The sequence below is a fragment of the Azospirillum sp. TSO22-1 genome (assembly GCF_003116015.1).
Taxonomy (GTDB): Bacteria; Pseudomonadota; Alphaproteobacteria; order Azospirillales; family Azospirillaceae; genus Azospirillum.
In genome coordinates this window covers 1-43,622 of the sequence record NZ_LGQZ01000100.1, presented here as the reverse complement: position 1 = coordinate 43,622, position 43,622 = coordinate 1, and the positions used below count along the sequence as shown (strand labels likewise).

Sequence of the window (43,622 nt, the reverse complement as noted above, 5' to 3'; positions counted from 1 at the left end):
GCAAGTCGGGCGACCGCGCTCCGCCTACGATCGCCTTCGGCGCCCGTTGCCTGCGGCACCGGCTCCACGCTCCCGGGGCTCTGGGCGGATCTTCGATCCGCCTGACGCCGTCAGCGCTGGCTGCGCCAGCGCGAGAGGCGGGAGAGGGCCTATTTTGCCCTGCCGATCATGCCGCCGAGGTCGCGGCCGGCGAAGATGTGGATGTGCAGGTGCGGCACTTCCTGGTGCGCGTCGCGGCCGCAGTTGGACAGGGTGCGGTAGCCGTTCTCGACCACGCCGGCCTGCCGCGCCACCTCGCCCACCGCCTTGAACAGGCCGGCCACCTCGGCGTCGGACGCCTTGGCGGTGAAGTCGTCCATGTCGACGTAGGCGCCCTTCGGGATCACCAGGATGTGCGTCGGCGTCTGCGGGTTGATGTCGTTGAAGGCCAGGGCGTGCTCGTTCTCGAACACCTTCCGGCACGGGATCTCGCCGCGCAGGATGCGGGCGAAGATGTTGTTCGGATCATACGTCGCGGCCATCGGTCCTCTCCTCTCCACGTCGTTTCTTGATCTTGTTTTGCCGTCATCCCCGCGAAGGCGGGGATCCATAGGTTTCGAAGCTGCACGCTCTGGGAGTTATGGATCCCCGCCTTCGCGGGGATGACGATGAAAAAATCAGCCCGCCTTGCGGGCCTTCTTCTCGGCGATGCCGCTAGTGCCCTCGCGCGCCGCCAGCAGGGTGTAGACGTCGGCCGGCGCCACGCCCTCGTTCGCCCACAGGACCAGCAGGTGGTACAGCAGGTCGGCGGATTCCGAGGCGATCTTCGCCTTGTCGCCGCGCACCGCCTCGATGACGGTCTCCACCGCCTCCTCGCCGACCTTCTGGGCGATCTTCGGGGTGCCGCGGGAAAACAGCTTGGCGGTGTAGGACGTCTCCGGATCGGCGCCCTTGCGCGCCAGCACGGTGGCGTAGAGCCGGTCGAGGACCTCGGCGGTGGCCGTCTCGTCAGCCATGGGCCAGGGCCTTTCCGCGCGCCGGGCGCACCGGGATGTTGGCGTCGGCCAGCGCCGCCTTGGCCTGCCCGACGGTGTAGGTGCCGAAGTGGAAGATCGACGCCGCCAGCACCGCCGTGGCGTGGCCCTCGCGGATGCCCTCCACCAAGTGGTCCAGCGTGCCGACGCCGCCGGACGCGATCACCGGCACGCGCACCGCGTCGGCCACAGCGCGGGTCAGCGCGAGGTCGAAGCCGCTCTTGGTACCGTCGCGGTCCATGGAGGTCAGCAGGATCTCGCCGGCGCCGTATTCGGCCATGCGCTTCGCCCACGCTACGGCGTCGAGGCCGGTCTCGCGGCGGCCGCCGTGGGTGAAGACCTCCCACTTGTTGTCGCCGGTGCGCTTGGCGTCGATGGCGACGACGATGCACTGGCTGCCGAACTTCTCCGCACCCTCGCGCACGAACTCCGGCCGGTGCACGGCGGCGGTGTTGATCGAGACCTTGTCGGCGCCGGCCAGCAGCAGCTTGCGGATGTCCTCCACCGTGCGCACGCCGCCGCCGACGGTCAGCGGCATGAACACCTGCTCGGCGGTGCGGCGCACCACGTCGAAGATGGTCTCGCGGTTCTCGTGGCTGGCGGTGATGTCGAGGAAGGTCAGTTCGTCCGCCCCCTCGCGGTCGTAGACGCGCGCCTGCTCCACCGGATCGCCGGCGTCCACCAGATCGACGAAGTTGACCCCCTTGACCACCCGGCCGTCCTTGACGTCCAGGCAGGGGATGACGCGCATCTTCAGCATCAGTCGGCGTCCTCTTCGGCGCGGGCCGACAACAGCGCCAGTGCCGCCTGCGGGTCGATGCGGCCGTCGTACAGCGCACGGCCGCAGATCACCCCGGCGATGCCCGTGCCCTCCTCCTTCTTCAGCGCCTGCAGGTCCTCGATGGAGGAGACGCCGCCCGACGCGATCACCGGCGTGGTCAGGTGGAAGGCGAGGTCGGCCGTCGCCTCGACGTTGACGCCGCCCATGGCGCCGTCGCGGTTGATGTCGGTGTAGATGATGGCGGACACGCCCGAATCCTCGAACTTCAGCGCGAGGTCGAGCGCCTTGACGCTGGAAGTCTCAGCCCAGCCGGCGACCGCAACGTAGCCCTCGCGGGCGTCGATGCCCACGGCGACCTTGCCGGGGAACTCGCGGCAGGCCTCCTTGACCAGCTCCGGCTCGCGCAGTGCGACGGTGCCGAGGATGACGCGGGAGATGCCCTTCTCAAGCCACATCGCGATGGTCTTCAGGTCGCGGATGCCGCCGCCGAGCTGTGCTGGCATGCCGCCGATGGCGCCCAGGATGCGCTCCACCGCCTCGCCGTTGACCGGCTTGCCCTCGAAGGCGCCGTTGAGGTCGACGAGGTGCAGCCACTCGAACCCCTGCGCCTTGAAGGCGCGCGCCTGCTCGGCCGGGTCGGTGTTGAAGACGGTGGCGTGGCTCATCTCGCCGCGCACCAGGCGAACGCAGGCGCCGTCCTTGAGGTCGATGGCGGGGTAGAGGATCATCGCGGCGTCTCGTCCTGCTGTTCGTCGGAGGCGGTGAGGTCTTTGAAGTAGTAATGGCCGGCCACGAATTGGCCGCCCACGCGCGCATAGTAGGGGTGCGTGCCCCAGCGGCGGAAACCCAGACTTTCGTACATGGCGATGGCCGCCTGCTGGGTGTCGCGCACGTCGAGGTTCAGGATGCCGAAGCCCATGGCGCGGGCTTCCTTCTCCACCGCCTGGGTCAGGCTGCGCGCCAGCTTGTGGCCGCGCGCCCACGGCGCGACGAAGGCGGTGGTCAGTTGGCACGCGTGCGCCTGCGCCTCGTTGTTGCGCGGCGGGCGGACCAGCTGCGCCGAACCGGCGATGACGCCGTCCAGCCGCGCTACGAACAGGAAGCGGTCGGGCACGATCAGCACGCCGCGCCAGTAGCGCTCCATCACGTCGCGCGGCGGCGGCTCGACCCAGCCGAAGCCGCCGCCGTCGCGGATGGCGGCGTCGGCGGCGTCGCACAGGTCGTCGAGGTCGGCGGGGCGCAGCTTCTCGTCGATGCGGTCGACGCTGACGGTGGTGCTCATGGCCGCCACTGCAGGAAGTTGGCGATCAGCGTCAGGCCGGCGTCCTGGCTCTTCTCCGGGTGGAACTGGGTGCCGACCATGTTGTCGCGCCCTATCACCGCGGTCACCGGGCCGCCGTACTCGACGCGCGCCAGCTCATTGGCCGGGTCGGCGCAGCGGATGTGGTAGGAGTGCACGAAATAGGCGTGCGCCCCCGCCGGCAGGCCGGCCAGCACCGGGTGCGGCCGGACGATGTCCAGTTCGTTCCAGCCCATGTGCGGGATCTTGAGCGTGGGATCGGCGGGATCCAGCGCCACCACCTCGCCCTTGATCCAGCCGAGGCCCTGGTGCACGCCGTGCTCGACGCCGCGCTCGGCCATCAGCTGCATGCCGACGCAGATGCCGAGGAAGGGACGGCCGCCCCGGATGACGGCCTCCTCCAGCGCGTCGAGCATGCCGGGGACCTCCGACAGGCCGCGCTTGCAGTCGCCGTAGGCGCCGACGCCGGGCAGCACGATGCGGTCGGCGCGGTGCACCGCGTCGGCGTCGGCGGTGACCAGGATGTCGGTGGACAGGCCGGCGTCCGCGGCGGCGCGCTCCAGCGCCTTGGCGGCGGAGCGCAGGTTGCCGGAGCCGTAGTCGATCAGGGCAACGGTGGACAAGACTTTTGGTCCTTAGAAAAAGCGGGCCTTAGAGCGAACCGCCGAGCGTGCCCTTGGTGGAGGGCACCGCGTCGGCCTTGCGCGGGTCGATCTCGACCGCCGAGCGCAGGGCGCGGGCGAGGGCCTTGTAGCAGCTCTCGACGATGTGGTGGTTGTTCTCGCCGTAGAGGGTCTCGACGTGCAGCGTCAGCCCGGACGAGCCGGCGAAGGCCTGGAACCACTCGCGGAACAGCTCGGTGTCCATGTCGCCGATCTTGTCGCGGCTGAAGGCCACCTTCCACACCAGGTAGGGGCGGTTGGAGAAGTCCAGCGCGACGCGGGTCAGCGTCTCGTCCATCGGCACGTAGGCGTGGCCGTAGCGGCCGATGCCCTTGCGGTCGCCCAGCGCCTTCGCCACCGCCTGGCCGATGGCGATGCCGGTGTCCTCGGTGGTGTGGTGGAAGTCGATGTGCAGGTCGCCGTCGGCCAGGACCGTCAGGTCCATCAGGCTGTGGCGGGAAAGCTGCTCCAGCATGTGGTCGAGGAAGCCGATGCCGGTCTTCACGTCGTACACGCCGGTGCCGTCCAGGTTCACCGCGACCCGGATGCGGGTCTCGTTGGTGTTCCGCTCGATGGTGGCGCGTCGCGCGCCGCTGACCTGCGCTGTGTCCATGCCACGGGTTTTAGCAGGAAGGGACGGCGTATGCCAGAAGATGGGTGCGGGCGCGGGAAACCATTTGACAGCCCCCGCGTGCGGGCGAACGCTGGCCGGCGTGCGGCAAGGCGGAGCATCGCGGGCATGGCAGGGCGACGCTGGCGCAGGGTCTGGTGGTGGGGGTGCGGCCTGCTGCTGGCGGCGGGGCTGGCCGGCATGGTCGGCATCGTGATCGCGCCGCCCGAACATTTCGACGAGGACGGGAACCTCATCGGCGAAATGCCTCCGGAGTTCGCTCTGGCGTTCTGCATGGCCGTCCTCGGGCTGGCGGGCCTTGTTGCCGGAGGCGTTGTCCGGTTGCTGCTGTGGACACGCGGCGGACGCATGAGATAGTGTATTGCACACCCACAGCGTGCATATCCGCTTATGCGCATCGCCGTTCTCGCCCTGCTTCTGCTCGCCGGCTGCGCCGGGGGTGACCCGCCGCTCGGGCCGGCGGTGCAGCCGGTGCCGCAGGGGACGACGGAGACCATCCGCTTCAACACGCTGAACCTCGGCCAGATGCGGCGCGGCATGGAGATCGGCCGCTACGTCTGGGACATCGACTGCACCTGGCCGTACGGGCGGGTGTTCTGGACCTCGGGCCTCGGCTTCCGGCGCGAGAACACCTTCCACGAGCGCTTCGCCGAGATCTTCGAGGGTGCCGGCTTCGACGTGGCCGGCGCGGTGTACACCGAGGGCACCGACCGCCGGCGCGCCCGCTACGTGGTCACCGGCGAGCTGCGCGAGGTGCGCCTCGAGCTGTGCCGGCGGCGCGGCTGGTGGACCGGCGATGACCGCGGCGTCAGCGGCGTCGGCACCGTCAAGATCGACTGGACGGTGTTCGAGCCGGAGGCTCAACGCGTCGCTCTGCGCACCACCACCACCGGGCACGCGCGGCAGGACGACGGGGTGCCGGAGGGCGACCGCCTGCTGCTCGAGGACGCCTTCAGCGGCGCCGCCGAGGCGCTGGCCGCCGAACCCGCCTTCCGCACGGCGGTGGGGCGCGGTGGCGGGGCGCAGACCCCCGACGGCAAGCGCTGGCGCATGGTGCCGCCGGAGCGGCGCGATCCGACTCCAATTTCAGGGGGGGCCATCGCGGCGGAGCCGATTCGTGCCATGGCGTCCCCGCGCGGCGGGGCGGGGGACGGGCTGGTGCACGTCGGCGCCGGCGTAGGGGTGGTCGTCGGCACGGCCGAGGGCGCGGCGCTGGTGCTGGCGCCGCTGGCGGTGGGCGATGCGGTGGCGGTGCGTGTCGGCGGCATGGCGGCTGAAGGCATGGTGGCGGCGCGCGACGCCGGGCGCGGGCTGATGCTGGTGCGGGTGCCGGCGCGGCTGGCGGCGATGCGGCTGCGCGGCACGCCGGCGGAGGTCAGCGAGCCGGTCATGGCGACGGGGGCCGGGAACGACTTCGCCACGGGCATGGTGGCCGGGCTGGGCGATGGCATTCTTGCGGATCTGGAGGGGGCGGCGCCGCGGCCGGGCGATCCGCTGCTCGACGCCACCGGCACCCTGCTGGGGGTCGCCCTGCCCGGGCGGGGCGAGGGCGGGCTGAGCCGCTTCGTGCCGGTTGGGGAGGCGCTGGCGGCGCTGGGTGTGACAGCGGAGCACGGCAATCTTGACGGCGGGGGCCTCCCCCCCACATAGACCGTCAACCATTCTCCGGTCAGGCGTCCTATGACTTCCTCGCACGATCCCATCCAGTGGCACGGCACGACCATCCTCTCGGTCCGCAAGGGCGGGCAGGTGGTGGTGGCTGGCGACGGCCAGGTCTCCTTCGGGCAGACGGTGATGAAGGCCAACGCGCGCAAGGTGCGGCGCCTCGCCAACGGCGCCGTGATGGCCGGCTTCGCCGGCGCCACCGCCGACGCCTTCACCCTGTTCGAGCGGCTGGAGGCCAAGCTGGAGCAGCACCCCGGCCAGCTCACCCGCGCCTGCGTGGAACTCGCCAAGGACTGGCGGACCGACCGCTACCTGCGCCGGCTGGAGGCGATGATGGCGGTGGCCGACGCCTCGGTCTCGCTCGTGCTCACCGGCAACGGCGACGTGCTGGAGCCGGAGGACGGGCTGATCGGCATCGGCTCCGGCGGGTCCTACGCGCTGGCCGCGGCGCGCGCGCTCATCGACGTGGACGGGCTGGACGCCGAGGCCATCGCCCGCAAGGCGATGAAGATCGCCGGCGACATCTGCGTCTACACCAACCAGAACGTCACCCTGGAAAAGATCGTCCTATGACCTCGTTCAGCCCCCGCGAGATCGTCTCGGAACTCGACCGCTACATCGTCGGCCAGAACGACGCCAAGCGCGCGGTCGCCATCGCGCTGCGCAACCGCTGGCGCCGCCAGCAGCTGCCGGAGGGCCTGCGCGAGGAGGTTCTGCCCAAGAACATCCTGATGATCGGCCCGACCGGCGTCGGCAAGACCGAGATCGCCCGCCGGCTGGCCAAGCTCGCCCAGGCGCCGTTCCTCAAGGTCGAGGCGACCAAGTTCACCGAGGTCGGCTACGTCGGCCGCGACGTCGAGCAGATCGTCCGCGACCTCGTCGAGATCGCCATCTCGCTGACCAGGGAACGCCTGCGCAAGGAGGTCGCCGCCAAGGCCGAGCTGCGCGCCGAGGAGCGGGTGCTCGACGCCCTGTGCGGCGAGAACGCCAGCGCCGAGACGCGGCAGAAGTTCCGCAAGATGCTGCGCGAGGGCTCGCTGAACGACAAGGAGATCGAGGTGCAGGTCGCCGACAGCGGGGCGGGGGCGCTGCCGACCTTCGACATCCCCGGCATGCCGGGGGCGCAGATGGGCATGCTCAACCTCAACGACATGTTCGGCAAGGCCTTCGGCGGGCGCACCAAGACCCGCCGCCTGACCGTGGCGGAGAGCCACGGCGTGCTGATGGCCGAGGAGTCCGACAAGCTGCTGGACCAGGAGAAGGTGGTCTCCGAAGCGATCCAGTCGGTGGAACAGAACGGCATCGTCTTCCTGGACGAGATCGACAAGATCTCGGCGCGCTCCGAGAACCGCGGCGGTGCCGACGTCAGCCGCGAGGGCGTGCAGCGCGACCTGCTGCCGCTGATCGAGGGCACCAACGTCGCCACCAAGCACGGCACGGTGAAGACCGACCACATCCTGTTCATCGCGTCGGGCGCCTTCCACGTCGCCAAGCCGTCCGACCTGCTGCCCGAGCTGCAGGGCCGCCTGCCGATCCGCGTCGAGCTGAAGCCGCTGAGCCAGGACGACTTCCGCCGCATCCTGACCGAGCCGGAGGCCAGCCTGATCAAGCAGTACAAGGCGCTGCTGAAGACCGAGGAGGTGACGCTGGACGTCACCGACGACGCCATCGACGAGCTGGCGCGGCTGGCGGCGGAGATCAACGGCTCGGTCGAGAACATCGGCGCCCGGCGCCTGCACACGGTGATGGAGCGTCTGCTGGAGGAGGTCAGCTTCACCGCCTCCGACACGCCGGGCGTCACGGTGACCGTCGACGCCGCGATGGTGCGCGAGCGGGTGGGGAGCCTGGCCAAGAACGCGGATCTCTCGAAGTTCATTTTGTAGGCAGTGACCCGAAGCCCTCCCCCAGCCCTGCTGGGGGAGGGTTGGGTGGGGGCAGCGGCGCGCAACGCACGCCTGACGAGTTCGCGTGACTGGGGCGGTGGGTTCCGCCCATATTGCAGAGCATGCGATCCCCATCTTCCCTCGAAACCCCCGATCCGCTTTCCGTCCCCGACAGCATCCCGCCCGCCGCACCGGTGAGCGACGGGCTGCCGGTGCCGCAGCGCTACTGGGCGATGCTGACCATGGCGGTGGCGCTGACCATGGCGGTGCTCGACGGGGTGATCGCCAACATCGCGCTGCCGACCATCGAGAAGGACTTAGGGATCACCGCCAGCGGCGCCATCTGGGTGGTCAACGCCTACCAGCTCGCCGTCACCGTCTCGCTGTTCCCGCTGTCGTCGCTGGGCGACATCGTCGGCTACCGGCGCGTCTACTGGGCCGGGCTGGCGGTGTTCACCGCGGCGTCCGCCGCCTGCGCGCTGTCGGACTCGCTGCTCACGCTGACGCTGGCGCGCGTGCTGCAGGGCTTCGGTGCCGCCGGCATCATGAGCGTCAACATGGCGCTGGTCCGCTACATCTACCCGCAGAGCCAGCTCGGCCGCGGGGTGGGGAACAACGCGCTGATCGTCGCGGTGTCCTCGGCGGCCGGACCGACCATCGCGGCGGCGATGCTGTCGCTGGGCTCCTGGCAGTGGCTGTTCGCGGTGAACGTGCCGCTCGGGCTGCTGGCGCTGGTCATCGCGGCGCGCTCACTGCCGCATTCGGCGCGCTCGGGGCAGCGCTTCGACTGGGTGAGCGCGTTGCTCAACGCCGCCACCTTCGGGCTGCTGATCACCGGGTTCAAGGGGCTGGACCACAGCCAGCCGACTTGGCTGGTGGCGGCGGAGCTGGCCGGGGCGCTGGTGTTCGGCGTGGCGCTGGTGCGCCGCCAGCGGTCGCAGACGGCGCCGTTGCTGCCGGTCGACCTGCTCAAGCTGCCGGTCTTCGCCTTCTCGGTGGTGACCTCGGTGTGCTCGTTTGCGGCGCAGATGATGGCGTTCGTGGCGCTGCCCTTCTTCTTCGAGGACGTGATCGGCCGCTCGCAGGTGGAATCCGGGCTGCTGATGACGCCGTGGCCGCTGGCCGTGGCGGTGGTCGCGCCCATCGCCGGGCGGCTGGCCGACCGCTACGAGCCGGGACTGCTGAGCGCCGCCGGGCTGGCGGTGCTGGCGAGCGGGCTGGCCGGGCTGGCGCTGCTGCCGGCGCAGCCCGCGTCGTGGCAGGTGGTGCTGCCGATGCTGGTGTGCGGCCTGGGCTTCGGGCTGTTCCAGACGCCGAACAACAAGGTGCTGGTGTCCTCCGCCCCGCGCGAGCGCAGCGGCGGCGCCAGCGGCATCCAGTCCACCGCCCGGCTGCTCGGCCAGACGCTGGGTGCCGCGGCGGTGGCGCTGATCTTCGGCGTGCTGTCGAAGGAGCAGGGAACGCCTGTCGCCGTCGGCATCGCCGCCGCGCTGTCGGCCATCGCCGGGGTGGCGAGCAGCCGGCGGCGGGTGCGGGGCGCCGGTTAGGCCTCCGGGAAGTCGGCGCCGAGCGCCGTTTGGCGCCGTCCGGCCGGGCTCGGGGCTACCAGTCGGCCAGGAAACGCTCCCTGGGCAGGTGGATCAGCACGGTGGTGCCGATGCCCTCCTGCGAGCGGATCTCCAGCCGGCCGCCGTGCTTCTCGACCAGCGACTTGGCGATGGAGAGGCCGAGCCCGATGCCGTCGTAGCGGCGCGACAGCGCGGTCTCGCCCTGCACGAAGGGCTGGAAGACGGTCTCCAGCCGGTCGGCGGGGATGCCGATGCCGCTGTCGAACACCTCCGCCACCAGGGCGCCGTGCGGGTCGACGCGCGCCGACAGGCCGACGCGCCCGCCCTCCGGCGTGAACTTGATGGCGTTGGACAGCAGGTGCAGCAGCACCTGCTTGAGCGCCTGCGGGTCGGCGAGCAGCGGCGGCAGCTCGGTCTCGATGTCGGCGTCGACGCTCAGCTTGGCGCGCTCCCCGCGTTTGGCCACCATGCGCAGGCAGGACACCGCCACGTCGCGGAAATCGACCACCGACTCGTTGAGGTCCAGCGTGCCGGCCTCGATGGTCGCCATGTCCAGGAGATCGTTGACGTTGGCCAGCAGCAGCTCGCCCGAGCGCTTGATCTCCGCCACGTAGTTCAGGTAGCCGGGGTTCTCCAAGGCACCCAGCATCTGCTGCTGGATCACCTCGGCGAAGCCGAGGATGCCGTTCAAGGGCGTGCGCAGCTCGTGGCTCATGTTGGACAGGAAGGCGGTCTTGGCGCGGTTGGCCAGCTCCGCCGCCTCCTTCGCCTCGACCAGCGCCAGCTCGGCGTTCTTCATGGGGGTGATGTCGCGGAGCATCGCCACGAAGACGTGGAAGCCCGGGCGGTCGATCTCGTTCAGCGACAGCCACGCCGGGAACAGGCTGCCGTCGGCGCGCCGGGCGGTCACCTCGCGCCCCCGGCCGATGACGTGCCGCTCGCGCGTCGTCAGGTAGCGGTACATGTAGGAGGCGTGGCGGTCCGCCTCCTCCCTCGGCATCAGCACGTGGATGTGCTTGCCGATCAGCTCCTCGGCCGGGGAGCTGAACATGTGCTCGGCCGCGGGGTTGGCGCCGATGATGGTGCCGCGGGTGTCGACGGTGAGGATCGCCTCCACCGCCGTCTCGACGATGGCGCGGTTGCGCGCCTCGGAGAGGGCGAGCGCCTCCTCGCTGCGCCGCAGGTCGTCGGCGGCGTTGCGGCGGGCGGTGACGTCCTCGACCAGCACCATCACCGCGCTGACCACGCCGGCCGCGTCGCGGATCGGCGAGGGCCGCAGCAGCGCCCACACCACGGTGCCGTCCGCGTGGCGCAGCGCGCGCTCGAACGGCGCTGGCGCGGTGTCGGACTGCAGGCGTTCCAACGTTTCGGCGGCACCGTCCGGCAGCAGCTCGGCCAGCGGCCGGCCGGCGAGATCCCGCGGGGCGTGGCCGAGCATGGCGGCGCACACCGGGTTCACCGAGCGCAGCACGCCCGCCGGGTCGACCACCGCCATGCCCATGGCCGACTGCTCGAACAGGGCGCGGTACAGCGTGCACGGCATCCCGTCGTGCAGGCACGCGGCCATCGCGTCCATGGAGGCGTCGGGGGGGAGGGCAGGAATGGCCACGACAGGGTCGACGATGGTTCGTTAGGAATTGCTTAGATTATAGCCAAACGGGTTCGCATGGACCCTATACATTCGTGCAACACGGCTGCGGCAACCCGGCGCAGGCGTGTCCTACCGCCTGCGGGCCGCGCGGTTGCGCCGCGCCACCGCGGCGGGGGAGCACGGCGTGGCCTCGAGGATCGCCAGCAGGCCGTCGATGGTGGTGTCGTTCAGGTCGTGGATGCGCTCGGCCAGGCGGTTGGCGAACTCCGTGGCCTTGGGGCTGAGGCCGGCGGTGTCGACGGTGACGCGCGGGTGGGAGAGGGAGGCCAGGCGCTCCAGCTCCTCCGCCTCGTCCCAGATGATGCCGAAATAGGCGCAGATCTGGCGGACGAGCTGGGGCGAGGGCTGGCCGCGCTTGCCGTGCTCCAGCGCCGAAAGGTAGGCCGAGGATATGTGCAGGTCCGTCGCCATCTGCTTCAGCGTCACGCCCTTGGCGTCGCGCAGCGCGCGGACCCGTTCGCCGAACGGTGTCATCGCACCGGGTCTTTACGATCCCGGCGGCGTTTGATCAAGACGTACAGCGCGCCCTCGCCGCCGTCGCGCGGCTGGGCGGGCTGCACCGCCAGCACCATCGGGCGCAGCGGCGCGTCGGCCAGCCAGCGCGGCACCGCGCGCTTCAGCACGCCGCCCTCGGCGTTGAAGCTGCCCTTGCCGGTGATCACCAGGATGCAGCGCCGGCCCTCGTTCCAGGCGCGGTGGATGAAGGAGGCCAGCGCGGTGTGGGCGCGGGCCTGGGTCATGCCGTGCAGGTCGATGCGGCCGTCGATCTCCAGCTTGCCGCGCTTCAGCCGGTCGGCGGTGCGGCCGTCGACGTTGGGATGCTGGCCGAGTTCCAGCGGCGGCTGCGAGACGTGCACATAGGTGCGGCGCGACGACGGTGTGCCGCGGGCGGGCAGGGGGGTGTCGGAGAGGTCGGCGGGCGGCGCAGCGGATTCCGGCCCCGGTTCCGGGGGCGCGGAGGTCATCGCCTCGGCCAGCGAGCGGCCGGGCAGGGGCGTGGCGTCGCGCATGACGGTCGCCCATAGCGCGCGCTCCTCCGGCGTGACGATGCGTCGTCGTCGTGTCATCCCTCGACCAGCACGATGTGCAGCCGGCGCGGCCCGTGGGCGCCGAGCTGGATGGTCTGCTCGATGTCGCCGGTGCGCGACGGGCCGGTGACCATGTTGACGGTGCGCGGCATGCCGCCCTCGAAGCTCCCGGCCTGGGCGCGCAGCCGGTCCCAGGCATCCTCATAGCCGCCGACAATTTGTTCCGCTTTCAAAACGACGATGTGGGTGTCGGGCAGGAAATTCAGCGTCGTCGGACGTTCCGCCCCCGAAACGAGCATCAGCGTGCCGGTCTCGGCGATGCCGGCGAAGGCGCCGGTCAGCGACACCGCGTCGGCGTCGCGGGCGCGGCCCGTGCTGACGGTCAGCGTCGGGCGGCGGTCCCAGGGGATGGCGTCGAGCGCGGGGTCGGGCGCGGCGCGCAGCTCGGCCGGCAAATTGTGGCCGGCGAGGTACCCGGCGACGGCGTCGGGCACGGCGTCCAGGTCCGGCACGCGGGCAACGGTGGCGGAGACCTCCAGCGCCATCTGCTCGAACAGGCGGACCTGGTCGGCGGGATCGAGCTGGGCGCGCGCCGGGATCAGGTTTCGGGCATGCGCCGCGATGCGCTCGCGAGCGGCGGCGCGCTGGGCGTCGCCGGAGATGCGGCCGAGCGATTTGGCGATGCCGCCGAGGATTTGCGAACGGGAGTCGGTCATTTCTTCCCCCGGCGTTCGGCCCAGAGTTCTTGGAAGGTGCGGCCCTCCGGGGCGGGAAGGTCGCGGTGCTCGGTCCAGCCGCTCAGCATCGGCAGGGGCAGGGAGCCGAGCTTGCCGTCGGAGCCGGACGCCCGGCGCAGCATTCGCGCGGTCATCCTCGCCGCCGCGTGGTAGAAGCCGGGGCGGCGCGCGAACCAGCCCCAGACGCCCAGGCCCTGGCGCATGGTGGCGGGCTGCAATTTCTCCTCGAACTCCTTCTCGCGCCAGTGCCGCATCATCTTCGGCAGCGGGATGCGCATCGGGCACACCGCCTCGCAACGGCCGCAGAAGGTGGAGGCGTTGGGCAGGTGCCCGGCCTCCTTGATGCCGATCAGCGCCGGGTCGATCACCGCGCCGACCGGGCCGGGGTAGACCCAGCCGTAGGCGTGCCCGCCGACAGAGCCGTAGACCGGGCAGTGGTTCATGCAGGCGCCGCAGCGGATGCAGCGCAGCACCTCCTGGAACTCGGTGCCGAGCAGCGCCGAGCGCCCGTTGTCGAGCAGCACGACGTGGAACTCCTCCGGCCCGTCCAGGTCGCCCGGCCGGCGCGGGCCGGTGGAGAAGGTGGTGTAGGCGGAGAACTCCTGCCCCGTCGCCGAGCGCGCCAGCAGGCGCAGCAGGGTCGACACGTCCTCCAGCGTCGGCACCACCTTGTCGATGGAGGCGATCACCACGTGCACCTTGGGCAGCGTCTGCGTCAGGTCGCCGTTGCCCTCGTTGGTGACGATGATCGTCGAGCCGGTCTCGGCCACCAGGAAGTTGGCGCCGGTGATGCCGACGTCGGCCTCCTGGAAGCGGCGGCGCAGCATCAGCCGCGCCTCGGTGATGAGTTCCCGCGGCTCCTCCAGCGGGCGGTCCGGCGGCAGGTCGGTGTGGGCGGCGCGGAAGGCGTCGGCCACCTGCTCCTTCGAGACGTGGAAGGCCGGGGCGATGATGTGGCTGGGCGGCTCCTTGCGCAGCTGGATGATGTACTCGCCGAGATCCGTCTCGATGGGGATCAGGCCGTGCGCCTCCAGGTGGTCGTTGACCGCGATCTCCTCGGCGATCATCGACTTGCCCTTGGTGACGGTCTTGGCACCCGCCTTCTGGCAGATGCCGAGGATGGCCTCGCGGGCCTCCTCCGCCGTGCGGCACCAGTGGACGTGGCCGCCGCGCTCCACGACCTTGGACTCGAACATCTCCAGGTAGACGTCGAGGTGTTCGAGGACGTGGTTCTTCAGGTCGCGGCCCTGGTCGCGCAGGGCCTCGAACTCCGGCAAGCGCTGGGCGGCGGCGGCGCGCCTGAGCTGGAAGCCGCTGCGCGACTTGGCCAGCATGTACTGCAGCGTGTCGTCCTGCAGCGCGCGCCGGGCGTTCTCGGGGAAGCTGTGGGCGGTGGATTCCATGGCGGTCTCCCTCAGCGCGCGGCGTCGCCGATGGGCGGCGTCTCGTCGGCCAGCCCGGACAGCACCTCGGCGACGTGGCGGACCTTCACGGGCGAGCCCTGGCGCTTCAGCTTGCCGGCGATGTTCAGCAGGCAGCCGACGTCGCCGGCCAGCAGCGTGCCGGCGCCGGTCGAGGCGACGTTCGCCGCCTTGTCTTCGACCATGCGGTTGGAGATGTCCGGGTACTTGACGCAGAAGGTGCCGCCGAAGCCGCAGCACACCTCGGCGTCGGGCAGCTCCGTGAACTTCACGCCGCGGACGGAGGCGAGCAGCCGGCGGGGCTGCGCCTTGACGCCCAGCTCGCGCAGGCCGGAGCAGCTGTCGTGGTAGGTGATGGTGTCGTCGTAGCGCGCGTCGACCCACGTCACGCCCAGCACGTCCACCAGGAAGGACACGAGTTCATGGGTGCGCGCCGCCACGTGCTGCGCCCGGGGCGCCCAGGCGGGATCGTCGGCGAGCAGCGCCGGGTAGTGCTTTCGGATCATGCCGGCGCAGGAGCCGGAGGGCACCACCACGTGGTCGAACCCCTCGAACGCGGCGATGGTGCGGCGGGCGAGGTCCTGGGCGGTGGCGCGGTCGCCGGCGTTGTAGGCGGGCTGGCCGCAGCAGGTCTGGTCGCGCGGCACCTCGACGGTGCAGCCGGCGTCCTCCAGCAGCTTCACCGCGGCGAAGCCGACAGTCGGCCGGAACAGATCGACCAGACAGGTGACGAAGAGCCCGACGCGGGGCCCGCGGCGCGGTTCGGCCATTTCGGAATTGTCCCTTCCCTGATCCTGCCAACATACGGTGCGGTTTGGGCGGGGGCAAGGCGGGGACCTAGGAATTCAGCCTCTGCGCACCGGCACCAGGTTGCTGGCCAGGAACAGCACGAACGCCGCGACCACCACGCTGGGGCCGCCCGGCAGGTCCCAGCGCAGCGAGGACAGGACGCCCGCCGCCACCGCCGCCATGCCGAAGACGGCGGCCAATGCCGCCATCTGCTCCGGCGTCCGGGAGAAGCGGCGCGCCGCCGCCGCGGGGATGATCAGCAGCGAGGTGATCAGCAGGATGCCGACGATCTTCATCGCCACCGCGATCACCAGCGCGATCAGCAGCATGAAGGCGAGGCGCAGCGCCGTCACCGGCAGGCCCTCGACCCGCGCCAAGTCCTCGTCCACCGTCACCGCCAGCAGCCGGCGCCACAGCAGCGCCAGCAAGGCCAGCGCCAGCGCGCCGCCGGCGTAGATGCGCAGCAGGTCGTCGGCCGTCACCGACAGGATGTCGCCGAACAGGTAGCCGATCAGGTCGACGCGCAGCGTCTCCAGGAACGCCACCGCCACCAGGCCCAGCGACAGCGCCGAGTGCGACAGGATGCCCAGCACCGTGTCCGACGCCAGGGCGCGGCGCTGCTGCAACGCCACCAGCACCAGCGCCAGCACCACGCACACGCCCATCACCCCCAGTGTCGGGTCGACCCCCAGCAGGAAACCCAGCGTCACGCCGAGCAGCGCCGAGTGCGCCAGCGTGTCGCCGAAATAGGCCATGCGCCGCCACACCACGAAGGAGCCCATCGGCCCGGCCAGCGCCGCGATGCCGCAGCCGGCGGCCAGGGCGCGGAGGATGAAGTCATCCATGGCGGTGCTCCTCCTCGGGTTCGTGGTGATGATGATCGTGGCCGCAGCAGTCGCCGTCGGACCCCGGCAGGACGTGGCCGTCGGTGGCGTGCGTGTGGTCGTGGTGGTGCAGGTAGACGGCGAGCTGGTCGGCGTGCCGGCCGAACAGCGCGTGGTATTCCGGGTGGCGGCTGACGTCCTCGGGATGGCCGGAGCAGCAGACGTGCCCGTTCAGGCACACCACCTTGTCGGTGCGCGCCATCACCGTGTGCAGGTCGTGGCTGACCAGCAGCACGCCGCAGCCGTGCGAGCGGCGGAGATCCGCGATGCGGTCGAACAGCTCGGCCTGGCCGTGCACGTCGACGCCCTGGTCGGGCTCGTCGAGCACCAGCAGGTGCGGCTCGCTCAGCAGGGCGCGGGCCAGCAGCACGCGCTGCAGCTCGCCGCCGGAGATCGACTGCACCGGCGACCCGGCGAGGTGCGCCACGCCGGCCTCGGCCAGCGCGCGGTCCATGCGGGTGCTCTCCACCGGCCGCCAGAGGCCGAGGAAGCGGCGCACGGTCAGCGGCAGCGTGGCGTCGATGTTCAGGCGCTGCGGCATGTAGCCGATGCGCAGGCCCGGCATCCGCTTCACCACGCCGGCCGTGGGCTTCACGAGGCCCAGCACGGCGCGCACCAGCGTCGTCTTGCCGGCGCCGTTCGGGCCGATCAGGGTGACGATCTCGCCCGGGTTGACCGTGAGATCGATGCGGTTCAGCACCGTCCGTCCGCCCAACACGAGCGTCAGACCGTGCGTTTCGACCAGTGGTCCCGACTTCGGGTGGGTTGACATGTTATGTTATAACGTCACATCGTGTGGCCTGAAGTACATGCTCCCAAACCGTCCGTCTGTCCACAGGGAAAGGTCAGCCATGCGCCGCGCGCTCGCATCCTTCGCGCTTTTTTCCGCCCTTTGGGCCGCCCCGGCTGCCGCGGAGGCCCCGAGGGTCGTCGTCTCGATCAAGCCGATCCACGCGCTGGTGGCGGCGGTGATGCAGGGGGTGGGGGAGCCCGCCGTGCTGGTGCGCGGCGGCGCCTCGCCGCACGACTACGCGCTGAAGCCCTCCGACGCCAAGGCGTTGAAGGAGGCGGACATCGTCTTCTGGGTCAGCGAGTCGCTCGAGTCGTTCCTGGAACGTCCCATCGCCAGCCTGCCGAAGAAGACGCAGGAGATCGAGCTGATGTACGGCGCTGGCATCCAGGTGCTGGAGCCGCGCGAGGGCGGCGCCTGGGAGGCGCACGCCCACGGCAAGGTGCACGACCACGGCAAGCACCAGGGCCACCACGGCGAGATGAACCCGCACCTCTGGCTCGACCCGATGAACGCCAAGGAGATCGGCGAGATCGCCGCGGTGGCGCTGGCGGCGCGCGACAAGGCCAACGCCGGGAAGTACAAGGCCAACGCCGCGGCGTTGGGCCAGCGTTTGGACGCGTTGGACGCCGAGCTGAAGGCGGCGCTGGCGCCGGTGGCGGAGAAGCGCTTCGTCGTGTTCCACGACGCCTACCAGTACTTCGAGAAGCGGTATGGGCTGAACGCCGCCGGCTCGATCACCGTGAACCCGGACCGGCCGCCCTCGGCCAAGCGGCTGTCGGTGATCCGCGACCGGGTGAAGGGGCTGGGCGCCACCTGCGTCTTCGCCGAGCCTGAGTTCGAGCCGAAGCTGGTCAAGACCGTGGTCGAGGGCACCCAGGCCCGCACCGGCGTGCTCGACCCCGAGGGCGCCGCCCTGCCGGAGGGGCCGGAGCTGTACTTCACGCTGATGCGCAACCTGGCCAAGGGTTTGACGGAGTGCCTGGGGGGTTAAAAACCCTCTCCCGCCCCGGGAGCGTGGAGCCGGTGCCGCAGGCAACGAGCGCCGAAGGCGATCGTAGGCGGAGCGCGGTCGCCCGACTTGCGGGCGACCGGTGGTGGCGCCGCAGGCGCCGGGTGAGGGTAAAATCAAGGATCCTTGAACGTACCCTCACCCTCCCGCTCGTCCCGAGCGGGCCCCTCCCTCTCCCGGGGCGGGAGAGGGTTTAGCGGCGCCGTTCGCTGTGCTAGGGATGCGGGCTGCGAGACGACGGAGGCTGTCATGAAGATCGGTGTGGTGGGGTGCGCGGGGCGGATGGGGCAGATGCTGGTGCGCGAGATCGCCGCGACGCCGGGCTGCACGGTGGCCGGCGGTACCGAGCGTCCGGGCGGCCCCTTCGTCGGCCGCGACATCGGCGAGGTCGCCGGGCTCGAGGCGCTGGGCGTGGCTGTGGTGGACGACCCGGCCGTGCTGTTCGCCGAGGCCGACGCCGTCATCGACTTCACCTCGCCCGAGGCCGCCGAGCGCCACGCCGCGCTCGCCGCGCAGGGGGAGACCGCGTACGTCCTCGGCACAACGGGGCTAAACGCCGGGCAGCAGGCGGCGGTGGCGGCGGCGGCGACGCACACGCCGATCGTCCAGGCGCCCAACATGTCGGTCGGCGTCAACCTGCTGTTCGTGCTGGTCGAGCAGGTGGCGCACACGCTGGGCGAGGACTTCGACATCGACATCCTGGAGATGCACCACCGCCGCAAGGTGGACGCGCCGAGCGGCACCGCGCTGGGCCTCGGACGCGCCGCGGCGGCCGGGCGCGGGACCGCGCTGGAGAATGTCTGGCAGAAGGTCCGCGACGGCATCACCGGCGCCCGCCCGCGCGGCGAGATCGGCTTCGCGACGCTGCGCGGCGGCGACGTGATCGGCGACCACACGGTGTTCTTCGCCGGCGACGGCGAGCGCATCGAGCTGACCCACAAGGCCTCCGGCCGGCAGATCTACGCCAAGGGCGCGATCCGTGCGGCGCTGTGGGCGGCGGACAAGCAGCCGGGGCTCTACTCGATGCGCGACGTGCTGGGGCTGTGACGCGCCCCGCGCGTCACGCCGCCTCGCCGCTCACCCGGGCCTGCTCCCAGGCCAGCAGCGCCCGTTTGCGCGGCACGCCGTAGCGGTAGTTGTGGATGACGCCGGACTTCTGGATCACCCGGTGGCAGGGGATCAGGATGCACACCGGGTTGCGCCCCACCGCGGCGCCGACCGCGCGCATCGCCGTCGGCTGGCCGATGGCGCGCGCCACGTCCTCGTAGCTCACCACCGCCCCCTCGGGGATGCGCAGCAGCGCCTCCCACACCTTGATCTGGAAGTTGGTGCCGCGCAGCAGCAGCTTCAGCGGTTCCGACCCATCGCCGTCCCAGCCGAAGGCGCGGGCGGCCGTGGGGCGCGTCGCGTCCGGATCCTCGACCAGCGTTGCTGCCGGCCACTCGGCGGTGAACTCGGCCATGGCGTCACGGCCGTCCGGCTCGTCGGCGAAGCTCAGCCAGCAGACGCCGCGCTCGGTGGTGGCGACCAGCGCCGTGCCGAACGGGCAGTCGTGCAGGCCCCAGCGGATGGTCAACCCGCCGCCCAGGGCCTTGTACTCGCCGGGCGTCATCGCCTCGCACGCGACGAACAGGTCGTGCAGCCGCGACGGGCCGGACAGCCCGACGTCCAGCGCGGTGTCGAGCACGCTGTGGTTCTCCGCCAGCAGCCGCTTGGCGTGGCCGAGCGTCAGGAACTGCACGAAGCGCTTCGGGCTGATGCCGACCCAGCGGGTGAACAGGCGCTGGAAGTGGAACGGGCTGATCCCCGCCACGCCGGCCAGCTCCTCCAGCGAGGGCTGGTCCTGCCAATGCTCCACCAGGTGGCGGATGGACAGGGTGAGCGCGCGGTGGTGCAGGGCATCGAGGTCGTTGGCGATGGTGTGGGGGGCAACGGTGTCGGTCATGGCAAGCTCCGGGTTCCATTCCCGAGAGTGGCGTTCCCGGACCGCCGAACCAACCCGTTTCTTGCGATGATCAGCGGACGGCTTCCGGCGCGCAGGGCGCACACGGGGCGCGGCGCCACGCGCGCAGGGCGTCCTGCAGCGCGGTGGCGAACTCCAGCCGCTCGTCCGGGGTGAGGAAGGAACCGACGACGACGGTGCGGCCGTGCGAGCTGAGCGTCACCTGGCTCTCGTGCTCGGGCGGGTCGTCCATGCGCACGCGCAGCCAGTAGGGCTGGAAGCTCCAGCGGCGGTCGGGCTGCTTCCAGGCGACGCGCTGGACGGTCAGCTCCTCCTCGGTCAGGCGCACGCGTTCGTACAGGCGGGCCGAGCGGTAGCTGGCGCGGAACGCCCACCACACCAGCAGCACGTCGATCCCGAAGAACCCCACCACCGGCCAGGCGCCGAGCAGGAAGAAAACGAGGCTGACCGCGAAACTCACCGCCGCCACGGCGGCCATGAGGATGAGGAAGCCCGTCCGCCCCAGGCTGCGGTGCGGGTGCAGGACCGCGTCGAAGAAGACGCGGGCGGCGGAGGTGGGATCGGCGATGCTCGTCATAGGCATGGGACTATGACCCAACCCTTACGAAAGAGGTAGAGGATTCACGGCGCCGGGTTTGCGCGGCACCGCCGTCCGGCGGTACAGTCGCAGCCATGAAGCCCGCCGCCATCAATGACATGTTCCGCCGGCTCCAGGCCGCCAACCCCGAGCCGAAGAGCGAACTCGACTACGTCAACCCGTACACGCTGCTGGTCGCCGTGGTGCTGTCGGCGCAGGCGACCGACGCCGGCGTCAACAAGGCCACCCGCGCCCTGTTCGAGCGCGTCACCACACCCCAGGGGATGCTGGACCTGGGCGAGGAGGGCCTGCGCGAGCACATCAAGACGATCGGCCTGTTCAACACCAAGGCCAAGAACGTCATCAAGCTGTCGGAGATCCTGGTGCGCGAGCACGGCGGCGAGGTTCCCCGCGACCGCGAGGCGCTGGAGAAGCTGCCGGGGGTGGGGCGCAAGACCGCCAACGTGGTGCTCAACGTCGCCTTCGGCGAGGAGACGATGGCGGTCGACACGCACATCTTCCGCGTCTCCAACCGGCTGGGCCTGGCCCCCGGCAAGACGCCGGAGCAGGTCGAGGCGGGGCTGCTGAAGGCGATCCCGAAGCCCTTCCTGCGCCACGCCCACCACTGGCTGATCCTGCACGGGCGCTACGTCTGCAAGGCGCGCAAGCCGGACTGTGACCGCTGTCCGATCGCGGACCTGTGCACGGCCGCGGAGAAGTGGGTGGCGTGAGGCCGCCGGGTCTTCCGGCTTGCCCATTGACGTCATCCCCGCCTTCGCAGGGATGACGGTCAAGAGAAGCTCCGCACCGGCGTTTAAACACGCTTAAACGCCCTGACACAAAAAAGGCGGGAAGCGTCCGCTCCCCGCCTTCCTGTCGGAACCGGCCGGTCCTTACTCGCCGCCCACCGGGGCGAAGGAGGGGAGCGGCTGCACGGCGACCGGCGCGGGGGCGGCGGGCTTGGCGGCGGAGACGACCTGGACGTCGCCCATCAGCTGGCCGCCGGCCTCCACCATCAACTCGCCGTACTTGATGGCGCCGGTGATCTTGCCGGTCGAGCGCACGGTCAGGCGGCCGCGCACCGTGATGTCGCCCTCGAAGCGGCCGCCGATGTCGGCCTCGTCGATCTCCACCGAACCCTTGAACAGGCCGTTCTCGGTGATCTCGATGGAGCGGCCGTCGCGCAGCTTGGCCTCCACCGTGCCTTCCACCACCAGCACGTCGCACGAGCCGATCTCGCCCGACAGCGAGATATCGCGGCCGACGATCAGGCGGCGCTGCTCGACGGCCGGGGTCGGCGCCGGGACGGGCGGCGGGGGCACGGCGGCGGCCGGCGGGGTCGGGATGGCGTAGCCGTCCGGCTTGCGCGCGGCCGCCCCCGGCAGGTCCACCGTGCGGCGCGGAATGTCGCTCGGCTTGAAGGAGGAGGCGGGGCTGGTCGGGCCGGCGTTCAAAGGACCGGCGGGCGGCTTCGGCGGGGTGGTGTTCATCTCGGGTCCCTTGTCGGAGAACGGCGAACGCAACGGCATGGCCGCAGGGGGCGTCGCGGAAATGGGGGCGGCGGGCGGGAGGACCGGCGCCGGTTCGGCGGGCGCCGACAGGCCGGGGACCGGCTGTACCTGCGGCGACGCGGGCACCGGGGCCTCGGGCGCCGCGGCCGGTGCGGGCTCGGCGTCGGCGGGCTTCGGGTTCGCGGTCGGCGGAGTCTTTCGTCCGAACAGCATGACGTCTGGTCCCCAGGTCAGTCAGATCAAGGTCGGTCAATCCAGCGGCGTATCATGCGCGTCCCGCCGCCCGCAAGGGGCCATTCATGGACTGGAACACGTGCACCATGAAGGCGCTGGCGATCACCGGCGCGAAAAGGTTCAGCAGCGGCACGGTGGACAGGAAGGCGATCGCCACGCCGGCCAAAAAAGGTTTCAAGGGCCGGCTCTTGCGCAGCAGCGCGGCGTCCGGACGGGGCAGGCGGCGATTGGCGATCATCTCGAAATACTCCCGCCCCAGCAGGTAGCCGTTGACCACATAGTAGACCACCAGGTTGATGCCCGGCACCGTCAGGTAGAGCGGCAGCGCCACCAGGTTCACCGCCACCACCACGGCCAGGAAGCGCAGCGCGGTGCCGACCTCGGCCGCCACGCTGGCCTTCAGCGGCTCGCCCAGGTGCGGGTAGTGCCGGCGCTCCACCGCGCGCACCACCTGTTCCAGCAGGAAGCTGGCCAGCGTCGCCACCACCGCCGGGAACAGCAGCCACGCCAGCCCCACCACCAGCACGCCGCCCAGCACGTCGATGGTGGTGTCAACCCACGACCAGCTGGTCAGCGCGGTGCTGGTCAGCGCCCACTCGACGACGCCCAGCAGCGCCGCGAAGGACAGCACCGCGCCCAGCACGCTGATCCACACCACGCGGCGCGAGGCGGGGTCCAACAACTGGCCGAAACCGAGCAGGAGGGCGCGCAGCATGGACACCTCAAAGCGGACGCTGGGGGCGGGGGGACGCCTGGACTTCTAACCGCGCAGCCGGGCCGGGGCAAGGCGGGGGTTGTGGGGGCGCGCGGCGCGGCTATACTCGCGGCCGCTTTTCCACCGTCCAACACGCACAGGAGCCCCCATGGCCTCGGCCGAATTCGACGTCACCGGCATCGGCAACGCCATCGTCGACGTGATCGCCCATGCCGACGACGCCTTCCTCGCCGCCAACGCCATCGAGAAGGGCGCCATGACCCTGATCGACACCGCCCGCGCCGAGGAGCTGTACGGCCGCATGGGCCCGGGCGTCGAGGTCTCCGGCGGCTCGGCCGGCAACACCATGGCCGGCTTCGCCGCGCTGGGCGGCAAGGGAGCCTACATCGGCAAGGTCGCCGACGACCAGCTGGGCACCGTGTTCGCGCACGACATCCGGGCGTCGGGCGTGCGCTTCACCACCCAGCCGCTGAAGGGGGGCGCTCCCACCGCGCGCTGCCTGATCCTGGTGACGCCGGACGCCCAGCGCTCGATGAACACCTATCTCGGCGCCTGCGTCGAGCTGGGGCCGGAGGACATCGACGAGACTCTCATCCGCGGCTCGCAGGTGACCTACCTGGAGGGCTACCTGTGGGATCCGCCGCGCGCCAAGGAGGCCTTCCGCAAGGCCGCCGAGATCGCCCACGCCGCGGGCCGCAAGGTGTCGCTGTCGCTGTCCGACAGCTTCTGCGTCCATCGCCACCATGCGGAGTTCGCCGATCTGGTGGAGAAGCACGTCGACATCCTGTTCGCCAACGAGCACGAGATCGGCGCGCTGTACGGCACCGACCGCTTCGAGGACGCGCTGGCGGCGGTCAAGAAGCTGGGCAAGGTGGCGGCGCTGACCCGTTCGGAGAAGGGCGCGGTGATCGTCTCCGGCGGCGAGACGGTCGAGGTGAAGGCCGAGCCGGTCTCCAAGGTGGTGGACACCACCGGCGCCGGCGACCTGTACGCCTCGGGCTTCCTGTTCGGCTACACGCGCGGTCTCTCGCCCGCGGCGTGCGGCCGCCTGGGCGCCATCGCCGCCGCCGAGGTCATCAGCCACGTCGGCGCCCGGCCGGAGGTGTCGCTGAAGGATCTGGTGAAGGGCGTGGTGTAAGGTTGAGCCCTCCCCCAGCTCCGCTGGGGGAGGGCTTTCTCCGAACCCCCGCATGGGTTAGGATTCCCCATGCAAGTCTATCTGCCCATCGCCGAGATGTCGGTCGACGCCCTGGTGATCCTGCTGCTGGGCGCCGTGGTCGGCTTTCTGTCCGGGCTGTTCGGCGTCGGCGGCGGGTTCCTGATGACGCCGCTGCTGATCTTCCTCGGCGTGCCGCCGGCCGTCGCGGTGGGCACCCAGGCCAACCAGCTGATCGCCGCCAGCGTGTCGGGCGTGCTGGCGCACTGGCGGCGCAACAACGTCGACGTCAAGATGGGCGTCGTCATGCTGGTCGGCGGCCTGGTCGGCACCACGCTGGGCGTCTGGATCTTCGGACGGCTGCAGCGGCTGGGGCAGATCGACCTGACCATCTCGCTGACCTACGTCCTGCTGCTGGGCACCATCGGCTCGCTGATGCTGGTGGAGAGCGTGCGCGCGCTGATCCGGCGGCGCAGCCCGCAGCTCGCCCGCGGCAAGCTGCACCACCACATCTGGCTGCACGGCCTGCCGCTGAAGATGCGCTTCCAGAGGTCGAAGCTGTACATCTCCGCCCTGCTGCCGGCGGGCATCGGCGCGGTCGGCGGCGTGCTGGTGGCGATCATGGGCATCGGTGGCGGCTTCCTGCTGGTGCCCGCCATGATCTACCTGCTGAACATGCCGGTGGCGCTGGTGGCCGGCACCTCGCTGTTCCAGATCATCTTCGTGACGGCCGTCACCACGCTGCTGCAGGCCTCCACCAACCAGACGGTGGACGTCATGCTGGCCTTCCTGCTGCTGGTCGGCGGCGTGGTCGGGGCGCAGTTCGGCACCCGCGCCGGTTCGAAGATCCGCGGCGAGGTGGCGCGCACGCTGCTGGGGCTGATCGTCGTCTCGGTCGCCCTGCGGCTGGCCTGGGATCTGGTCGCGCGGCCGGAGGACCTGTTCTCCGTCATCACCGGGATCCCCGGATGACGCGACGCCACGGACTCATCGCGCTGTCGGCCCTGGTCGGGGCGGCGCTGGCGGTCGCGCTGGCGATCGTTACCTCGGCGGGCGCCCGGGCGCAGCAGCTGGTCGCCGACCTGTCCAGCCACCTGATCGCCATCACCACCGGCTTCACCGGGACCGAGGTGGTGCTGTTCGGCTCCACCGACGGGCCGGCCGACGTGGCCGTGGTGGTGACCGGGCCGCGCACCACGGCGACGGTGCGCCGCAAGTCGCGCGTCGCCGGCATCTGGGTGAACCGCGACAAGGTGATCTTCGACCAGGTGCCGAGCTATTACGTGGTCGCCACCAACCGGCCGCTGGAGCAGTTCGTCCGCACCCCGATCCTGGAGCGCCACCAGATCGGGCTGGAGCACCTGCGCATGGAGCCGAAGGAGCCGGCGACGGCGGGCACGCTGGCCGACTACCGCGCGGCGCTGATCCGCACCAAGCAGCGCGGCGGGCTGTACGGCGTGACGCACGGGCAGGTGAGCTTCCTGGGCGCGCGGCTGTTCCGAACAAACATCTATTTCCCGGCCAACGTGCCGACCGGGCTGTACAACGTGGAAGTCTTCCTGATCCGCGACGGCGACGTGCTGAGCGCGCAGACCACGCCGCTGGTGGTGTCGAAGGTGGGCTTCAGCGCCGAAGTGTTCGAATTCGCCCGCAGCCAGCCGTTCAGCTACGGCCTGGCGGCGGCGCTGGGTGCACTGCTGGCCGGCTGGCTGGCCGGCACCGTCTTCCGGAGGGTGTGATGACCGAACCGACCGTTTCCGCTCCTTCCCCCGAGCATCAGCGCATCTTCCTGGTCGTCGTGGACGACAGCCCCGAGCTGAAGGTGGCGCTGCGCTACGCCTGCCTGCGGGCGAAGAAGTCCGGCGGGCGGGTGGCGTTGCTGACCGTGATGGAGCCGACCGAGGCGCAGTCCTGGCTGGCGGTCGAGAACCTGATGCGCGAGGAGCAGCGCAGCGAGGCGGAGCAGAAGCTCCAGAAACTGGCGCGCGAGGTCAACGGCCTGACCGGCGGCACGCTGCCGATCCTCTACATCCGCGAGGGCGACCCGCGCGACCAGCTGACCGCGCTGATCCAGGAGGAGCCGCGCATCTCCATCCTGGTGCTGGCCGCCAGCACCGGGCCGGAGGGGCCGGGCCCGCTGATCACCCACTTCACCGGGCGCGGCGTGGTGAAGCTGCAGATCCCGGTGACCGTGGTGCCCGGCGGCCTGTCGAACGAGCAGCTGGACGCGATCACCTGATCATTCGCCATAAAGCGCGATGATGCTGCGCAGGTCGATGTCGCTCTTGTCGTCGGTCAGCACCGGCTGCCCGGCGGTGTCGGCGGGGGCGAGCGACCACGCCAGCCGGCGGGCGGCGTCCTGGGCGGCCGGGGGCGCGCGGTCGAGGCGGGCCAGCAGCTCGGCCGTCGTGCGCTCCTCCCTGGTGGCGATCAGGAAGTAGTTGCCGCCGCCGACGTCGGACACGAACACCGAGGGGAACGCCGCCTTCAGCGTCGCCGCCAGCGGGCCGATCAGGATGTCGTGGTCGGCCGGCGAGGCGACGTTCATCATCACCACGCCGCCACGGTCCAGTTTCCGCTCCAGCAGCGCGAAGAACTCGCGGGTCGCGGTGAAGAACGGGATGGTGGCGCCGTTGTAGAGGTCGACGACGATCAGGTCGTGCTTCTCCGGATCGGCCGCGACGAAGCGGCGGGCGTCGGAGACCGCGACGCGCACGCCGCGCAGGCCGAACTTTTCCCGCGCCACCGCGACCACCGCCGGGTCCAGCTCGACGCCCAGCACGTCGGACTCCGGCCAGGCGCGGCGGATGTTCATCGGACCGACCCCGCCGGCCACGCCGAGCACCAGCGTGCGTGCGCCGTCCGCCAGCGCCGGCCCGGCCGGGAAGACGTCGTAGTACAGCCCGGTCGGCCCGCCGTCCTTGCGCAACCGCGACTGCGTGGCCCACAGCAGGTTGAGGTGCAGGCGGACCTCCTCGGCGGTCTCGCGCACCCAGATGGTGTTGTGCGGCGTCTCGCGGTAGAGCGCGAAGCCGCGGCCCTCGTTGTGGACGGCGCCCAGGGCTCCCAACGCCAGGACCAGCGCGCCCGCGGCGTACGTACGCCCGCCGGGGACAAGCGCGCAGGCCGCCGCCAGGACCGCCGCCGCCACGGCGTAGCCGGCCGACACGCCGATGGTCGGGATGGCGAAGAAGGCGGCGAAGAAGGTGCCGCCGATGCTGCCCAGCGTCCCCACCGCGTAGATCCGCCCGGCCGCCGAGGCGCGCCCCGCCGCGGCGATGCGGCCGGCGCAGATCGGCGACACCATGGCCAGCGCGAAGGACGGCACGCCGAGCAGCAGCGCCGCCCCGGCCAGCGACCCCACCTGCGGGTCGGCCGGCGCTGTGCGCTCCAGCGCCGCCGGGCCGAGCCACGGCGTCAGCGCCGCCCACGCCGCCGCGACCAGCAGCACGCCGCGCAGCACCGGGATCGCGTCCGGCCCGTCGCCGACCGAGCCGCCTTTCCAGTAGCCCGCCGCCATGAAGCCGAGCACCACGCCGATCACCGCCCCCCATTGGTAGACGGAATAGCCGTATTGCGGCGCCATCAGCCGCCCGCCGAGGATCTCCAGCATCATCAGCGCCCAGCCTCCGGCGAAAGCGGCGAGAGGGAGGGCGTAGGGGGCGGGGCGGGAAGCGGGTACGGTCATCGGCAGGCCTTCCAGGAAGCGGGCGTGAGGCTACGGAGGGCCGGCGGCGGGGTCAACGCCGCCCCATTGTTTGCCCGCCCGGAATACACCATTCCGAATAACCACACCGACAAGGTGCTTGATCTGGCGGCCGATTCTGCCCAAGTTTCGCACACGCCGCCAGTCATCGCCCGCGCGGCCCGTGCCCAAGGACCCGAGCCATGTTCATTCAGACCGAGCAGACCCCCAATCCGGCCACCCTCAAGTTCCTGCCGGGGCGCGACGTGCTCGGCCGCGGCACCGCCGACTTCACCAGCCGCGAGGACGCCGCGCGCTCGCCGCTGGCGCAGAAGCTGTTCGAGATCGACGGGATCGAGGGCGTGTTCCTCGGCGCCGACTTCATCACCATCACCAAGACCGGCGCCAAGGACTGGTTCCTGCTGAAGCCGTCGATCCTCGGCGTCATCATGGAGCATTTCACCGCCAACCGGCCGGTGCTGCTCAGCGAGCACGCCGACGACAACGCCATCCACGAGGACGACGACGAGATTGTGCAGCAGATCAAGGAGCTGCTCGACACCCGCGTCCGCCCGGCGGTGGCGCAGGACGGCGGCGACATCACCTTCCACGGCTTCGAGAAGGGCGTGGTCTACCTGCACATGAAGGGCGCCTGCTCGGGCTGCCCCAGTTCGACCGCCACGCTGAAGGCCGGCATCGAGAACATGCTGCGCCACTACATCCCCGAGGTGCAGGAGGTCCGCGCGCTGCGCTGACCCCGGCCCCAGGCCGCATGCAAACGAAGGGCCCGCCGCCGCCGCGCCGGGCCCTTTTCCGTTGCGTGCGCCGCAGGGCGGCCCCGCGCCTGCGCCCTTCGGCGCAGACCCTGTGTCGCACTCTCTTTTAACCAGATAAGCCTAATCTAAGAGGGTCTTTCGGCGCGTGTCGGCGCGGTTCCCGGGCGGAGGGTCGCCGGATGGGAGCATCGTCTGCGAAACGGAACACCCTGTGGCCGGCGGCCCTGCTGCTGGCGGGCTCGCTGGGGGCGGTGCTGGCCCTGCAGCTGGCACCGCCGGAGGGGGCCGGCATGGTCGCCGCGTGGTTCCCGCCGGGCGTGGCGCCGGGTGAGGCCGTCGGGCGCATCGCCGCCGCCGACGGGCGGCTGGTGACCGCGGGCGGCGTCGCCGGCCTGTGGATCGTCTTTTCCGAACAAACGGGCTTCGCGGGCCGGCTGTACGAGGCCGGCGCGTGGCTGGTGCTGAACGCCGAGGGTGCCTCCGGCTGCCTCGGCAACGGGCGCCGGCTGCCCCGCGCGCGGCCCACGACTGGGGAGGCAACCTCATGAGCAACGACGACCTCGACTCGTTGCGGCGCTGGGCCAGCGGGCTCTTCGTGGCGGCGCTGTGGGCGCACATCCCGCTGGTCGCGCTGACCGGCTGGATCAACGGCACCCTCGGCTGGGGGGCGGAACTGGGCGCTCTGCTGCTGGCGCTCGCCGCCACCGCGGCGTGGCGCGCCGATGCGGAGGGGCTGACCAGCCGCACGGTGATCGCCGTGGCGGCGGTCGGCATGGTGTCGCTGCTGGTCTACCGCGCCGCCGGGCCATGGCAGATCGACCTGCACATGTACTATTTCGCGGTGTTCGCCATGCTGGCCGCCTACTGCTGCTGGCGGACCATCCTGGTCGCCGCGGCGGCCACGGCGGCGCACCACCTGGTGCTGAACTTCGTCTTCCCCTACGCGGTGTTCCCGGACGGCGCCAGCGTCCTGCGCGTGCTGCTGCACGCCGCGGTGGTGGTGGCGGAGTGCGGCGTGCTGGTGTGGCTGACCGTCCGCCTGGAGCAGGCCTTCGTCCGCGCCGCCGCCGCGCTGGCCGAGGCCCGCACGGCCGCCGGGCGCGCCGAGCACGAGTCGGCCGAGCGCGTCCGCGCCGAAGCCGCCGCGCAGGCCGAGCGCCACGCCGCGCTGGTCGAGGCGGCGAACGCCTTCCAGTCCAGCCTGGAGGGGCTGGTGGTCGACCTGGACGAGAACACCGTGGCTCTGCGCAGCCGCGCCAAGGAGGTGGCCGAGGTGGTGCAGGGCGCCGGCGGCCGCGTGGCGGCGGTGGCGGCGGTGTCCGGCGAGACGGCGGCCAACGTGCAGTCGGCGGCGGCGGCGGCCGAGCAGCTCGCCCACTCCATCGCGGCGATCAGCGGCGAGGTGGCGCGCTCCGCCCAGATGGCGACCGCCGCGGTCGCCGAGGCCGGCAGCACCGATCGCAAGGTCGCCGGCCTGGCCGAGGCGGCGCACCGCATCGGCGAGGTGGTGGAACTGATCAACTCCATCGCGTCGCAGACCAACCTGCTGGCCTTGAACGCGACCATCGAGGCGGCGCGGGCCGGCGAGATGGGCAAGGGCTTCGCCGTGGTGGCCAACGAGGTGAAGAGCTTGGCCAACCAGACGGCGCGGGCGACCGAGGACATCACCCAGCAGATCGGTGCCATCCAGGCGGCGACCGGCGACACGGTGCAGGCCATCCGCTCGATCGGCGAGCGCATCGGCGAGATCGACCGCATCGCCGCGGCCATCGCCGGCGCGGTGCACGAGCAGGACGCCACGACGCGGGAGATTACCCGCATGGTGACGCAGGCGGCGACTGGGGCGCGGGCAATGTCGGCGGACGTCGACGAGGTCAGCGCTGCGGTGGGCGGTGCGGCGAGCGCCACGGCGGCGGTGCTCGGCACGGCCGACGCGGTGGCCGGCCGTACGCACGGCCTGCGGACGGAGACCGCGCGCTTCCTCGACCGGTTGCGCAGCGCATGACGGTTCACCACGACGGAGCCGCACGGCCAGAACGGCCGGGCAGCCCGTCACTCGCAGGGCCCGCCACCGGCAGAGGGTGTGCGGGCCCTTTTTTTGGGGGGGTGAAGCCTACTCGTCGTCGTCGGGGATGACGAACTGCACGCCGAACCAGCGCCAGCGGCCCTCCGGGGTGGGCAGGGTGCAGTTGACGCGGGCGCGGCCGGGCGGGAAGGGGTCCGATATCCGGACCTCGACGCGGTCCTCGATGCGCTCCAGCCGGGTGCGGCCCTGGCCGGCGGCGAAGCAGGCGAGGCGCGACAGGTCGCCGACCTCGCCCGACACGGTGAAGCCCAGCGGCGGCGGGTTGACGGTCAGCAGCGGGTCGTCCGGCGTCAGGTCCGACACCGGCAGCGGCAGCGCGTTGGCGGCCAGGCGGAAGCGGTCGACGCTGCCGTAGGACTCGTTCATCACGAAGCGCGGCAGGGCGCGCAGGTCGGCGCGCGGGTACAGCACGCCCGACTGCTGGCCGAAGGCGGCGGTGAAGCCCTGCTCGGCGGCCAGCCCCTGCAGGGCGCGCGAGAATTCGCCCTCGGGGTAGGCGAACAGCGCCGGCGCGCGGCCCAGCTCGGCCTTCAGGCGGTCGGCCATGCGGCGCAGCTCGGCGCGCGCCTCCTCGGGCGTGTTCTCGACCAGCGTCTCCGTCGTGGCACCGAGGCCGCCGATGGTCACCCCGGCGGCCTGCAGCTGGCGCAGCTCGCCCCAGGTCATGTGGGTGCCGGCGTTGCGGTCGACCGGGTCGGTGGCGACGAACAGCGTGAAGGGAAGGTTCGCGGCGCGCAGCCGTGGCCACGCCTGCGTGTAGAAGGAGCGCGTCGCGTCGTCCACCGTGATGGCGACGGCGCGGTCGGGCAGCGGCTTGCCGGTCTTCAGCGCGTCGAGGATGGCCGGCAGCGGCAGCACGGCGTAGCCGCCGGTGGTCAACTCGTCGAGGTGCGCCTCGAACTGGTCGATGCGGATGCTGCTGCCGGGCGACTGGTCCTCGCCGAAGCGGTTGTAGGCAAACACCACCGCACTGGCCTCCGCCGCCACGGCACGGCCGGCCGGCGGAGCGATCAGGGCCCAGACGGCGAGGGTGGCGGTGAAGACGGCGCGACGGAACGTCATGATCGCTGCAATGAACCCGGCGGCGGCCGCGAGGCCGGCCTACCGCGGTGGTGTGGCACAACCGGGTGGCCGCGAACAAGCCCGCTCCCCGTCGCACCCGCGCAGCGCGATGACCTGATGCGTGAATGCAACAGTGTTGCGATGAAGCGGGCGCGCTATGGTGGGGGCGCTGGGACATTGGGCTGGAACACGGGGACGACGGACGCATGAGGGTTCTGGGTCTGGACACCGCCACGTCGGGTTGCTCCGTGGCGCTGTGGGACGATGGGCGCATCACCGCCCGCCGGGCCGAACCGATGGCGCGCGGTCAGGCGGAGGCGCTGGTGCCGATGGTCGACGCGGTGCTGGCGGATGCGGGGCTGGGCTTCGCCGACCTCGACCGCATCGCGGTGACGGTCGGGCCGGGGGCCTTCACCGGCCTGCGCATTTCGCTGGCGGCGGCGCGCGGCTTCGCGCTGGCGGCCGGGCTGCCGGTGATCGGGCTGACCACCTTCGAGGCGCTGGTCCACGCCGTGCCGGAGGCGGAGCGGCGCGGCCGCACCGTGCTGGCCGCCGTCGACTCACGCCGGGCCGAGCCCTTCCTGCAGCTGTTCGACGCGGATCTGAACCCGCTGGGCGAGCCGGCGCTGCTGCTGCCGGACGCGGTGTCGGGCTGGCTGCCGGCCGGGCCGCTGCTGGTGGTCGGCGACGGCGTGCCGCTGCTGCGGCCGGTGCTGGAGGGGCGGGACGGCGTCACCTTCGCCGCCGGGCCGGGCCTGCCCGACGCGGCGGTGGTGGCGGCGCTGGGCGCGGAACGGGCCGAGGGGCTGCCGCCGCAGCCGCTCTACCTGCGCCCGCCGGACGTGACGCTGCCGAAGGGCGCGGCGTGAGCGGCGTGCCCGACGATGCCCCCAGCATCCAGCCCGCCGGCGTGCTGGAGGGGCGGGTGCTGGCCGCCGTGCAGCAGCTGTGCTTTCCCGACGACCGCTGGGAGGCCGACTTCGTCGAGACGCTGCTCGGCCAGCCGGGCAGCTTCGGCCTGCTGGCGGTGGACGAGGTGGGCGCGCCGGTCGGCTGTGCGCTGGCCCGCGTCGTCGGCGAGGACGCCGAGATCCTGACCATCGGCGTGCTGCCGCAGGCGCGGCGCGGTGGGCTGGGCCGCCGGCTGGTGCGGGCGGTGTGCGGCGAGGTGGAGCGGCGCGGCGCCACCGCGCTGTTCCTGGAGGTTGCCGAAGACAACGACGCCGCGCGCATGCTGTACGCGCAGAGCGGCTTTGCCCAGGTGGGCCGCCGCCCGGCGTATTACATACGCCGGGAAGGACGCGTGGCTGCACTGGTCCTGCGCCATTCGTTTCCAAATTGAAATTAACGTTTCCGCACCCACAGGCGGTGCGGCCCGCTTAGATCCTCTCGGTTTTCGGGTTCCACCGCGAGCACCGCGTGACCGAGTTCGGCCAGAGATCGCGGCACGTTCTCCAAGGGTTCGCCCGCGTTCAGACGGACTTCGAGGGTCTCGCCCGCCGCCATGCGCTCGACCAATATCTTGGTGCGCACGAAGGTTAACGGGCAGACCTCGGTCGTGATGTCGAGGAAGTAATTGGCGGTCTTTGGTTCCTGCACAGGTTCCTCTTTACGGAAAAGATCGGATATTGCACAGCGCAGCGAACCTCTTTATATGGGAGGAGAACGCCAAGCCGTGGAGCAAGCTTACATGAGCAATGGATCCCCTTCCAACGCGCTGTTGTCTCTGACGACGGAGATCGTGGCCGCACACGTCTCTAACAATTCCGTGGCCGTGACCGATCTTCCGGTGCTGATCGAACAGGTCTACAAGTCCCTGTCGAACGTCGGCACCGAGCCTGTGGCCGTGGAGGAGCGTCCGCAGCCGGCCGTGCCGATCAAGAAGTCGGTTACGCCGGATTACATTGTGTGTCTGGAAGACGGCAAAAAGCTGAAGATGCTGAAGCGCCATCTGAAGACCGCGTACAACATGACGCCGGAAGAGTACCGGGAGCGCTGGGGCCTGCCCGCCGACTACCCGATGGTCGCCCCGAACTACGCCCGCCAGCGCAGCTCGCTGGCCAAGCAGATCGGCCTCGGCACCCGCGCCCGCCGCAGCGTCGCCTGAGGCGGTTTTCCGTTCCTGTCGTCCGGGTGCCCTCGCGGTGCCCGGTACCAGCCGGCCCGTCCGCGGCGCGCCGCCGGTGCGCGTTCCGTCGCGTCTGCGGGAGGGGTCGGTTTCCCCCGTCCATACTCAGCGGTTGACCATCAGGCGCCGCTTCATGGTATGCCTGTGGACGGGGGTGTCCGGCCGAGGGGCAGGGGCGCCCTTGTCCCTTTGGCTGTCCCCTTGGCGAGCGGCGCGATCCCACCATGTCTGACCACAGCACGGACCAGGGCACCGAGGACGGCTCGAACGAGCTGCGCATGGGCTCGCTGGAGGTCCGGCTGGCCGAGTCGACGGTCGAGATCGAGGCCGCGCAGGCGCTGCGCTACCGCGTCTTCTACGAGGAGATGGCCGCCGTGCCGTCCGCTGAGATGGCGGCGCGCCGGCGCGACTTCGACGAGTTCGACGCGCTGTGCGACCACCTGCTGGTCATCGACCACGCCCGCGGCACGGGACCGGAGAAGGTGGTCGGCACCTACCGCCTGATCCGCCGCCCGGCCGCCGAGAAGGCCGGCCGCTTCTACTCCAGCGCCGAATACGACATCACGCCGTTCATCACCTACCCGGGACAGGTGCTGGAGCTGGGCCGCTCCTGCGTCGACGCGGCGTACCGCACGCGCGGCTCGATGCAGCTGCTGTGGCGCGGCATCGCCGCCTACGTCTTCCACCACGACATCGAGATCATGTTCGGCTGCGCCAGCCTGCCGGGCACCGACCCGCGGGCGCTGGCCGAGCCGCTGTCCTACCTGCACCACCACCATCTGGCGCCGCCGGAGCTGCGCCCGGTGGCGCTGCCGGGGCTGCGCGTCGACATGGCGCTGATGCCGCAGGACCAGATCAACGTGAAGCGCGCGCTGGCCGAGCTGCCCCCGCTCATCAAGGGCTACCTGCGCCTGGGCGGTTACGTCGGCGACGGCGCGGTGATCGACCACCAGTTCAACACCACGGACGTCAGCATCGTGGTGAAGACCGACCTGATCACCGACAAGTATTCCAAGCACTACGAGCGGCGCAGCCGCGATGCGCAGATCGCTTGACCGCGATACGGGGCGCCACACCATGACGTCTCCGGTGCTTGGGGCCCTCCGCCTGATCGCCTATGTGGGCTGGACGCTGCTGCTGGCCCCTGTGCAGGCGCTGGTGATGGCGTTGAAGCTGCCGATGCGCTTCGTGATTCCGCACTTCTATCACGCCGTCTGCGCCCGCATCGTCGGCATCGACATCGTGGTGCGCGGCGAGCCGGCCGAACCGGGGCCGGTGCTGGTGGTGTCCAACCACTCCTCCTACCTCGACATCACGGTGCTGGGATCGCTGATCCGCGGCTCGTTCGTCGCCAAGAGCGAGGTGGCGGGCTGGCCGGGCTTCGGCTTCCTGGCCAAGCTGCAGCAGACCGTCTTCATCGAGCGCAAGGCGCGCAGCACCGCGGCGCGCCAGCGCGACGACCTGAAGGCGCGGCTGGAGGGTGGCGACACGCTGATCCTGTTCCCCGAGGGCACGTCCAGCGACGGCAACCGCACGCTGCCGTTCAAGACGGCGCTGTTCGCGGTGGCCGGCACGCGCATCGACGGCCGGCCGGTGACGGTGCAGCCGGTCAGCGTGACGGCGACGCGGCTCGACGGGCTGCCGATGGGCTTCGCGTTCCGGCCGTTCTACGCGTGGTACGGCGACATGGACCTCGCCCCGCACCTCTGGCAGGCGTTCTGCGCCGGATGGATCGAGGTGGTGGTGGACTTCCACGAGCCGGTGACCCTGGACGCCTTCTCCAGCCGCAAGGCGCTTGCCGAGCACTGCCAGCGGGCGGTGGCGCATGGCGTGGAGCGCGCGGTGCGCGGGCGGGACAACCCTCTCCCGCCCCGGGAGAGGGTGGAGCCGAAGGCTCCGGGTGAGGGTCCCAGTGCGGAGGGCGCGCTGATCCTCGACGGCACCCCCACCCTAACCCTCCCCCCGGGCTCTCGGCGGATCTCCGATCCGCCTGACGCCGACAGCGCTGGCTCCGCCAGCGCGTGAGGCGGGGGAGGGGATAAAGCCTCCGCCGGTTGACTCGCTTCTCCGCCCTTGCGATACCATATGACCCTAGGACGCGCGCCGCGGTGATCCCGGCGCGCTTTTCGCTATTTCCGCGGAAGGGGCGCGTTGAGTAAGAAGCTCTTCATCAAGACCTGGGGCTGCCAGATGAACGTGTACGATTCCGCCCGGATGGCGGACGTGCTGGCTCCCCTCGGGTACACGCCGTCGGACGAACCGGACGGCGCCGACATGGTGATCCTCAACACCTGCCACATCCGCGAGAAGGCCGCCGAGAAGGTGTTCTCGGAACTCGGTCGGCTGCGCCACATGAAGGACGAGAAGGCGCGGCAGGGCGACAGGATGGTGCTCGCCGTGGCCGGCTGCGTCGCCCAGGCGGAGGGCGAGGAGATCGTCGCCCGCGCTCCCTTCGTCGACATCGTCTTCGGCCCGCAGACCTACCACACCCTGCCGGAGATGGTGGCCAAGGCGCACCGCGCCGCCGGCGCCGTGCTCAACACGGACTTCCCGGCGGAGTCCAAGTTCGACCATCTGCCGGAGGATTCCGGCGGGCAGGGGGTGTCCGCCTTCCTGGCGGTGCAGGAGGGCTGCGACAAGTTCTGCACCTTCTGCGTCGTGCCCTACACCCGCGGCGCCGAGTTCTCGCGCCCGGCCTTCCAGGTGCTCGCCGAGGCGAAGCGCATGATCGCCAATGGAACGCGCGAGATCAACCTGCTGGGCCAGAACGTCAACGCCTACCACGGCGAGGCCGCCGACGGCTCGACGTGGAGCCTCGCCCGGCTGATCCGCGAGTTGGCGGAGATCGACGGGCTGGCGCGCATCCGCTACACCACCTCGCACCCGCGCGACCTGCAGGACGACCTGATTCGCGCACACGCCGAGGTGCCGCAGCTGATGCCCTACCTGCATCTGCCGGTGCAGGCCGGGTCCGACCGCATCCTGGCGGCGATGAACCGCAAGCACACCGCCGACCACTACCGCGCGATCGTGGATAAGCTGCGCACGGCCAACCCGGACCTCGCGCTGTCCGGCGACTTCATCGTCGGCTTCCCTGGGGAGAGCGACGCCGACTTCGCCGAGACGCTGCGGCTGGTCAACGACGTGACGTATGCCCAGGCGTACTCCTTCAAGTACAGCCCGCGCCCCGGCACGCCGGCCTCGACCGAAGCCAGGCAGGTGCCCGAGGAGGTGAAGAGCGAGCGCCTCGCCGCGCTCCAACAGCTCCTCGACGCGCAGCAGGCGGCCTTCAACGCCGGCTTCGTCGGCCGCACCGTGCCGGTGCTGTTCGACCGGCCGGGCAAGCGGCCGGGCCAGCTGATGGGCCGCAGCCCGCACATGCAGTCGGTGTACGTGCAGGCGTCGGAGCGTCTGGTCGGCACCATCGCCGACGTCCGCATCGAGGCGGCGTACGCCAACAGCCTTGCCGGTACGGTCGAGACGGGTGTGTACGTCTCGCGTACGGGCCACTCCGCGGGGGTATCCGCTTGAACGGCACGCCTGATCATCGCGTCGATCTGCGTTTCGAGGACAACCGGCTGCTGCCGTTGCTCTACGGCCAGCACGATGAGCATCTGGCGCGGGTCGAGCGCCAACTCGGCGTGTCGCTGATCTCGCGGGGCAACCAGCTCACCGTCTCCGGCCCGGCCGAGGCGGCGGAGGCCGCGCAATCCGCGCTGAAGGCGCTGTACGAGCGGCTGCGCAACGGCCTGGATGTCGGCCCCGGCGAGGTCGACGCCGCCATCCGCATGGCCACCGTGCCGGAGGACGCGGAGGCGCGCGGGCAGGCGCTCGCCTCCATGGTGCGGCCCGAGGTGCAGGTGCGCACGCGGCGGCGCGGTGCCATCACGCCGCGCTCGCCCATGCAGGCGACCTACCTGCAGGCGCTGGCCGAGAGCGAGATGGTGTTCGGGCTGGGGCCCGCGGGCACCGGCAAGACCTATCTGGCCGTCGCGCAGGCGGTGGCGATGATGATCTCCGGCCAGGTCGACCGCATCGTCCTGTCGCGCCCGGCCGTCGAGGCCGGCGAACGGCTGGGCTTCCTGCCCGGCGACCTGAAGGAGAAGGTCGATCCTTACCTGCGCCCGCTGTACGACGCGCTGCACGACATGCTGCCGGCCGAGCAGGTGAAGAAGCGCATCGAGTCGGGCGAGATCGAGATCGCGCCGCTCGCCTTCATGCGCGGCCGCACGCTGGGCAACGCCTTCGTCATCCTGGACGAGGCGCAGAACACCACGCCCATGCAGATGAAGATGTTCCTGACCCGCCTGGGCGAGGGCGGGCGCATGGTCATCACCGGCGACATCACGCAGATCGACCTGCCCAGCGGCACCAAGTCCGGCCTGCGCGAGGCGCTGGAGATCCTCAGGGGCGTGGACGGCGTGCGCTTCGTCACCTTCAGCCACGCCGACGTGGTGCGGCATCCGCTGGTCAGCCGCATCATCCAGGCCTACGACCGCGCCGAGGCCGCCGCCAGGACGCGCGGCAACGGGGAGGGGCGGTCGTGAGTGACGTCATTCAAGTCGATATTTCCCTTACCCGCGAGGCCGGCGACTGGCCGGAGGACGCCGAGTGGCTGGCCGAGCGCGCGGCGCTGGCCGCGCTGAACGCCGTGTGGGACCCGGCGGACGGGCCGGCCGAGCTGTCGGTGGTTCTCGCCGACGACGCGCTGGTGCAGACGCTGAACCGCGACTACCGCGGCAAGGACAAGCCGACCAACGTGCTGTCCTTCGCGCTGACCGAGGCCGATACCCCGGACGCCGAGGACGCGCCGATCATGCTGGGCGACGTGGTGCTGGCCTGGGAGACCCTGGTGCGGGAATCCTCCGAACAGGGGAAAACTCTATCGAATCACCTATGCCACCTCGTGGTGCATGGCGTTCTCCATCTGCTCGGGTATGATCACGAGGTGGACGCCGAAGCCGAGGAGATGGAAGGGTTGGAGGTTGAGGTGCTGGGTACGCTCGGCGTGCCGGATCCCTACGCGACCAGCCCGTCCCCGGAACCCTCATAGATGGCCGACTTCCGACAACCGCCAACGACAGGACGATGACCGATACTTCCGACAGTCGAATGCCCCGTGACGACGGGGCCGACGACCAACATTCGCTGGGCCACCTGTTTCGCGGGTGGCTGCGCTCCGCGATCCGGGGCCGTGGCGACAACACGCTCCGCGACACCATCGAGGAGCTGATCGAAGACGACGACGAGAGCGAAAGCTCCATGGGCGCCGGCGAGCGCACGCTGCTCGCCAACATCCTGAAGCTGCGCGACCGCACCGTGGTCGATGTGATGGTGCCCCGCGCCGACATCGTCGGCATCGACGTGGACACCCCGCTGCCCGCCCTCATCCAGCGCATGTCCGACGAGGCGCACTCCCGCCTGCCGGTGTACCGCGAGACGCTCGACGACGTCGTCGGCATGGTGCACATCAAGGACGTGCTGGCCTGCGTCGCCAGCCAGAAGGCGATGGAGCTGAAGGACATCGTGCGCGACGTCTCCATCGTCGCCCCCTCCATGCCGGTGCTCGACCTGCTGCTGCAGATGCGCCAGACGCGCCAGCACATGGCGCTGGTGGTGGACGAGTTCGGCGGCATCGACGGCCTCGTCACCATCGAGGATCTGGTCGAGGAGATCGTCGGCGAGATCGAGGATGAGCACGACGAGGCGGCGCAGCCGCGGCTGGTCGAGCGTCCGGACGGTTCGCTGATCGCCGACGCCCGCATCTCCATCGAGGACTTCGAGGCCCGCGTCGGCCCGGTGCTGACCGAGGAGGAGCGCGAGGACATCGACACGCTGGGCGGCCTCGTGGTGTCGCTGGCCGGCCGGGTGCCGGGGCGGGGGGAACTGCTCAAGCATCCCTCCGGCCTGGAGTTCGAGATCGTCGAGGCGGACCCGCGGCGCATCAAGCGCCTGCGCGTGCGCAACATGCCGGCCAACATCAACGAGTTGGCGGCGACGGGCTGACCGCGGCGCCAACAGCGTTTGCCGACCAGGTCACCGATCAACGCAAAGGCCCGGGCTAATCCCGGGCCTTTGTTCTTCTCCGATCATGAATAAACCCTAATGAAATGGGGGCTGTTGACTTTTATCGCGCGCTCGTCTCAATAACCGAACGTTCGGTATCTTAGAAAAACACCGCGAGGGTCGGAGTTGCCCGTGCTCGCCGCTGGGACGCAGCGGCGGAAAGGAGATTTTGTGCCCGACGCTCTCGTCGATTCCAACCTCGATCCCGCCGCCCTCATGGAGATCATCCGGACGCAGACGGCCATCGCCGGCTTCGGGCTCGACCTCGGCGGCGTCATGGGCTTCGTCTCGGAGCGCGTGCAGGCGCTGACCGGTGCCACCGGCGCCATGGTCGAGCTGGCCGAGGGCGAGGACATGGTCTACCGCGCCGCTTCCGGCATGGCCGGCGGGCAGCTCGGGCTGCGGCTGAAGCGCGCAGGCAGCCTGTCCGGCCTGTGCGTCGAGCAAGGCGCCATCCTGCGCTGCGATGATTCCGATGCCGATGCGCGGGTCGACCGCGAGGCCTGCCGCAGGGTCGGGCTGCGCTCCATGGTGGTGGCGCCGTTGGTCCACAACGGTTCGGCCGTCGGTGCGCTGAAGATCGCCTCGCCGGTGCCGGCCGCCTTCACCGACCGCGACATCCGCGTGCTGGAGCTGATGAGCGGCCTGATCGCCGCGGCGATGTTCAACGCCGTGCAGCATGAGACCAGCGAACTCTACCACCGCGCCACGCACGACGCGTTGACCGGGCTGGCCAACCGTGCGCTGTTCTACGACCGCCTGCGGCAGAATCTGGCGCTCGCCGGGCGGCAGTCCTCGCTGATCGGCGTCCTCAACGTCGACATGGACGGCCTGAAGGCGATCAACGACCAGCACGGCCACCGCGCCGGCGACGCCGCCATCCGCGAGGCGGCGGCCCGCATCCGCGCCACGCTGCGGCAGTCGGACACCGCCGCGCGGCTCGGCGGCGACGAGTTCGGCGTCATCCTCTACGGCGTGCAGGACCGCGACAGCGCCGCCTCCAAGGCCGAACGCATCGCCGCGGAGATCCGCCAGCCCTTCGCCTTCGAGGACCGCGCGCTGCCGCTCGACGCCAGCGTCGGCGTGGCGGTGTTCCCGCACGACGGCGAGGAGATGGACGCGCTGATCGAGAAGGCCGACCAGTCCATGTACGCGGTCAAGCGCACCCGGAAGGGCAGCCGGGACGCATAGTCGCCAGAATTCGCGTGTTCCCTCATGGTCGTCCGCCTATCTAACGGCGGGAGACCGCGAAGGACCGCCGACCGTGCACGTTGCCGACACCATCCCCGCCGACCGTCTGACCACCCGCGCCGCCGGCCGCCTGGCGGCGCTTGCCGGATGGCGCCGCTACGCCGCGTCGGCGCTGCTCGGCGCGCTGGCCACGTTCGCGCTGCCGCCGGGCTATGTGGTGCCGCTGCTGCTGGTCGCCTTCCCCGGCTTGCTCTGGCTGCTGGACGGGGCGGCGACGAAGACGCAGGCCTTCGCGGTCGGCTGGTGGTTCGGCTTCGGCCATCACCTCTTCGGCCTGTACTGGGTGAGCTTCGCGCTGTTCACCGACATCGGGCAGTTCTGGTGGGCGCTGCCGCTGTCGGCGGCCGGGCTGCCGGTGCTGCTGGCGATGTTCACCGGTCTGGCGACGCTGGTCCTGTGGCGGCTGCCGCTGCGCGGCTTGGCGCGGTCGCTCGGCTTCGCCGTCGTGTGGGCGGCGTTCGAGTGGCTGCGCGGGCACCTGTTCACCGGCTTCCCGTGGAACCTCGTCGGCTACGCCTGGGTGGGCTGGCTGCCGGTGCTGCAGAGCGTCTCCCTCCTGGGCATCTACGGGCTGAGCCTGCTGACCACGCTGGTGGCGGCGCTGCCGGCCGCCTTCGCCGACCCGGCGGAGCCGTCGCGCCGCGTCGGGGCGGCGTTCGCCGCCGGGCTGCTGCTGTTCGCCGGGATCGGCGGCTGGGGCGCGCTGCGCCTTGCCGGGGCGCCCACCGAAAACGTCCCCGGCGTGCGGCTGCGCCTCGTCCAGTCGGGGGTCGAGCAGCGCTACAAATGGCAACCGGGGGAGCGCCTGAAGGTCTTCGAGACGCACCTCGAGCTCTCCGCCTCTCCGGCGCGCGAGCCGGTGACGCACCTGATCTGGCCGGAAACCGCCATCCCCTTTTTCATCGAGACCGACGCCGCCAACCGCGGCGCGCTGGCCGCGGTGACGCCGCCCGGCGGCATGACGCTGACCGGGGCGCCGCGCGCGGTGCGGCAGGCGGCCGGCCCGGATGCTGGAGAGGTCCGGTACTACAACAGCCTGCTCGCCATCGACGGCTCCGGCGCGGTGCGCGGCAGCTTCGACAAGGCGCACCTCGTGCCGTTCGGCGAGTACACCCCGCTGCGCCAATACCTGCCGTTCGGCGCCATGCTCGGCGGGCCGGAGTTCTCGGCCGGGCCGGGGCCGCGCACGCTGCACCTTGCCGGCTTGCCGCCGGTCAGCCCGCTGATCTGCTACGAGGCGATCTTCCCCGCCGCGGTGACCGACCCGGCCGACCGGCCGCAATGGCTGCTCAACCTCACCAACGACGCGTGGTACGGGCAGACGGCCGGGCCGCACCAGCACTTCGCCATCACCCAGGTGCGCGCGGTGGAGGAGGGCATGCCGCTGGTGCGCAGCGCGCAGACCGGCATCTCCGGCGTGGCGGATCCCTACGGGAGGGTGACGGCGGAACTGCCGCTCGGCGTGCGCGGCGTGGTCGATGCGGCGCTGCCCAAGGCGCTGCCGGACCCGACGCCGTACGGCCGGTTCGGCGACTGGATCTTCGGGGTACTGCTCCTGGCGGCCGCCGCGCTGGCGCTGGTTGCTCGCCGTGCCCGCTAGCGGAACTATCTTTCCACTCAACCCACACGCAGGTCGAATGTCCGAGTGACACACTTGACTGCATACGTGGATATGACATACAACAGTACTCACACGCTATCGGGGAATTTAGTATGCAAACAGCAGCGCGCGGGCGTCGTGGAAACGCGGGTCGCCCCAAGACCGGGAAGCCGAACCCCATCGATGTACACGTCGGCTCCCGTGTGCGGCTGCGCCGTACGCTTCTCGGCATGAGCCAGGAGAAGCTCGGCGAAGCCATCGGCCTCACCTTCCAGCAGGTGCAGAAGTACGAGCGCGGCGCCAACCGCATCGGCGCCTCGCGCCTGTTCGACCTCAGCCGGGTGCTCGACGTGCCGGTGTCGTTCTTCTTCGACGACATGCCGGCCGGCGTCGATTTCTCCGACGACGACGAGACGATGCACGCCGCCGAGGACAAGCCCACGGGCGGCTACGAGCCGGACCCCATGGCCAAGCGCGAGACGCTGGAGCTGGTGCGCGCCTACTACCGCATCAACGACTCCTCGGTGCGCAAGCGGCTGTTCGAGCTGACCAAGGCGGTGGCCAACGCCGGCAGCTTCGAGGCGGCGGAATAGAGCGTTTCGACCGGGACGAATGGGACAAGCGGGGGCGTATCCCGGTACGCTCCCGCTTTCGCTTTACCACGGCTGTTTGTGTGATCCGACGGGAGGTCGCTTGACCCCGTCGTAAAATGTTGTCAAATACCGCAACCGATCGGCTAACCGTTGATCCAGGATCAGGAAAGGTTCAGCGCGGCCCCGATCTCCAGTTCGCCCCTGTAAAACAGCCGAGGTTGCCGTGGCCAAGCAGAACTACGTCTTCACCAGCGAGTCCGTGTCCGAAGGCCATCCGGACAAGGTCGCCGACCGGATCTCCGACGCCATCGTCGACCTCTATCTGTCGCACGACCCGTACGCGCGCGTCGCGGTGGAGACGCTGACCACCACCAACCAGGTGGTGCTGGCCGGCGAGGTGCGCG

50 protein-coding genes are annotated in these 43,622 nt (G+C 70.9%); 28 read left to right on the top strand and 22 right to left on the bottom strand.

The features are described 5' to 3' along the window. Positions 1–149: 149 nt before the first annotated feature. The 7 genes from TSO221_RS24160 to hisB form a co-directional block, all read right to left on the bottom strand. Positions 150–521, bottom strand: coding sequence for a histidine triad nucleotide-binding protein (locus tag TSO221_RS24160; protein WP_109121070.1), 372 nt, complete (start codon positions 519–521; stop codon positions 150–152). A gap of 135 nt (positions 522–656) precedes the next feature. Further along, positions 657–995 carry a phosphoribosyl-ATP diphosphatase gene (locus tag TSO221_RS24155; protein ID WP_109121069.1) on the bottom strand — a complete coding sequence of 113 codons (339 nt, stop codon included), beginning with the start codon at positions 993–995 and terminating at the stop codon, positions 657–659. Further along, complete coding sequence (gene hisF, locus TSO221_RS24150) at positions 988–1,773, bottom strand: imidazole glycerol phosphate synthase subunit HisF (protein ID WP_109121068.1); 786 nt, start codon at positions 1,771–1,773, stop codon at positions 988–990. Before hisF ends, TSO221_RS24155 begins: the two co-directional genes overlap by 8 nt. Further along, a complete protein-coding gene (gene hisA, locus TSO221_RS24145; RefSeq protein WP_109121067.1) occupies positions 1,773–2,522 on the bottom strand; it encodes a 1-(5-phosphoribosyl)-5-[(5-phosphoribosylamino)methylideneamino]imidazole-4-carboxamide isomerase in 750 nt (249 codons plus the stop codon). The genes hisF and hisA overlap by 1 nt, the downstream gene beginning before the upstream one ends. Beyond that, positions 2,519–3,076 carry a GNAT family N-acetyltransferase gene (locus tag TSO221_RS24140; RefSeq protein WP_109121075.1) on the bottom strand — a complete coding sequence of 186 codons (558 nt, stop codon included), beginning with the start codon at positions 3,074–3,076 and terminating at the stop codon, positions 2,519–2,521. Before TSO221_RS24140 ends, hisA begins: the two co-directional genes overlap by 4 nt. Beyond that, positions 3,073–3,717 carry an imidazole glycerol phosphate synthase subunit HisH gene (gene hisH, locus TSO221_RS24135; RefSeq protein WP_109121066.1) on the bottom strand — a complete coding sequence of 215 codons (645 nt, stop codon included), beginning with the start codon at positions 3,715–3,717 and terminating at the stop codon, positions 3,073–3,075. The genes TSO221_RS24140 and hisH overlap by 4 nt, the downstream gene beginning before the upstream one ends. 28 nt (positions 3,718–3,745) lie before the next feature. Then, positions 3,746–4,369 carry an imidazoleglycerol-phosphate dehydratase HisB gene (gene hisB / locus TSO221_RS24130; protein ID WP_109121065.1) on the bottom strand — a complete coding sequence of 208 codons (624 nt, stop codon included), beginning with the start codon at positions 4,367–4,369 and terminating at the stop codon, positions 3,746–3,748. Between the two features lie 126 nt (positions 4,370–4,495). Between hisB and TSO221_RS35615 the strand changes: the two genes are divergently transcribed. The 5 genes from TSO221_RS35615 to TSO221_RS24105 all read left to right on the top strand — a co-directional run bounded on the left by TSO221_RS35615 (position 4,496) and on the right by TSO221_RS24105 (position 9,482). Continuing rightward, complete coding sequence (locus TSO221_RS35615; protein WP_109121064.1) at positions 4,496–4,744, top strand: hypothetical protein; 249 nt, start codon at positions 4,496–4,498, stop codon at positions 4,742–4,744. Between the two features lie 33 nt (positions 4,745–4,777). Then, complete coding sequence (locus TSO221_RS24120; protein WP_109121063.1) at positions 4,778–6,037, top strand: trypsin-like peptidase domain-containing protein; 1,260 nt, start codon at positions 4,778–4,780, stop codon at positions 6,035–6,037. Positions 6,038–6,067: 30 nt separating this feature from the next. Then, positions 6,068–6,625, top strand: a complete 558-nt coding sequence (gene hslV, locus TSO221_RS24115; RefSeq protein WP_109121062.1) for an ATP-dependent protease subunit HslV — start codon at positions 6,068–6,070, stop codon at positions 6,623–6,625. Further along, positions 6,622–7,935 carry an ATP-dependent protease ATPase subunit HslU gene (gene hslU / locus TSO221_RS24110; protein WP_109121061.1) on the top strand — a complete coding sequence of 438 codons (1,314 nt, stop codon included), beginning with the start codon at positions 6,622–6,624 and terminating at the stop codon, positions 7,933–7,935. The genes hslV and hslU overlap by 4 nt, the downstream gene beginning before the upstream one ends. Positions 7,936–8,057: 122 nt before the next feature. After that, positions 8,058–9,482 (top strand): MFS transporter, encoded by a 1,425-nt coding sequence (locus TSO221_RS24105; protein ID WP_109121060.1) that lies wholly within the window; start codon positions 8,058–8,060, stop codon positions 9,480–9,482. A 55-nt stretch (positions 9,483–9,537) separates the two neighbouring features. On the opposite strand, the gene TSO221_RS24100 is transcribed toward TSO221_RS24105, so the two are convergent. The 8 genes from TSO221_RS24100 to znuC all read right to left on the bottom strand — a co-directional run bounded on the left by TSO221_RS24100 (position 9,538) and on the right by znuC (position 16,785). Further along, entirely contained in the window at positions 9,538–11,079 is a 1,542-nt protein-coding gene (locus TSO221_RS24100; protein ID WP_109121059.1) for a PAS domain S-box protein, read from the bottom strand. Between the two features lie 144 nt (positions 11,080–11,223). Next, positions 11,224–11,628 (bottom strand): helix-turn-helix domain-containing protein, encoded by a 405-nt coding sequence (locus TSO221_RS24095; protein ID WP_109121058.1) that lies wholly within the window; start codon positions 11,626–11,628, stop codon positions 11,224–11,226. Then, positions 11,625–12,221: a Smr/MutS family protein gene (locus TSO221_RS24090; protein ID WP_109121057.1), complete on the bottom strand. Its 597-nt coding sequence runs from the start codon at positions 12,219–12,221 to the stop codon at positions 11,625–11,627. Before TSO221_RS24090 ends, TSO221_RS24095 begins: the two co-directional genes overlap by 4 nt. Next, positions 12,218–12,898, bottom strand: coding sequence for a lactate utilization protein (locus TSO221_RS24085; RefSeq protein WP_109121056.1), 681 nt, complete (start codon positions 12,896–12,898; stop codon positions 12,218–12,220). Before TSO221_RS24085 ends, TSO221_RS24090 begins: the two co-directional genes overlap by 4 nt. Then, on the bottom strand, positions 12,895–14,322 hold the full coding sequence (locus TSO221_RS24080) for a LutB/LldF family L-lactate oxidation iron-sulfur protein (RefSeq protein ID WP_109121055.1): 1,428 nt from the start codon (positions 14,320–14,322) through the stop codon (positions 12,895–12,897). The genes TSO221_RS24085 and TSO221_RS24080 overlap by 4 nt, the downstream gene beginning before the upstream one ends. 11 nt (positions 14,323–14,333) lie before the next feature. Further along, a complete protein-coding gene (locus tag TSO221_RS24075; protein WP_109121054.1) occupies positions 14,334–15,110 on the bottom strand; it encodes a (Fe-S)-binding protein in 777 nt (258 codons plus the stop codon). Between the two features lie 75 nt (positions 15,111–15,185). Further along, positions 15,186–15,974: a zinc ABC transporter permease subunit ZnuB gene (gene znuB, locus TSO221_RS24070; protein ID WP_109121053.1), complete on the bottom strand. Its 789-nt coding sequence runs from the start codon at positions 15,972–15,974 to the stop codon at positions 15,186–15,188. Then, positions 15,967–16,785, bottom strand: a complete 819-nt coding sequence (gene znuC, locus TSO221_RS24065) for a zinc ABC transporter ATP-binding protein ZnuC (RefSeq protein WP_109121052.1) — start codon at positions 16,783–16,785, stop codon at positions 15,967–15,969. The genes znuB and znuC overlap by 8 nt, the downstream gene beginning before the upstream one ends. Positions 16,786–16,864: 79 nt before the next feature. On the opposite strand from znuC, the gene TSO221_RS24060 reads away from it, so the two are divergent. Together TSO221_RS24060 and dapB are read left to right on the top strand one after the other, a co-directional pair. After that, complete coding sequence (locus TSO221_RS24060) at positions 16,865–17,797, top strand: zinc ABC transporter substrate-binding protein (RefSeq protein WP_109121051.1); 933 nt, start codon at positions 16,865–16,867, stop codon at positions 17,795–17,797. Between the two features lie 267 nt (positions 17,798–18,064). Beyond that, entirely contained in the window at positions 18,065–18,862 is a 798-nt protein-coding gene (gene dapB, locus TSO221_RS24055) for a 4-hydroxy-tetrahydrodipicolinate reductase (protein ID WP_109121050.1), read from the top strand. A gap of 13 nt (positions 18,863–18,875) precedes the next feature. Here the strand turns inward: dapB and TSO221_RS24050 are convergent, their stop codons facing one another. Beyond that, positions 18,876–19,760, bottom strand: coding sequence for a methylated-DNA--[protein]-cysteine S-methyltransferase (locus tag TSO221_RS24050; RefSeq protein WP_109121049.1), 885 nt, complete (start codon positions 19,758–19,760; stop codon positions 18,876–18,878). A gap of 70 nt (positions 19,761–19,830) precedes the next feature. After that, on the bottom strand, positions 19,831–20,361 hold the full coding sequence (locus tag TSO221_RS24045) for a DUF2244 domain-containing protein (protein ID WP_247878218.1): 531 nt from the start codon (positions 20,359–20,361) through the stop codon (positions 19,831–19,833). Between the two features lie 89 nt (positions 20,362–20,450). On the opposite strand from TSO221_RS24045, the gene nth reads away from it, so the two are divergent. Continuing rightward, positions 20,451–21,086 carry an endonuclease III gene (gene nth, locus TSO221_RS24040; RefSeq protein ID WP_109121047.1) on the top strand — a complete coding sequence of 212 codons (636 nt, stop codon included), beginning with the start codon at positions 20,451–20,453 and terminating at the stop codon, positions 21,084–21,086. Between the two features lie 162 nt (positions 21,087–21,248). Here the strand turns inward: nth and TSO221_RS36070 are convergent, their stop codons facing one another. Further along, on the bottom strand, positions 21,249–22,079 hold the full coding sequence (locus TSO221_RS36070; protein ID WP_199229602.1) for a polymer-forming cytoskeletal protein: 831 nt from the start codon (positions 22,077–22,079) through the stop codon (positions 21,249–21,251). A 52-nt stretch (positions 22,080–22,131) separates the two neighbouring features. After that, entirely contained in the window at positions 22,132–22,815 is a 684-nt protein-coding gene (locus tag TSO221_RS24030; protein ID WP_109121046.1) for an EI24 domain-containing protein, read from the bottom strand. Between the two features lie 148 nt (positions 22,816–22,963). Here TSO221_RS24030 and TSO221_RS24025 point away from each other — a divergent pair, with 148 nt between their 5' ends. The 4 genes from TSO221_RS24025 to TSO221_RS24010 all read left to right on the top strand — a co-directional run bounded on the left by TSO221_RS24025 (position 22,964) and on the right by TSO221_RS24010 (position 26,210). Then, entirely contained in the window at positions 22,964–23,953 is a 990-nt protein-coding gene (locus tag TSO221_RS24025) for an adenosine kinase (protein WP_109121045.1), read from the top strand. A gap of 69 nt (positions 23,954–24,022) precedes the next feature. After that, on the top strand, positions 24,023–24,943 hold the full coding sequence (locus tag TSO221_RS24020) for a sulfite exporter TauE/SafE family protein (protein WP_109121044.1): 921 nt from the start codon (positions 24,023–24,025) through the stop codon (positions 24,941–24,943). Further along, entirely contained in the window at positions 24,940–25,710 is a 771-nt protein-coding gene (locus TSO221_RS24015; RefSeq protein ID WP_109121043.1) for a TIGR02186 family protein, read from the top strand. Before TSO221_RS24020 ends, TSO221_RS24015 begins: the two co-directional genes overlap by 4 nt. Then, complete coding sequence (locus TSO221_RS24010) at positions 25,710–26,210, top strand: universal stress protein (RefSeq protein ID WP_109121042.1); 501 nt, start codon at positions 25,710–25,712, stop codon at positions 26,208–26,210. Before TSO221_RS24015 ends, TSO221_RS24010 begins: the two co-directional genes overlap by 1 nt. Here the strand turns inward: TSO221_RS24010 and TSO221_RS24005 are convergent, their stop codons facing one another. Then, complete coding sequence (locus TSO221_RS24005; protein ID WP_146208897.1) at positions 26,211–27,659, bottom strand: fused MFS/spermidine synthase; 1,449 nt, start codon at positions 27,657–27,659, stop codon at positions 26,211–26,213. It lies immediately after the preceding gene. Between the two features lie 200 nt (positions 27,660–27,859). Here TSO221_RS24005 and TSO221_RS24000 point away from each other — a divergent pair, with 200 nt between their 5' ends. The 3 genes from TSO221_RS24000 (at position 27,860) to TSO221_RS36870 (ending at position 30,437) form a co-directional block, all read left to right on the top strand. Further along, positions 27,860–28,411: a NifU family protein gene (locus tag TSO221_RS24000; RefSeq protein WP_109121040.1), complete on the top strand. Its 552-nt coding sequence runs from the start codon at positions 27,860–27,862 to the stop codon at positions 28,409–28,411. Positions 28,412–28,611: 200 nt separating this feature from the next. Next, a complete protein-coding gene (locus TSO221_RS23995) occupies positions 28,612–28,980 on the top strand; it encodes a hypothetical protein (protein WP_109121039.1) in 369 nt (122 codons plus the stop codon). Further along, positions 28,977–30,437, top strand: a complete 1,461-nt coding sequence (locus tag TSO221_RS36870) for a methyl-accepting chemotaxis protein (protein ID WP_109121038.1) — start codon at positions 28,977–28,979, stop codon at positions 30,435–30,437. Before TSO221_RS23995 ends, TSO221_RS36870 begins: the two co-directional genes overlap by 4 nt. 108 nt (positions 30,438–30,545) lie before the next feature. On the opposite strand, the gene TSO221_RS23985 is transcribed toward TSO221_RS36870, so the two are convergent. Beyond that, the gene (locus tag TSO221_RS23985; protein WP_109121037.1) at positions 30,546–31,580 is read right to left on the bottom strand and encodes a polysaccharide deacetylase family protein; all 1,035 of its coding nucleotides are present in this window, start codon (positions 31,578–31,580) and stop codon (positions 30,546–30,548) included. 206 nt (positions 31,581–31,786) lie between these two features. Between TSO221_RS23985 and tsaB the strand changes: the two genes are divergently transcribed. Both tsaB and TSO221_RS23975 read left to right on the top strand, forming a co-directional pair. Continuing rightward, positions 31,787–32,449 (top strand): tRNA (adenosine(37)-N6)-threonylcarbamoyltransferase complex dimerization subunit type 1 TsaB, encoded by a 663-nt coding sequence (gene tsaB, locus TSO221_RS23980; protein ID WP_109121036.1) that lies wholly within the window; start codon positions 31,787–31,789, stop codon positions 32,447–32,449. Then, a complete protein-coding gene (locus TSO221_RS23975) occupies positions 32,446–32,922 on the top strand; it encodes a GNAT family N-acetyltransferase (RefSeq protein WP_247878217.1) in 477 nt (158 codons plus the stop codon). The genes tsaB and TSO221_RS23975 overlap by 4 nt, the downstream gene beginning before the upstream one ends. Before the next feature lie 2 nt (positions 32,923–32,924). Here the strand turns inward: TSO221_RS23975 and TSO221_RS23970 are convergent, their stop codons facing one another. Next, positions 32,925–33,179, bottom strand: a complete 255-nt coding sequence (locus tag TSO221_RS23970; RefSeq protein ID WP_109121035.1) for a sulfurtransferase TusA family protein — start codon at positions 33,177–33,179, stop codon at positions 32,925–32,927. Positions 33,180–33,270: 91 nt separating this feature from the next. On the opposite strand from TSO221_RS23970, the gene TSO221_RS23965 reads away from it, so the two are divergent. The 11 genes from TSO221_RS23965 to TSO221_RS23915 form a co-directional block, all read left to right on the top strand. After that, positions 33,271–33,687 (top strand): MucR family transcriptional regulator, encoded by a 417-nt coding sequence (locus tag TSO221_RS23965; protein ID WP_109121034.1) that lies wholly within the window; start codon positions 33,271–33,273, stop codon positions 33,685–33,687. 245 nt (positions 33,688–33,932) lie between these two features. Next, complete coding sequence (locus TSO221_RS23960) at positions 33,933–34,763, top strand: GNAT family N-acyltransferase (RefSeq protein ID WP_109121033.1); 831 nt, start codon at positions 33,933–33,935, stop codon at positions 34,761–34,763. Positions 34,764–34,797: 34 nt separating this feature from the next. Beyond that, a complete protein-coding gene (locus TSO221_RS23955; RefSeq protein ID WP_247878216.1) occupies positions 34,798–35,733 on the top strand; it encodes a lysophospholipid acyltransferase family protein in 936 nt (311 codons plus the stop codon). 126 nt (positions 35,734–35,859) lie between these two features. Next, entirely contained in the window at positions 35,860–37,239 is a 1,380-nt protein-coding gene (gene miaB / locus TSO221_RS23950) for a tRNA (N6-isopentenyl adenosine(37)-C2)-methylthiotransferase MiaB (protein WP_109121031.1), read from the top strand. Then, positions 37,236–38,255 (top strand): PhoH family protein, encoded by a 1,020-nt coding sequence (locus TSO221_RS23945; RefSeq protein WP_109121030.1) that lies wholly within the window; start codon positions 37,236–37,238, stop codon positions 38,253–38,255. The genes miaB and TSO221_RS23945 overlap by 4 nt, the downstream gene beginning before the upstream one ends. A gap of 68 nt (positions 38,256–38,323) precedes the next feature. Then, positions 38,324–38,761, top strand: a complete 438-nt coding sequence (ybeY, locus tag TSO221_RS23940) for an rRNA maturation RNase YbeY (RefSeq protein WP_247878219.1) — start codon at positions 38,324–38,326, stop codon at positions 38,759–38,761. 35 nt (positions 38,762–38,796) lie between these two features. Continuing rightward, positions 38,797–39,714 carry a hemolysin family protein gene (locus tag TSO221_RS23935; protein WP_109121029.1) on the top strand — a complete coding sequence of 306 codons (918 nt, stop codon included), beginning with the start codon at positions 38,797–38,799 and terminating at the stop codon, positions 39,712–39,714. A 231-nt stretch (positions 39,715–39,945) separates the two neighbouring features. Beyond that, the gene (locus tag TSO221_RS23930) at positions 39,946–40,965 is read left to right on the top strand and encodes a sensor domain-containing diguanylate cyclase (protein WP_247878215.1); all 1,020 of its coding nucleotides are present in this window, start codon (positions 39,946–39,948) and stop codon (positions 40,963–40,965) included. Between the two features lie 73 nt (positions 40,966–41,038). After that, the gene (gene lnt, locus TSO221_RS23925; RefSeq protein ID WP_109121028.1) at positions 41,039–42,625 is read left to right on the top strand and encodes an apolipoprotein N-acyltransferase; all 1,587 of its coding nucleotides are present in this window, start codon (positions 41,039–41,041) and stop codon (positions 42,623–42,625) included. Positions 42,626–42,738: 113 nt separating this feature from the next. Further along, positions 42,739–43,218: a helix-turn-helix domain-containing protein gene (locus tag TSO221_RS23920; RefSeq protein WP_109121027.1), complete on the top strand. Its 480-nt coding sequence runs from the start codon at positions 42,739–42,741 to the stop codon at positions 43,216–43,218. 223 nt (positions 43,219–43,441) lie between these two features. Then, positions 43,442–43,622, top strand: a 181-nt coding sequence (locus TSO221_RS23915; RefSeq protein ID WP_247877895.1) for an S-adenosylmethionine synthetase N-terminal domain-containing protein, incomplete at its 3' end; no start/stop codon positions are given.

Bases quoted from the DNA above. Each gene is read 5' to 3' on its own strand.
- TSO221_RS23920 (WP_109121027.1), top strand. From the start codon at position 42,739: ATGCAAACAGCAGCGCGCGGGCGTCGTGGAAACGCGGGTCGCCCCAAG.
- TSO221_RS24075 (WP_109121054.1), bottom strand. From the start codon at position 15,110: ATGGCCGAACCGCGCCGCGGGCCCCGCGTCGGGCTCTTCGTCACCTGT.
- TSO221_RS24090 (WP_109121057.1), bottom strand. From the start codon at position 12,221: ATGACACGACGACGACGCATCGTCACGCCGGAGGAGCGCGCGCTATGG.
- hisF (WP_109121068.1), bottom strand. From the start codon at position 1,773: ATGCTGAAGATGCGCGTCATCCCCTGCCTGGACGTCAAGGACGGCCGG.
- TSO221_RS24105 (WP_109121060.1), top strand. From the start codon at position 8,058: ATGCGATCCCCATCTTCCCTCGAAACCCCCGATCCGCTTTCCGTCCCC.
- TSO221_RS24020 (WP_109121044.1), top strand. From the start codon at position 24,023: ATGCAAGTCTATCTGCCCATCGCCGAGATGTCGGTCGACGCCCTGGTG.
- dapB (WP_109121050.1), top strand. From the start codon at position 18,065: ATGAAGATCGGTGTGGTGGGGTGCGCGGGGCGGATGGGGCAGATGCTG.
- TSO221_RS23935 (WP_109121029.1), top strand. From the start codon at position 38,797: ATGACCGATACTTCCGACAGTCGAATGCCCCGTGACGACGGGGCCGAC.
- TSO221_RS24140 (WP_109121075.1), bottom strand. From the start codon at position 3,076: ATGAGCACCACCGTCAGCGTCGACCGCATCGACGAGAAGCTGCGCCCC.
- TSO221_RS23960 (WP_109121033.1), top strand. From the start codon at position 33,933: ATGTCTGACCACAGCACGGACCAGGGCACCGAGGACGGCTCGAACGAG.
- TSO221_RS23965 (WP_109121034.1), top strand. From the start codon at position 33,271: ATGAGCAATGGATCCCCTTCCAACGCGCTGTTGTCTCTGACGACGGAG.
- TSO221_RS24120 (WP_109121063.1), top strand. From the start codon at position 4,778: ATGCGCATCGCCGTTCTCGCCCTGCTTCTGCTCGCCGGCTGCGCCGGG.
- TSO221_RS36870 (WP_109121038.1), top strand. From the start codon at position 28,977: ATGAGCAACGACGACCTCGACTCGTTGCGGCGCTGGGCCAGCGGGCTC.
- TSO221_RS24010 (WP_109121042.1), top strand. From the start codon at position 25,710: ATGACCGAACCGACCGTTTCCGCTCCTTCCCCCGAGCATCAGCGCATC.
- TSO221_RS24000 (WP_109121040.1), top strand. From the start codon at position 27,860: ATGTTCATTCAGACCGAGCAGACCCCCAATCCGGCCACCCTCAAGTTC.
- TSO221_RS35615 (WP_109121064.1), top strand. From the start codon at position 4,496: ATGGCAGGGCGACGCTGGCGCAGGGTCTGGTGGTGGGGGTGCGGCCTG.
- TSO221_RS24080 (WP_109121055.1), bottom strand. From the start codon at position 14,322: ATGGAATCCACCGCCCACAGCTTCCCCGAGAACGCCCGGCGCGCGCTG.
- tsaB (WP_109121036.1), top strand. From the start codon at position 31,787: ATGAGGGTTCTGGGTCTGGACACCGCCACGTCGGGTTGCTCCGTGGCG.
- TSO221_RS24100 (WP_109121059.1), bottom strand. From the start codon at position 11,079: ATGGACGCGATGGCCGCGTGCCTGCACGACGGGATGCCGTGCACGCTG.
- TSO221_RS23985 (WP_109121037.1), bottom strand. From the start codon at position 31,580: ATGACGTTCCGTCGCGCCGTCTTCACCGCCACCCTCGCCGTCTGGGCC.
- TSO221_RS36070 (WP_199229602.1), bottom strand. From the start codon at position 22,079: ATGCTGTTCGGACGAAAGACTCCGCCGACCGCGAACCCGAAGCCCGCC.
- TSO221_RS24015 (WP_109121043.1), top strand. From the start codon at position 24,940: ATGACGCGACGCCACGGACTCATCGCGCTGTCGGCCCTGGTCGGGGCG.
- TSO221_RS24005 (WP_146208897.1), bottom strand. From the start codon at position 27,659: ATGACCGTACCCGCTTCCCGCCCCGCCCCCTACGCCCTCCCTCTCGCC.
- TSO221_RS24050 (WP_109121049.1), bottom strand. From the start codon at position 19,760: ATGACCGACACCGTTGCCCCCCACACCATCGCCAACGACCTCGATGCC.
- TSO221_RS24025 (WP_109121045.1), top strand. From the start codon at position 22,964: ATGGCCTCGGCCGAATTCGACGTCACCGGCATCGGCAACGCCATCGTC.
- TSO221_RS24085 (WP_109121056.1), bottom strand. From the start codon at position 12,898: ATGACCGACTCCCGTTCGCAAATCCTCGGCGGCATCGCCAAATCGCTC.
- hisA (WP_109121067.1), bottom strand. From the start codon at position 2,522: ATGATCCTCTACCCCGCCATCGACCTCAAGGACGGCGCCTGCGTTCGC.
- nth (WP_109121047.1), top strand. From the start codon at position 20,451: ATGAAGCCCGCCGCCATCAATGACATGTTCCGCCGGCTCCAGGCCGCC.
- hslU (WP_109121061.1), top strand. From the start codon at position 6,622: ATGACCTCGTTCAGCCCCCGCGAGATCGTCTCGGAACTCGACCGCTAC.
- TSO221_RS24060 (WP_109121051.1), top strand. From the start codon at position 16,865: ATGCGCCGCGCGCTCGCATCCTTCGCGCTTTTTTCCGCCCTTTGGGCC.
- TSO221_RS24045 (WP_247878218.1), bottom strand. From the start codon at position 20,361: ATGCCTATGACGAGCATCGCCGATCCCACCTCCGCCGCCCGCGTCTTC.
- TSO221_RS24155 (WP_109121069.1), bottom strand. From the start codon at position 995: ATGGCTGACGAGACGGCCACCGCCGAGGTCCTCGACCGGCTCTACGCC.
- hisB (WP_109121065.1), bottom strand. From the start codon at position 4,369: ATGGACACAGCGCAGGTCAGCGGCGCGCGACGCGCCACCATCGAGCGG.
- znuB (WP_109121053.1), bottom strand. From the start codon at position 15,974: ATGGATGACTTCATCCTCCGCGCCCTGGCCGCCGGCTGCGGCATCGCG.
- TSO221_RS23995 (WP_109121039.1), top strand. From the start codon at position 28,612: ATGGGAGCATCGTCTGCGAAACGGAACACCCTGTGGCCGGCGGCCCTG.
- TSO221_RS24095 (WP_109121058.1), bottom strand. From the start codon at position 11,628: ATGACACCGTTCGGCGAACGGGTCCGCGCGCTGCGCGACGCCAAGGGC.
- hslV (WP_109121062.1), top strand. From the start codon at position 6,068: ATGACTTCCTCGCACGATCCCATCCAGTGGCACGGCACGACCATCCTC.
- TSO221_RS24030 (WP_109121046.1), bottom strand. From the start codon at position 22,815: ATGCTGCGCGCCCTCCTGCTCGGTTTCGGCCAGTTGTTGGACCCCGCC.
- znuC (WP_109121052.1), bottom strand. From the start codon at position 16,785: ATGTCAACCCACCCGAAGTCGGGACCACTGGTCGAAACGCACGGTCTG.
- TSO221_RS24160 (WP_109121070.1), bottom strand. From the start codon at position 521: ATGGCCGCGACGTATGATCCGAACAACATCTTCGCCCGCATCCTGCGC.